Source organism: Faecalibacterium sp. DFI.5.82, assembly GCF_029076575.1.
In the GTDB taxonomy this organism is placed as follows: domain Bacteria; phylum Bacillota; class Clostridia; order Oscillospirales; family Ruminococcaceae; genus Faecalibacterium; species Faecalibacterium duncaniae.
In genome coordinates this window covers 1-57,141 of record NZ_JARFIS010000007.1, presented here as the reverse complement: position 1 = coordinate 57,141, position 57,141 = coordinate 1, and the positions used below count along the sequence as shown (strand labels likewise).

Below are 57,141 nucleotides of genomic sequence, written 5' to 3'. Positions count from 1 at the left end.
TAGGCTCTGAGAGATGCAGGAGAACGCCACGCCTGCCAAATACCAATCGATGGGGAACGGTTTAGATGCCGTTCCCCGTTCCTGTTTGTATGACAAAACCGCTCTTCCAGTTTGATGCCGGAAGGGCGGTTTTTCTATACGAATATTTAGTTTAAGCCGTCTGTTGGCCCACGGTGTGGGTGGCGAGATATTCCACCCAGGCGGGGTAGCCCTCCGGCTTGATGTGGATGCCATCGGGTTGGGCGTATTCGGCTTTCAGGTCACCATTGTCGTCGGCAAGGGCTTCCCACAGGTTCAGAAAAGCGCAGTTCTTTTCCAGCGCAATGGCAGCCAGCTCATTGTTGATCTCGCACAGCCGCTCTTTGTACAGGCCGGGATGGCTGCTGCGCACCTCGGGCCGGACAGGCGTAATGGACTGCACGTAGATCTGCGTGTTGGGCAGGGCCTGGGAGATCATATCCAGCATGAGCCGGTAGTAGGTGAGAAAGCTGGAATAATCCCCGTCCCGGTTGAGCACGTTGGTGCCCAGCAGGATATACAGCACCGGGGGCTGCCGGGCTGTCAGCACCTCCATGGGGACCTCGGTGCCGCCATCGGAGCGCTTGCAGGTGGTGCCATTGACCACAACGCTGGGGTTTGCGCCCCGGTAGGCGCAGAAGGAGGCCTCCGGCAGACCGCTGGAATAGATCTGCATCCCCTGCGTCAGGCTGTCGCCCAGAAAACAGACGTTGGCAAAATAACTGCGGTCCACGGCGGTGGTGCGGTCCAGCGCGGCCAGCCGGAAATCCATGGCGGTGGACCCGGCAGAGGTGGTCTGCACGGTCAGCCGCCGCGCGGGCGTGTAGCTGATGGTGTTCCACTCGCTGCTCTGCAGCTCCTGCTGGAAGATGGTCGGGCCCTGCACGGCGGCAGGGCTCTGCTCCCGGTGGAGGTGCTTCCACAGCAGGCCTACGGCGCTGAGCAGGATGAGCAGCACCAGCAGCCCGGCAACGGCAAAAGTCCTGCGCCAGCGCTTGCGCAGGATGCGGCGGCGGTATTCCTGATAATCGGCCATAAAAACACCCGGCTTTCTTTGTGTTCTTTACCCTCATTATACAGCACCCGGCGGGGCCGTGCAAGTGGGCCGTGCTACTTTACGGCGGCAGATGCTTTGTGGTATAATCATCATGGTTTAGTATGAAATCCTGTCGGCGGCGGGTGCCGCTGGCGTAACTGAGAAAGCAGGAATCAAAATTTATGCTGCAAAACCCTGAATTGCATTATCTGGACAACGCCGCAACCACCATCGTGGCCCCGGAAGTGGCGGATGTCATCAACAAGGCCATGCGGGAGCACTGGGCCAACCCGTCCAGCCTGTATGCCCCCGGTGCCCGGAGCGAGGAAGCACTGAACGCCGCCCGCGCCGCCGTGGCCCGCACCCTGGGCTGCAAGAGCCGGGAGCTCTATTTTACCTCCTGCGGCAGCGAGAGCAACAACATGGCCCTGCTGGGCGCGGCCCTGACCCGCAGGTTCGGCAAAGGTATCGTGGTGTCCGGCTTTGAGCACCCCAGCGTGCAGAAGCCGCTGGAGCGTCTGGCCGCCATGGGCTATGATGTGACCGTGGTGGACCCCGGCCCGGACGGCACGCTGGACATCGACCGGATGCTGGAGCATGTGGACAAAAACACCATCCTTGTGGCCTGCATGATGGTCAACAACGAGGTCGGCACTCGGAACGATGTGGAGCGTCTGGCCGCAGAGGCCAAGCGCCGCAACAGCCGCACCATCGTCCATGTGGATGCCGTGCAGGCCTGGATGCGGGTGCCCATCAAGCTGGCGAACATCGACACGCTGGCTGTCAGCGGCCACAAGATCCACGCACCCAAGGGCATTGGTGCGCTCTACCTGAGCGACAGCTTGTATCAGGCGTTCCAGGCTCCCTATCTGGGCGGCGAGCAAGAGCGGGAGAAGCGCCCCGGCACCGAGAACCTGCCCTATGCGCTGGGCCTTGCTGCCGCGGCCACCCGCCTGAACAAGACTATGAAGAGCCGGGATGCTGCTGTGCGCGCCCTGAACCAGCGCCTGCGGGAGGGGTTGAAAGCCTTTCCGGAGGTGGTCATCAACAGCCCGGACAATGCGGTGCCCGAGGTGCTGAACTTCAGCGAGAACTGCATCAAGAGCGAGACCATGCTGGCCCATCTGGCACAGCAGCAGGTCTATGTCTCCTCGGCCAGTGCCTGCGGCCGGGGCCAGCCCAGCCACACCCTTGCCGCCATGGGCAGGGACCCGCTGGCCATTGATACGGCCATCCGCGTGTCCTTCTGTGCGGATAACACCCCCGAGGATGTGGATGCGTTCCTCAACGCCTTCGAGGACGGAATGAAGCATTTGCAGAGAATCAAAAAGTAAAAAAGGAAAGCATCCTCACCCTCTCAGGCCGCTCCGCGTCCAGCTCCCCCAAAGGGGGAGCTCTTGACAAAACCGGAAACTTTGCGTGGAATGCCAAGGCCTCCCACTTTGGGGGAGGTGGCAGCGCGTCAGCGCTGACGGAGAGGGTGAGCCAGCTATAATTAAGGAGAACTCTATGCGTGAAATTATTATGGGCTATCAGGGCGAGATGTCCCTGAAGGGCCTGAACCGCAACCAGTTTGAGTCGGCCATGATGAAGATCCTGCGCTACCGGCTCAAGACCGTGGGCAAGTTCAAGGTGTACTGCACCCAGTCCACCTTTTATATGGAGCCCGAAGAAGAGGACGTGGACATGGATCTGGCCTTTGACCGGGTGCGCACTGTGTTCGGTCTGGCGGCGCTGAGCCGTGCTGTGGTCTGCGAAAAGGACTTTGATACCATCTGCCGGACTGCGGAGGAGTATCTGGGCGACAGCCTGCACGGCATCAAGACCTTCAAGGTGGAGGCCCGCCGTTCGGATAAGACCTACCCCATGACCAGCCCTGAGCTGATGCGGGAGCTGGGCGCTTACCTGCTGGGGCTGCACAACTACCTGCGGGTGGATGTGAAGAACCCCCAGTTTAAGGTCATTGTGGAGATTCGCGATTACGGTGCGTATATTCATGGTCCGAAAATACCCGGAGAGGGTGGCCTGCCCGTGGGTACCTCCGGTCGTGCCCTGAATATGCTCTCCGGCGGCATCGACAGCCCGGTGGCTGCTTACCGGATGGCAAAGCGCGGTCTGGCCCTGGATCACATCCATTTTGCGTCCCCTCCGTATACTTCTGAGCGCGCAAAACTAAAAGTTAAAGCTCTGGCCCAGAAGATCACCCCTTATACCGGCAGCTCCAACCTGTTTGTGGTGCCCTACACCAAGCCGCAGGAGTATATCCGGGACAATGCCCCCGATGTGCTGTTCACGGTGCTGATGCGCCGCAGCATGATGCGCATTGCCAATCGGATTGCCACCAGACAGGGCTGCGAGGCCCTCATCACCGGCGAGAGTCTGGCTCAGGTGGCAAGCCAGACCGTCAAGGCCCTGCAGTGCACCGATGCCGCCCAGGATCTGCCCATCCTGCGCCCGCTGATCGGCATGGACAAGACCGAGATCATCGAGACCTCCCGCCACATTGGCACCTACGAGACCAGCATCCTGCCCTATGAGGACTGCTGCACCATCTTCACCCCGCCGCACCCGAAGATCCGCCCCGAGCTGGCAGAGATCCTGGAGGCCGAAGCCGCCATGCCCGGTCTGGCAGAGCTGGAGGCCGAAGCTGCTGAGAACACCGAGCGGATCCGCATCCGCATTACGGACGAGATCGAGTTTGAGGGGTGAGCGGCATGACAGCGGAGATCATCAGTGTGGGCACCGAGCTGCTGCTCGGCAACATCCTCAACACCAACGCCCAGTACCTGAGCCGGGAGCTTGCTGAGCTGGGCATTACGGTCCAGCGGGAGAGCACCATCGGCGACAATCAGGGGCGGCTGGCGGACTTTGTCAACGAGGCAAAGAACCGCTGTGACCTGCTGGTATTCACCGGCGGTCTGGGCCCCACGGCAGACGACCTGACCAAGGAGACCGTTGCCGCCTGCTATGGCGATACGCTGGTCTTTGACGAGAGCGAGTGGGAGAAGATCACCGGTTATTTTGCCCGCTCCGGCCGGGTGACCACCCCCAACAACCGCAAGCAGGCCATGGTGCCTGTAAAGGGGCATAAGATCATCAACCACCACGGCACCGCCCCCGGTGCATGGTTTGAGCAGGAGGGCCGCTGTGCTGTCCTGATGCCGGGTGTGCCCAGCGAGATGAAGGCCATGTGGAACGAGAGCGTCCGCCCCCTGCTGATGAAGCGTCAGAACTGCACCCTGCACTCTGTCACCCTGCGGGTGCTGGGCGGCGAGAGCAGCCTGGAATATCAGGTGCGTGATCTGCTGGAAAACGCCAACCCGACTGCTGCCATCTACTGTAAGACCGGTGAGTGCGAGATCCGCATCACCGCCCGGGCTGCTTCCGATGCGGAAGGCGAAAAAATGTGCCGGGAATATGCCAAAAAGTTCTATGATCTGCTGGGCGATGCGGTGTATGATGAGGATGTGGCCGGGCTGGAGGAGACACTGGTGCGCACCTTAAAGGAAAAGGGGCTCACCCTCTCCACCGCCGAGAGCTGCACCGGCGGGCTGATCGCACAGCGCATCACCTCGGTGCCGGGCTCCAGTGAAGTGTTCGGCTACGGCTTTGTGACCTATTGGGAGGCTGCCAAGGCCAGGCTGGTGGGCGTGGAACCGGATGTCATTGCAAAGTACAATGTGGTGTCGGCCCCCGTGGCCGCCCAGATGGCGCTGGGGGCCGCACAGGCCGCCGGTGCTGAGATCGGCATCAGCGTGACCGGCGTGGCCGGGCCGACCGGTGGAGATGCCCTCCGCCCGGTGGGCACGGTGTATCTGGGCGCGGCCCGGGGGGAGACGGTGTATGTGAAAAAGCTGTCCGTCTCCCGGCCCGACCGTGCATTGGTGCGTGCCCGTGCCGCGCAGGCCGCCCTGGAGCTGGCCCTGCGGCTGGCACAGGGAAAAGTTCCCGCAGGCACAGAGCCCCTTGCCCGGGACGCACAGCACAGCGCCGAAGCGCTGGACAAGCTGAACGAGGTGTTCCTGGGCCACTAAAAGGCAGGGGGAATGCAGGGTGACACAGCAACAGGAGACCGGGTGTGTGCTGCGGCTGTTCGGTGCGCAGTCCACAGCGGTGGGCAAAACGGTGGAAAACTTTCCGCCCCAGTGGCGGGCTGCGGCCCAGTGGAAGAGCCGGGGCGCGGAAACGCTGGTGGCCCTGCAGGCACAGAGCCCTTCCGGGCTGAAAAAGGCCGCGCAGGCCCTGCGGCAGGCGTTTTCGGCAGACCTGTACGGGGCAGGAGAGACCACTCTGCCTGCCGCCGTGGTGGAGGCGCTGGAACGGCACGATAAGCTGCTCATCTGTGCGGATGCTGCCGCCGGTGCCCTACTGGAAGCCCGGCTCGAGAACCTGCCCGGGGCCGAGAAGGTCTTTGATTTTGGCGCGGTGAGCTATGCCAACCCCAAGACCGGCCCGCTGATCGAAAAGCGTGCCCGTGCCCGCCTGCCCAAAGACTGCACTGACCCGCTCCGGCAGGCGCTGGCCCGGGCTCAGGCTGCCCGCCGCGTGGTGGGGGCAGATCTCTCTGCCGCCTGTGCCGAGCGGGAAAATGACTGTGTGCTGGTGCTCAGCTGCAGGAAAGGCTGCTTTCTGCGCACCGTCCCGGCGGGAGAGAACCCCGCCCTCTGGCTGTTGGATATCATCCGGCGCACGGCGGCAAACAAGCCTCAGGCTGAGGGGACAGGCTTCCTGCCTGCCCGCAGGGCTGCAAAGAAGGACGTTTCGCCCGGCCCCCAGCCCAAGCGGCATCCCCTGCGCCGGGTGTGCATGACGCTGCTGGTGCTGGCTCTGCTGGCGGCTCTTGCTGCGGTGGGGGCGTGGAAATATACCAACGGCAATTTCTACGCCCTGCCGGAACAGCTGCGCGCTCTGCTGACGGAGCACGTTCCCCGCCCGGGGGCGACATTGGTATAGGACCGACCCTCTCCGTCATTGCTGCGCAATGCCGGAGAGGGTCTTTTTTTCTAAATTAACAGAAAGTTCACCCAAAAAACGGATAAAATCTATCCATCGGGTTTGACGGGTTTTCAGCTTTGGTGTATCATATAAACAGTATGTGGTTTTTCCGCTGTTGGGCGGCCTGCCGCCCCGATTTTTGATAGATGAGGTGTAACAATGTCCCTTGCTGAAAAACTCTTTGGCAGCTTCTCTGACCGGGAGCTGAAAAAGATCAATCCCATTACCAAAAAGGTGCTGGCACTGGAAACAAAGTATCAGCCGATGTCCGATGCCGAGCTGCAGGCGCAGACCCCGGCCCTGAAAGAGCGGCTGGCAAACGGCGAGACGCTGGATGATATCCTGCCCGATGCCTTTGCTGTCTGCCGCGAAGCTGCCTGGCGTGTGCTGGGCATGAAGCACTTCCCTGTGCAGATCATGGGCGGCATTGCCCTGCACCGCGGCTCCATCGCCGAGATGCAGACCGGTGAAGGCAAGACCCTGGTGGCCACCCTGCCCGCCTACCTGAACGCCCTGACCGGCGAGGGCGTGCACATCGTCACCGTCAACGATTACCTGGCCAAGCGCGACAGCGAGTGGATGGGCAAGCTCTACCGCTGGCTGGGCCTGAATGTCGGCCTGATCGTGCAGGGCATCGATGGCGATGCCCGCCGCCGTGCCTACAACGCCGATATCACTTACGGCACCAACAATGAGTACGGTTTCGACTACCTGCGCGACAACATGGTGACCTATAAGGACAACATGGTGCAGCGCGGCCACGCCTTTGCCATCGTCGATGAGGTGGACTCCATCCTGATCGATGAGGCCCGCACCCCTTTGATCATCTCCGGCAAGGGCGAGGATTCCTCCAGCCTGTACACCCAGGTGGACCGCTTCGTCCGCACCCTGCACAAGAGTGTGGTGGTCGAGCTGGAAGATAAGGTGGAGGCCGATGATCAGACCGACGGCGATTATGTTGTGGACGAAAAGCACAAGACCTGTACCCTGACCGCCAAGGGCATCCAGAAGGCCGAGGAATACTTCAAGGTCGAGAATCTGGCCGCCGCGGAGAATATGACCCTGGCCCACCACATCGATCAGGCCATCAAGGCTTACGGCGTGATGCAGAAGGATATCGACTATGTCGTGAAGAACGGCGAGGTCATCATTGTGGACGAGTTCACCGGCCGCCTGATGATCGGCCGCCGCTACAACGAGGGCCTGCATCAGGCCATTGAGGCCAAGGAGGGCGTGAAGATCGCCGCCGAGAGCAAGACGCTGGCGACCATCACCTTCCAGAACTATTTCCGCATGTACAAGAAGCTGTCTGGTATGACCGGTACCGCCAAGACGGAAGCCACCGAGTTCACCGAGATCTACGGCCTGAACATCGTCACTGTGCCCACCAACCGCCCCAACATCCGCAAGGATTACCCGGACGCGGTCTACAAGACCGTCAACGGCAAGTACAAGGCTGTCATCGAGCAGGTGCTGGAATGCCACAAGAATGGTCAGCCGGTTCTGGTGGGTACCGTCAGCGTGGAAAAGAGCGAGACGCTGGCCAAAATGCTGCAGAAGTACACCCGCGATTTCAATGTCCTGAACGCCAAGAACCACGAGCGCGAGGCTGAGATCGTGGCGCAGGCCGGCAAAAAGGGTGCCATCACCATTGCCACCAACATGGCAGGCCGTGGTACTGATATCATGCTGGGCGGCAACGCCGAGTTCATGGCCAAGGCCCAGATGCGCAGGGAACACTTCTGTGAGAACCTGCTCGACCCCGAAAAGCCGCAGGATGCCGACCCGAATGCGGTGGAGCTCCTGCTGACCGAGGCCGACGGCCACGGCGACACCAACGATGAAAAGATCCTGGCGGTGCGGAAACGGTTTGAGGAGCTGTATGCCCAGTACAAGCCGGCCATCAGCGCCGAGGCAGAGGAAGTGCGCAAGGCCGGTGGTCTGTTCATCATCGGTACGGAGCGGCACGAGAGCCGCCGCATTGATAACCAGCTGCGCGGCCGTGCAGGCCGTCAGGGCGACCCTGGCGCTTCCCGCTTCTACCTGAGCCTGGAAGATGACCTGATGCGCCTGTTCGGCGGTGACCGCGTTTCCAACCTGATGGATACCCTCAAGCTGGACGAGGATACCCCCATTGAGAACCGGATGATCACCAGCACGCTGGAGAGCGCCCAGAAAAAGCTGGAGGGCCGCAACTTTGAGATCCGTAAGAATGTGCTGAAGTACGACGACGTGATGAACCAGCAGCGCGAGATCATCTATGGCCAGCGCCGCAAGGTGCTGGACGGTGAGGATATCAGCACCGAGATGCACAACATGCTGCGGGAGAACATCGATTCCAGCTGCAAGCAGTTCCTGGCCGGAGATGTGAAGGACGAGTGGGACTTTGGTGCCCTGCGCCGCCACTATCAGGGCTGGCTGACCACCGATGCCGACTTCCACTACACTGTGGCCGATTACGACAGCATCTCCCAGAAGGGCATCGCCGATCTGCTCTACGACCGCGGAATGCAGATCCTGCAGGCCAAGGAGGTGCGGTACGGCGCACCGGTCATGCGTGAGCTGGAGCGCATCTGCCTGCTCAAGTGCGTGGACCGGATGTGGATGGATCACATCGACAACATGGACCAGCTGCGGCAGGGCATCGCCCTCCGTGGTTACGGCCAGAAGGACCCCGTGGTGGAGTACCGCATCGAGGGCTTTGATATGTTCGACCAGATGGTGGATTCCATCCGGGAGTCCAGCATCAAGATGCTGCTGACCATCGAGGTGCGGCAGGCCGGTGCTGCCCCCAAACGGGAGCAGGTGGCCAAGCCCACCGGTGAGGGCTTTGTACCCGGCAACGGTGCGCCCGGTGTCAAGGGTGCCCCCAAGGGCCAGCCTGTCCGGGTCATCAAGATCGGCCGCAATGACCCCTGCCCCTGCGGCAGCGGCCTCAAGTGGAAAAAGTGCACCTGCGCCCAGTATCACCCCGAAGGAAGCAACGGCGGGGAAAATTGAGTTGGTAACTAAAAATAGTTGCAAATAAAGAAGAACATGCTATACTGGAAGTAGGATGAGGATATGGGGCAGAAAGAAAAGCTGATCGAGCGGCTGAAAGCCAAGCCAAAGACTTTTACCTTTGATGATGCCGAAAGCCTGCTGCGATATTTTGGGTATGAGCGCTCCAACAAGGGCCGTACCAGCGGTTCCCGCATTGTGTTCGTATCGGAACAGTATCCACCGATCTTGATGCATAAACCCCATCCCCGAAAAGAACTGCTGGAATATCAGGTCAAGCAATTGATTCAAATTCTGGAACAGGAGGGACTTCTGTGAATAACACGATGGAGTACAAGGGCTATGTTGGCAGTGTGGAGTTCTCGGAGGAAGATGGCCTGTTTTATGGCAAGGTCATGGGGATCCGGGCTCTGATCTCTTATGAGGGCAGTACCGCTGCAGAGCTGGTAAATGATTTCCACGGTGCAGTGGATGATTATCTGGCATTGTGCGAGGAAAAACACACCGAACCGGAACGTGCCTATAAGGGGAGCTTCAATGTCCGCATTTCCCCGGAATTGCACAAGCAGGCGGTCATTTTTGCAATGGCCCACAATATGAGTCTGAACAGTCTGGTGGAAAATTCCATTGAACAGGCTGTCCATGCAGGCTGAAAATCAAACAGAATGGGAGCTGACTGATATGTTGACTGCAAAAGAACTGCTGGGCCGTGCCCAGGCGCTGGAACCCCAGCTGGTGGAGTGGCGGCGCACCCTGCACCGTCACCCGGAGGTGGGCTTTGATCTGACCCAGACCAAGGCACTGGTGAAAAAGGCCCTGACCGAGATGGGCTACGAGCCCAAGGACTGCGGCAAGGCCGGTGTCATTGCGCTGGCAGGTGGCAAAAAGCCCGGCAAGACCATCCTGCTGCGGGGCGATATGGATGCCCTGCCCATTCAGGAGGAATCCGGTGTGGATTACGCTTCCGAGGTGCCGGGCAAGATGCACGGCTGCGGCCACGATATGCACACGGCAATGATGCTGGGTGCTGCCCAACTGCTCAAGGAGCACGAGGATGAGATCGAGGGCACCGTCAAGCTGGAGTTCCAGCCCGCCGAGGAGATCTTCCAGGGCTCGCCTGATATGATCGCCAACGGCCTGCTGGAAAACCCCAGTGTGGATGCGGCAGTCATGTTCCATGTGCTGGGCGGAATGCCCATCCCCGCCGGTGTGGTGCTGGTGCCTGCCTGCGGCGGCATCACCATGGCAAGCTGTGAGCAGTATCACATCATCGTCCACGGCAAGGGCGGCCACGGCTCCATGCCGGAAAAGTGCATCGACCCCATCACGGCGGCGGCACACATCCACATTGCCCTGCAGGAGATCAACAGCCGGGAGCTGGATGCCCACAGCTTTGGCGTGTTCACCACCGGCCGCTTCCAGGCAGGCGCGGCCTCCAATGTCATCCCGGACAGCGCGGAGATGTGGGGCACCATCCGCACCACCGACCCCGAGGGCGCGGTGACGGAGCTGCTGCACAAGCGGATGACCGAGATCGTGCAGGGGGTGGCCACGGCCTACCGCTGCACCGCCGAGATCACCTTCAGTGATTACTGCCCCTGCATGGTGGTGGACAAGGAGCTTGCCGGCAACGCCCTGACCTATATGGGCGAGCTGCTGGGCAAGGGTGCAATGGATATGACCCCGATGACCGGCGGCAAGCCCGGCGGCGGCAGCGAGGATTTCGCGTTCGTCAGCCATGAGGTGCCCACCGTGAGCATGTTCCTGACGGCGGGCAACGCCAACGAGGGCTACACCTACGGCCAGCATCACCCCAAGGTGAAGTTTGATGACAGCGTCCTCTTTGAGGGCAGCGCGGCCTATGCCTATATGGCCCTGCGCTGGCTGCAGGAGCACAAGTGATCGGATAAAAACAAAGACCTCCTCTGGAAAACGGCCAGAGGAGGTCTTTCTATATTATGGGCAAAAAGGCCGAGCAACGGAAAAGCCTTTGCCTTATGAATCTGTCTTGTCTGCCTGCTCGATCAGGCTTCCAGGAACACTTTGCGCAGGGAGGTGTTGGTCTCCACGATCTTCACCAGCAGCACGCCCAGCACGGTGCAGCTGATGAGTTCACCGATGCCGACGGAGATGCCGTTGGTGATGCAGGCCAGCCACAGCGGAGCAGAGGAAGAGGGATCGGGGAACATGACGGCGATCTCAATGCCGATGATGACCGCATTGAAGAGCACGGGCGGCAGGGAAGGCACGATGGCCAGACCCTTGAAGCGGACGTTCCGCAGTTTGTAAGTCACAACACAGGCCAGCAGGGTGGCCAGGGTGCCAAAGATAACATCCACGATGGTGGAGCCCAGCAGGTTTGCAAGGAAGCAGCCCAGCACCACGCCCACGATGTACTCGGCACCGAACACGGGCAGCAGGCAGAGGGCCTCGGCAACACGCACCTGCACCGCACCGTAGGAGAACGGCTGCAGCGCCATGCAGAGCACCACATAGAGAGCTGCGACCACAGCGCAGCGGGCCAGTTTGCGGACAGTGAAATTCTGATTCATAACAATACTCCGGCGGATGAATTTTGACCGCACAGGGACCGCCAGCCCTATGGGTTTGGCCCAGCATGGTTCGAGACACGCCGGGGAGCCTAAAATCCTAAGTTGCTCTTTCAGGTTGCCGCGCAAAAACGCAGCAAAAGGGAGTATAGCATAAATTGCCGCAAAATGCAACGGCCTGCAAACAAAAAAGAACTGCCGCGGCGGGCAGTTCTCAGAAAAAACTCAGCGTGCGTGGCCAACGTAGACCAGAGCAATGGTATCGGGGCCGGTGTTGGCGGAAACAACGCCGCCCAGCGGGAAGGTGATGAGCGGGTCCTTGCCGAACGCCTTGCGGCAGGCCTTGATCAGATCATCCTTCTGGGGGATGTTGGTGTGGCCGATCATATAATCAAAGTCCTCCACACCTTCGCTGCGCTTTTTGGCCAGCTCCACCATGGCGGGCACGACCTTGTCATCACCGCGCACCTTGGCCTCCACCTTGGTCTTTCCATCGATCAGGGTGATGATGGGGCGGATGCCCATCAGCTCGCCCATGACAGCGGCGGCGGCAGAGATGCGGCCGCTCTTCTTCATCTGCTTCAGGCTGTAAGGTCCGAGAACGATCTCCATCTTGTCCATCTGGGTCTCGAACTCCTGAATGACGTGGCTGATCTCCGCGCCGTTCTGCAGCTTGCGTGCCATCTCACAGACATACCAGCCAAAGGGCATGGAGTAGGTGTGCGGGTCCAGCAGGTGGATCCGCAGGTGGTGCTCCGGGCGTTCCTCCCGCAGCATCCCCTGGGCCATCACGGCGTTGTTGTAGGTGGAGGAGCCGCTGCGGTTGATGGGTACATGGATCACATCGGTGTAGCCCTCGTCCACATACTGGCAGTACTTTTCGCAGAACTGGATGGGGGTGATGGCAGCCGTGGAGGGAATGCCCTTGGCGGCGCGCATCTTTTCGTAGAACTCCTCATTGGTGCAGCTCTCACGCTCGATATAGTCTACATCATCCAGCAGGATGTGAAAGCTCATAATATCAATGCCGTACTTCTCGGCCAGCTCCTGCGGGATATCGCAGGAGGAATCGGTCAGGATCGCGATCTTGCTCATAATGTCCCTCATTTCCATTCATATTCTCGCAGGCGGCCATGGTCCAGCAGCTCCGGAAAATCCCACTGGCGCAGGACCTCGTACACCCCCACAGCCACACTGTTGGAAAGGTTCAGGCTGCGGCAGGTATCCCGCATGGGCATCCGGATGCAATGCTCCTGGTTGGCCGCCAGCAGTGCCTCGGGCAGGCCGGCATCCTCCCGCCCGAACACAAGGTAGGCCCCGTCCGGGTACTGGATGTCGGTGTAGCGCTGGGGCGCTTTGGTGGTAAAGTAGTAGAACGGGCCTTTGTTCCGGGCAAAGAAATCCTCCAGCCCATCATAATAGTTGATGTCGAGGTAGTGCCAGTAATCCAGCCCGGCATGCTTGAGCTTTTTGTCATCGATGGCAAAGCCCATGGGCCCCACCAGATGCAGGCGGCAGGCCGTGCAGGCACAGGTGCGGGCCACGTTGCCGGTGTTCTGGGGGATGCGGGGCTCTACCAGAACGATGTTCAGGGTCGGTTTTTCGCTCATGGCGGCTTCCTCAGTCATTCCAGCTCACCGGGCAGAGCCGGGGCAGCAGGGGCTCGAACCAGACACCGTACCGGGTGTCCTGATCGGCGGGGGTCTGCTGAATGGCCAGCGAGACGAACTCGGCGGCGTTGTCGGCAGCGGCGCTCAGGGCGTTGCCCTGGATCAGCGAGCCAATGAGCACGGCACCGTACAGGTCGCCCGTGCCCGGGAAGCTGCGGCTGATGTGCAGTTTTTTGATGACGAAGCGCTCGCGGCCGGAGCCAGCGCAGCCGATGTACTTGCCCAGTGCGAGGCCGGTGACCACCGCGCTGGGGGCCAGCGTCAGCAGCTCGTCGGCCAGCGCCTGAGCGGAAGCGTCATCGAACGCGTCGGTCTGGGGCTCCCGCTCCAGCAGCAGGGCGGCCTCGGTGGCGTTGGGCAGGATCAGGTCTGCCCGGCGGCAGAGCCCGCGCATCCGGTCGATGAGAGCCGGGGTCACTGTGGAGTAGGCCTTGCCGTTGTCCCCCATCACAGGGTCCACCACCTTGCGGGCAGCAGGCCAGAGATCGAACGCCTTTTCGGCCAGCGCCACCTGCTCCTCGCCGCCTAAGTAGCCGGTGTAGATACAGTCAAACTCCACACCCAGCTCCCGGTAGTGCTCCAGAGCGGCCAGCCCGTAGGCGGCACCGTCCAGCCGTGCCGGTGTGCCCAGACCGCCCGTGTGGGTGGAGAGCACCACGGTGGGCAGGGCCACAGGCTGGCAGCCCATAACGGACAGCACCGGCAGGATGACCGCCAGGCTGCACCGGCCCATGCCGGAGAGGTCGTGAATGCAGAGAATTTTTTTCGGTTCAGTCGGTTTCAACAAAAAGGATCCTCCTTTGCGCCATCCACGGGCCGCACAGGGCCCAGTTTCTCAGCGTATGATACAGTATACCACATTTTGCGGGACAAAAAAAGCGCATACCGGATTCTTTACAGGAAATACTAGCCACAGCGGCAAAAAATCACACAGTGGAAAGGAGAGAGCCACATGAAAAACACAAATCGTCAGCCTTCCTCCGGCAGTGTTCTGCTGGGCATGGCGGCAGGCGCGGCCCTGGGGGCCGTGGGCACCATGGCAATGGCACAGAACCAGCGGCAGGTCAAGCGCACCGCACGCAAGCTGGCCAAGGGCGCGGAACGCGCCATGAGCCAGCTGGACACCATGGTCACGGATCTCGTGGAGCGCAGGATGGACCTGTGAGGAAAAACAAAAAGGCAGGGCCCGCGGGCTCTGCCTTTTTGCTTGCCATTTACTTCTGGTTCCAGATACACATCCGGGCGCTGGTGTTGATCTCGCCCAGGACCTGCAGGTCCATCTGAATGTTGCAGGTCACAAGGACCGATTTGTTCACGTCGCTGCCGGTGAGCACCGAGGCGGGCAGGTTCTTGATGGTGAGCACCGCCGTGGCCTTGTTGAAATCACCGGTCAGTGTGCCGTCGTAGGTCACATCGCCGATGGTCAGGCCGGACAGATAGCCGGTGACACCCAGCTTGGATACCTGCATGACCGGCAGGGTCAGGGTGTAAGTGCCGTTGGCCTGCCGGGTGAGGGTGGCGGTGCGGTCGGGATCGATGCCGCTGTTGGCCATGGATTCCTTATCGGAGCGTTCCTTCCAGAATTTCACACCGACATTCTGGCTGCTGGCGGCACCGGCACTGACAGCCAGCACCAACAGCAGCACCAGCGAGATCAGCGCTGCGCCGGAGCGTTTGAATGTATTTTTCATAAAGATCAACCTTTCCTGGCCGCGCGTGTGCGGCCTGCTCTGGTGTCCTGTTGGGGCAGAACACAGGGTTTGTCAACGCTAAAATATCACGCCAGCGATAACATGTCAATCTGCTTCGTGAGCTTTTCACAAAAAAGTTTCACTTATGAAATTAAAAAGTAGAAAAAATATCCGCTCCCCTGTGCGGGAAGCGGATATTGTAAAACCTCTCAGGCTCTTTGCGCCAGATTCCGTAATAGGGGAGGCAAGCCGCAGGTGACGGAGAGATTACAGTTCAAAATTGGGGTCGTCCTTCAGAACGTGGATCTCGCTCATATAGGGGCTCTGCTCAGGGTCAGTGAAGGGAGCTTCCTTCATATACTTGTTCAGCTGGATGGCGGTGCGTGCGGGGTCGGCAATGGTGCCTGCGCCGCCGATGCAGCCGCCGGGGCAGCCCATGCCCTCCAGCAGGTAACCGTTGTACTTGCCGGCCTTGGCCAGCATCAGCAGCTTCTTGCAGTCGGCCAGACCCTGTGCAGAGGCGATCTTGACCTCCATATCGGGGTGCCATTCCTTGATCTTGTTGGCAACGGCATTGGCAACGCCGCCGGACTGTGCAAAGCCGCGGCCTGCAGCAGAGGCGGAGCAGAGTGCTGCCTCGTTCTCATCCACTTCCAGCAGATCGATGTCCAGATCCTTGCCCTCGATGATACCGGCCAGCTCCTCAAAGGTCAGCACAAAGTCCACGTCAGAGCGGACCGTGCGGCGGGAAGCTTCCAGCTTCTTGGCGGCGCAGGGGCCGATGAAGCACATGCGGGCGGTGGGGTCTTTCTGCTTCATCATGCGGGCGGTGAACACCATGGGGGTCATGGTCATGGAGATGTTCTTGGCCAGAGCGGGGAAGGCGGTCTTTGCCATCATGCTCCATGCGGGGCAGCAGGAGGTAGCCATGAAGTCCAGCTTCTCGGGCACTTCCTCCAGGAAGTCGTGGGCCTCGTCCACGGTGCACAGGTCAGCACCGATGGCGACCTCCACGACATCGTAGAAGCCGATGGCCTTCAGGGCAGCCTTCAGCTTGCCGGTGGAAGCCAGAGAGGGGAACTGGTTGATAAAGGCGGGAGCGACCAGTGCATAGATGCGGTCGCCGCGGTTGAAGCCCTGGATCAGCTGATAGATCTGGCCCTTGTCGGCAATAGCGCCGAAGGGGCAGTTCACCAGACACTGACCGCAGGAAACGCACTTGCTGTAATCGATCTCGGCACGGCCCAGCTCGTCAGAGTGGATAGCACCCATGCCGCAGGCAGCGGCGCAGGGACGCTCGGTCTTGACGATGGCGTTGTAGGGGCAGACAGTGGCACAGCGGCCGCACTTGATGCACTTTTCCTGATCGATGGTGGAACGGCCGCTCTCCCAGGTGATGGCCTTCTTGGGGCAGACTTCCATACAGGGGTGGGCCAGACAGCCCTGGCACAGGTCAGAGACCTTGACCAGCTTCTCGGGGCAGCGGTTGCAGGCAAACTTGATCACGTTCACCAGCGGGGGATCATAGTACTTATCGGCAATGGAAGCATCCTCCAGGCCGGAGACCACACTGTTGTGCTCATCCATGCGGCGGGTGGGCAGGCCCATGGCCAGACGGACACGCTCCTCGACGATGGCGCGCTCCAGGAAGATGTCCTTGCGCAGCTTGCCTTCCTCACCGGGGATGATGGTGTAGGGGATCTTGCGCATCAGGTGGTTGGCCTGCTCGCCCTTGACGTTGGCGTAAGCCATGCGGGCAACCTCGGTAAACACCTGACGGCGGATCTGAATGACTGTGGTATTGATTCCTCGAAAACTCATTCCAATCTCTCCTTGTTCAGAAACAGAAAACATCCCGTCCCACACTGGACTGCGGCAGACGGAATTTGCTTTGCTCCGGGCCGGCTGGTACCGCGCCGCTGCAACCGGCGCTCCGTCCCAGATATCCAGTTTTATTTTAACATAAACGGGCCTGCGTGAAAAGAGAAAACTTCAAATATGTTAAAGAATTAGCAAATAGTACAGGACGCACAAGATTTAACGAACTTTTTTAGCAGAGTGCTGCACGGACGCGCTCGCCATCGTACTCGCCCAGCCTGACGTGAACGATCTCGCCGCTCTTGTGGCCGGGGGCAGAGACCACCACCGGGATGTACAGCCGGGTGTAGCCTGTGAACAGCGTTTCGGAGAGGGGTGTTTCCAACAGGACCTCGTCCTCGGTGCCGACATGAGCGGCCAGTACCTCCCGGCGAACCTCCTCGGCCAGCGCGTTCATCTCGCGGCTGCGGGCCTGCTTCTCCCGCTCGTGCACCTGAGCCGGAAAATCATAAGCGGGTGTGCCGCTGCGGCGGGAGTAGGGGAACACATGGACCTTCAGGAAGCCGATCTTCTTGAGGAAGGCACAGCTTTCCTCAAAGTCGGCCTGGGTCTCACCGGGGAAGCCGCAGATGCAGTCGGTGGTAAAGCTGACAGGGCGCTCCCCATAAGCGGTGCGGATCTGGTCCACCACCTGGGCGTACTGCTCCGCGGTGTAGACCCGGCGCATCCGGCGCAGGGTGGAGGTACAGCCGCTCTGCAGGCTGAGGTGGAACTGGGGGCAGAGCTTTTCCACCGCTGCCAGCCGGGTGATGAACTCCGGGGTCAGCATGTCGGGGTCCAGGCTGCCCAGGCGGATCCGCTCGATGCCCTCCACCTGAGCGCATTTTTCCACCAGCTCCACCAGATTGGTCCCGGTGTCCAGACCGTAGCTGGGCAGGGAAATGGCGCTGAGCACGACCTCGCGGTAGCCGGAGGCGGCCAGCTGGCGCAGTTCCTTCAGGATGCTGTCCTCGGCGCGGCTGCGCACCGGGCCGCGGGCGCGGGGGATGACGCAGTAGGCACACTGGCGGTTGCAGCCATCCTCCACCTTGATAAACGCACGGGTGTGGGTCTCGAACCGCTCCACGGGCAGCTCCTCAAACAGCTCGCCCCGCTGGTGGGGTGTAACGGCAACGATGCGCTCGTGGCCGTCCAGCAGCTTGAGCACATTGTCCAGGATGGCCTTGCGGTCTCCGTTGCCGCAGACGAGATCAGCCTCCATGAACTGGGCAGCCTCCTCGGGGAAAGCCTGAGGATAGCAGCCGGTGAGCACGGTCACGGCACCGGGATTTTCGCGCTTGGCGCGGCGCAGCCACTTGCGGCTCTTCTGGTCACCGAAGTTGGTCACGGTGCAGCTGTTCACCACAAAAACATCCGCTTCTTCGCCCTCCGGCACGATGGTAAAGCCAGCGCCCCGGAACATCTGCTCCAGCGCGCCGGTCTCGTTCAGGTTGACCTTGCAGCCAAGGGTATAAAAACAAACTCGCATAAAGATCCTCTCAGATGAACGGCCTCACCCTCTCCGTCAGCGCTGACGCGCTGCCACCTCTCCCGAAGGGCGAGGCTTTGGCAATCCATGCAAAGTTACTGGTTTTGTCAAAAGCTCTCCCTTTGGGAGAGCTGGACGCGAAGCGGCCTGAGAGGGTGAGCCAGCTAAAGTGTTTATAAACTCTCCTATTATAGCAGATTTTCATCCCGTAGAAAAGGGCATTGACCCCTCTTTTTTTGCATAGAATGCAACCAGAGACTTTACGCGGGGAGGTACGAGGAATGGAACGGAGAAATTTGGCCCTGCTCTGCGCGGGGGTGCTCTGCTTCTGGCTGTTTGCGCTGGCTGTGGGTACGGCACAGGGGGCCGGGCTGCGGGTGGCCATTGGGGGAACGGGACCGGCAGTGCAGGCGGATGCCCCGGCGGTGCTGGCGGCGGCTCCGGCCAACAGCGGGCTGCAGCTGGAATGCCGGGCGGCAATCCTCATGGAGCCGGAGACGGGCCGTGTGCTCTACGAGAAAGCACCGGATGAGCGGATGCCCATTGCTTCCATCACCAAGCTGATGACCCTGCTGCTGACCTTTGAGGCCATCCGCGGTGGAAAACTGACCCTCGATACCCCCGTGCCGGTGAGCGAACACGCCTACCACATGGGCGGCAGCCAGATCTGGCTGGAGCCCGGGGAGCAGTTCACGCTGGACGAGATGCTGCGGGCCATCTGCGTTTCCTCGGCCAACGATGCCGCTGTGGCGGTGGCCGAGCTGGTGGGCGGCAGCGAGCCGGTGTTTGTGGAACAGATGAACGCCCGGGCGGCGGAGCTGGGAATGACCAACACCACCTTCCGGAACGCCTGCGGGCTGGACACCGAGGGCCATCTCTCCACGGCGCGGGATGTTGCCGTTCTGAGCCGGTACCTTCTCAATACCTGCCCGGAGCTGCTGCATTATACCGGCATCTGGACGGACAGCCTGCGGAACGGCCAGACCCAGCTGGTGAACACCAACAAGCTCCTGCGCCGGTACAGCGGCATCACCGGGCTCAAGACCGGCACCACCAGCGGGGCGGGGGTCTGCATCAGCGCCAGCGCCACCCGGGACGGCCTGACCCTGATCGCCGTGGTGCTGGGGTCACCCTCCAGCGCCGACCGGTTCCACTCCGCCACCACCCTGCTGGACTACGGTTTTGCCAACTATGCCGCCGCCCCGCTGCCCACCCTGCCGGAGCGCCCGCTGGCGTTGGCCGTAAAGGGCAGCACCGAGGACAGCGTGCCGCTGGATTACGCCGCCCTGCCCGAGACGATCCTGATAGAGAAGGGGACGACCTCTGCCCTGCGGGCTGAGCTGACCCTGCCCGAGGCGCTGGAGGCCCCCGTGGAAAAGGGGCAGACGGTGGGAAAGGTGAGCATTTTTCAGGATGATACCTTATTGAATGAATACGAAGTAAAAGCGGCCGCGGATGCCCCGCTGCTGACCTTTGGCGGCGCGCTGGAGCTGCTGTGGCAGTGCCTGCTGGGAGCATAGCGGGCAAAAGAAACACATCACCGAATAAAAGCGGTTAGCAGGAACAAAGCGGCGTTGGCGGGCCTGAACAAAAGATGTCAGGACAGCCAAAAGAACACTACTAAAATTGTATGAAATCCGGGGATTTTGGCCTTGACTTTGCACGATTGGAACGGTACACTTATACTAACAAAACCCTCAGGGAGCACGTCCCGTAAAAACGTTTGGAGGTTCTGATAGAATGAGCGTCGTTCTGAATACAAAGCACCTCTCCAGTTTTATCAACGAAGAGGAATATAAGGCCATTTATCCTCAGGTGGAAGCGGCTCACAACCAGCTGGAAGCCAAGAATGGCCCCGGCAATGATTTCCTGGGCTGGATGTACCTGCCCCGCGATTACGACAAGGAAGAGTTTGCCCGCATCAAGGAAGCTGCCAAGAAGATCCGTGAGGACTCCGAGGTGCTGGTGGTTGCCGGCATCGGCGGCAGCTATCTGGGTGCCCGCGCTGTGATCGAGGCCGTCAAGGGCCTGTACCACAACGAGCTGGAGGATGGCCCCAAGATCTACTTCTGCGGCAACAGCATCAGCCCCAGCTACCTGAATGATATCATTGCTCTGTGCAAGGGCAAGAAGTTCTCCATCAATGTCATCTCCAAGTCCGGTACCACCACCGAGACCAGCCTGGCGTTCCGCGTTCTGCGCAAGCTGCTGGAGGATGAGATGGGTGTTGAGGAAGCCAACAAGCGCATCTATGCAACCACTGACCGTGCCAAGGGTACCCTGAAGCAGCTGGCTGACGCGCAGGGCTGGCCCACCTTCGTGGTTCCTGACGATGTGGGCGGCCGCTACTCCGTTCTCTCCGCTGTGGGCCTGCTGCCCATCGCTGCCGCCGGGATCAGCATCGACGAGCTGATGAAGGGCGCAGCCGATGCCATGGAGCGCTTCTCCGTGCTGAGCCCGGACAACGACGCTTACAAGTATGCCGCCATCCGCAACATCCTGTACCGCAAGGGCAAGGCTGTTGAGATCCTGGAGTGCTACGAGCCCAACTTCACCCTGATGAACGAGTGGTATAAGCAGCTGTTCGGCGAGAGCGAGGGCAAGGACAACAAGGGCCTGTTCCCCGCAAGCTGCATCTTCTCCACCGACCTGCATTCCATGGGTCAGTTCATCCAGGAAGGCTCCCGCATCATGTTCGAGACCATCGTGGATGTCAAAAAGCCTGCGCAGGATCTGTTCATCGAAGAGCTGAAGGGCAACTTCGACGGCCTGAACTTCCTGGCGGACCAGAATATGAGCGTAGTCAACCGCAAGGCCATGGAGGGCACCATCCTTGCCCACACCGACGGCGGCGTGCCTGAGGTACTGATCGAGGTGGATGACCTGACTGCTTATAATGTAGGCTACCTCATCTACTTCTTCTGGCGTGCCTGTGCATGCAGCGGCTACCTGCTGAGCGTGAACCCCTTCAACCAGCCGGGTGTCGAGAGCTACAAGAAGAACATGTTCGCTCTGCTGGGCAAGCCGGGTTACGAGAACCTGACCGCCGAGCTGGAAGCAAAGTTGAAGTAAGCAGGAAACAAAAAATGATCTCCCGCCGCAAGGCGTGGAAAATACAGGAGGACAGAACTATGATTAAACTGATTGTTGGTACCAAGGGCTCCGGCAAGACCAAGGCAATGATCGACCAGATCAATGACGCGGTCAAGACCTCCAAAGGCAACGTCGTCGTCGTGGAAAAAGGCATGAAGTTGACTTACGACATTGCCCCCGCTGCACGTCTGATCGATCTGGATGAGTATAAGATCGCCGGCGGCGAGATGCTGTACGGCTTTGTTGCCGGCCTGATGGCAAGCAACTACGATATCACCGACCTGTACATCGACGGCATCCTGAAGGTGCTGGATCACGATATCAACCGTCTGGGCGCTGTGCTGGACGAGATGGCCGCCATTGCAGGCGATTCCGTCAAGGTCACTGTTACTGTCAGTGCTGATGAGGCTGCTCTGCCCCACGACGTGAAAAAGTACCTGTAATTTTCTGAACTGAGCGCATTCCAACGGGCAGGAAACCGGAAAATCAAAATTTTTTCGGTTTTCTGCCTGTTTTGGTGTTGACAAAGGTTGGCTTTGGCGCTATACTAACAAAGCAGCCTTTTATGAGGTGTACTATGCAATTTGACCTGAGAAAGTTTATCGCAACCGGCACACAGCCTTACCATGCAGAGTTTCCCTGTGATTTGTCTGCACGGGACTTTGCCGGTGCAAGGATCGAACAGCCCGTGTCGGCCAGCTTTACCGCTGAACCGGATGGCGACGAGGTCCGGATGACACTGCGGGCAAAAGCATTGGTGCACGGAGAGTGCGCCCGCTGTCTGGACCCGGTTGAGCGGGAAGAGACAGTTGAAGCGGAGTGGACAGCAAAGGAGCGGGATCTGGATGACCCGGATTTCGAGCTTCCGCTGGACGAAAAAGGACATCTGGATGTGGATGAATGGCTTGCCCAGGAGTTTATGTTCCAGATCCCCACGGTGCTGCTTTGCAGCGCCGACTGCCCGGGGTTATGCCCCCGGTGCGGCAAGAAGAGGGCAGAATGTACCTGCCCGCCGGAGGAAGACAAAGCCGCTCCTGTTGACGCAAGGCTCGCGATCCTCAAATCACTGCTGAACTGAGAAACCCATCAAGGAGGTGCAAAAATATGGCAGTACCTAAGAGACATCTTTCCAAGGCCCGCCGCGACAAGCGTCGCAGCAATGTTTGGAAGCTGGAGGCCCCCGCACTGGTCAAGTGCAGCAACTGCGGCTCTCTGAAGCTCCCCCACCAGGCATGTGGCAACTGCGGTTACTACAAGGGCGAGGAAGTCATCAAGAAGGCCTAATTTGCGCAAAATTGGTGGCACATTGGTGTTATGTTGAGAAGGGGATGGCGCAATGCCTTCCCCTTCTTTCTTTGTCTGGAGGTGAAATGCAATGGCGATCAAGATCGACCGCATCGACGCGGGCAGTGAAGCCGAGGCGCTGGGCCTGCAGCCCGGCGATGAGCTGCTGAGCGTGGACGAAAATGAGCTGAACGATACGCTGGACTATGATTTTTATACCGACAGCAGCAGCTTTCACCTGAAGGCAAAGGTTGCCGACGGCATCCGGGAGTGGGATGTCCGGCGCGCGGAGCGCGGCCCCTTTGGCTGCGATTTCTCCACCTATCTGGGCGACCAGAAGCATTCCTGCTCCAACCACTGCATGTTCTGCTTCATCGACCAGCTGCCCCCCGGTATGCGCGAGAGCCTGTATTTCAAGGATGATGACGAGCGGCTGAGCTTTCTGTTCGGCAACTACATCACCATGACCAATATGCAGGATCACGAGATCGACCGCATCATCAAGATGCACATCTCGCCCATCAACATTTCGGTGCACACCACCAACCCCCAGCTCCGTGTCCGGATGCTGGCCAACAAGCGGGGCGGCGAGGTGCTCAAGTACCTGCCCCGTCTGGTGGAGGGCGGCATCGCCGTCAACTGTCAGCTGGTGCTCTGCCGGGGCATCAACGATGGCGAAGAGCTTCGCCGCACCTTGGGCGACCTGCTGGAGCTGACCCCTATGGTGCAGAGCATTGCCGCTGTGCCCTGCGGTGTGACGGATTACCGACAGAATCTGTTCAAGCAGACCCCCTATGATGCCGAGACCAGCGCCGCTGTCATCGACATTATGGAGGAGTTTGGCGATGAGTGCAAGCGCCGCCACGGCAAGCGCATCATCTACCCCAGCGATGAGTGGTATCTCAAGGCGGGGCGGCCCATCCCCCCGGCGGAGTTCTATGAGGACTTTGACCAGCTGGAAAACGGCGTGGGCATGATGCGACTGTTCGAGGATGAATTCCGGGCAGAGCTGGACAGGCCCCACCGCATCTACGGCACCAAGCAGATCGATGTGGTCACCGGTACCATGGCAGGCCCCCTCATCACTGAGCTGATGGACGAGCTCCACCGCCAGTACCCCATGATCGATGTAAAAGTTCACGTTGTCAAGAATAATTTCTTTGGCGGCAACGTGGGCGTGGCGGGGCTTGTCACCGCCACCGATATCATTGCCCAGTGTGAGGGAAAGCTGGAAAGCGGCACCCTGGGCATCCCCGCTGTCATGCTGCGGGAAGAAAAAGATACGTTCCTCGATGATATGACCATTGCCCAGCTGGGCGAACGGCTGGGGGTCAAGGTCGAGGTGCTGCCGGTGGGCGGCGGCGATGAGGCAAAAGCCCTGCTCCGCACCGGCCTGCATATTTCGAGAAGAAGAAGAGCATAACGAAAGGAGGAACCCCCTATGAGCAAACCCATCGTAGCAGTGGTCGGCCGCCCCAATGTGGGCAAGTCCACCCTGTTCAATAAGCTCTGCGGCCAGCGTCTGGCCATCGTGGAGGATACCCCGGGCATCACCCGCGACCGCATTTTTGCAAACTGCGAGTGGAGCGGCCACGAGTTCATGCTGGTGGACACCGGCGGCATCGAGCCCAAGGCGACCGAGGGCATTCTGGCCCACATGCGTGAGCAGGCAGAGATCGCCATTGACACCGCTGACTGCATCATCATGGTGGTGGATGTCCGCGACGGCCTGACCGCCGCCGACGAGGAAGTGGCCCACATGCTGCGCCGCAGCCACAAGCCCATCATCCTGGCTGTCAACAAGTGCGATAAGACCGGCGAGGCCCCCATGGAGCTCTACGAGTTCTATAACCTGGGCTTTGACGAGGTGCTGCCCATCTCGTCCGTGCACGGTCACGGTACCGGCGACCTGCTGGACGCTGTCTGCGCCCACCTCGATTTCAGCGAGACCGTGGTGGAGGAGGACCGCATCCCCGTTGCCATCATCGGCCGCCCCAACGTGGGCAAATCCAGCCTGACCAACCGCATTCTGGGCGAGAACCGGATGATCGTTGCCAACGAGGCCGGTACCACCCGCGATGCCATTGACACCCCCGTGGATAACGCCTACGGCAAGTTCATCTTTACCGATACCGCCGGTCTGCGCAAGCGCAGCAACATCTCTGACGGCCTCGAGCGCTATATGGTCGTGCGTGCACTGGCCGCTGTGGAGCGCAGCCGCGTGGCCCTGATCCTGGTGGATGCCACCGTTGGCTTTACCGAGCAGGACAGCAAGGTGGCCGGTTATGCCCACGAGCAGGGCAAGGCCTGCATCATCGTTGTCAACAAGTGGGATGCTGTGGAGGGCAAGGAGACCAACACCATGGAGCATCAGCGCCGGGATTACGCCGATTGCTTCAGCTTCATGGGGTATGCGCCCATCATCTTCATTTCGGCCCAGACCGGCTATAACGTGAACAAGCTGATGCAGCTGATCCGTGACGTGGATGCCCAGAACGGTGCCCGCGTGCCCACCGGTGTCCTGAACGAGATGCTGGCCCGCGCTACCGCCCGGATGCAGCCGCCCAGTGACAAGGGCCGCCGCCTGAAGATCTTCTACCTGACCCAGGCTTCCACCCGTCCCCCGACGTTCGTGGCCTTCGTCAACTCCAAGCAGCTGTTCCATTTCAGCTATCAGCGGTATCTGATCAACCAGATCCGGGAGAACTTTGGTCTGGAACACACGCCCATCCGCCTGGTGATCCGTGAGCGCGGCACCGGCAGCGTCGGCGCAAAAGATGTGTAACAGGGGAGGCGGCTGTTGATGATGACCTTCTTCATCGTTCTGGCTGCCGCTGCGCAGGCTTACCTGCTGGGCAGCGTGGACACCGGCATCCTGGTCAGCAAGTACCTGTACCACGATGATGTCCGCAATCACGGCAGCGGTGCGGCCGGTATGACCAACATGCTGCGCACCTTTGGCAAAAAGGCAGCGGCGCTCACCGCCGCAGGCGACGTGCTGAAAGGCGTTGCAGCTGTCTGCATCGGCCGCTGGCTCTTCGGGTTCCTGCCCGCAGATGCCGCCGTTTCGCCCTATCTGGGCGTGTATCTGACCGCCATTCTGGCCGTGGTGGGCCACACCAAGCCCATCTATTTCGGCTTCAAGGGCGGCAAGGGCGTGCTGGTGGCGGGAGGTGCCATCCTGGCGATCCAGCCCATCCTCCTGCCGGTGCTGACCGTCGTTTTTCTGCTCTGCCTTGTGCCCACCGGCATGGTGTCGCTGGGCAGCATTGCAATGGCGGCATCCTATCCGGTGCTGACCCTCATCTACGGCCTGCTCAAGGGCTTCGCCGCTGACGACCTCATCGTCTGCGTGGTGGGAGCTGCCATCATGGGCGGCATGGTCATCTGGATGCACCGGGCCAATATCCAGCGCATCCGTGAGGGCAAAGAGTACCGCTTTGGCTCCAAGCACAAGCAGTAACCGGAACAAGAACAACAGCGCATCCTTCGGGCAGAGCCTGCCTGCGGGATGCGCTGTTTTGCGTGGAGGGGGCTGTGCCCGGTCGATGTGCCTGCACGGTCCAGTTTACTGAAAAAACTTTGCAAAAAAGGTTGACAAAGGGCGGTGCAGCTGGTATAATAACACACGTCGCAGGACACAAACTGAATATGTGGGGGATTAGCTCAGCTGGGAGCCCGGTTGGTATCAAAACGCACCCCCAGTCAGATAGTCCTGCGACAATCAAATTCCCAACAAAAAACTCCATCCAAGAGGTTCGCTTCTTGGATTTTATGGGGGATTAGCTCAGCTGGGAGAGCGCTTGCATGGCATGCAAGAGGTCAGCGGTTCGATCCCGCTATTCTCCACCAAAAAAGCACTGTACTTCGTTTGAAGTACGGTGCTTTTCTTTTTGCTTTCTTGGAGGTCGCACTGAAAATCATCCAAATGCCTGATTTTGCAGGCACATGGACGGCAACCCCCAATTCTTGCTGTTTCGTTGTTTCTGAAAATGCTTGTTCGATGCCCGACTGTTTTGCAGGCGGACGTATCACTCCCCCTCAATGTAAGGAGTGAGATCGAAGTTAAACGAGATGTTGATCTGATAGCCACGATAAACGTCTACCCTGCGGATCAGCTGGTTGACAACCATCTTCTTCGCTTCAAAGTTGGCACTGTCGTACAGGTCAGCATAGGAAATCAGCTCATCATAGAGCCTCGACACTTTATCCATCAGCTCTGCTGTTCTCTCCAGTTCCTCACTGGCAGATTCACAAAGGTCTTCCAGTTCCTTGAGTTTCTCTTCTTGCTCTGTAATCATTTCGGCAAGGGTTTCTCTCGGCAACACACTTTCGCCTTTGATGCAGGCTAAAATTTCGGCTTTCAGAGAAAGCAGGTCTTTCTCGGCCTTGTCTCGCTGCGTTTGCAGGTCTTGCAGATGGTTTTTGCGCTCCGTAGTTTCTTTTTCGTAGCGTTTTGTAACGATCTGCTCTTTCGGGATACCCCTCATTTTGGAAAAAATCTGGCGCACCGCCTTATCAATGATCTCATCCAGAATGTGGACGGTATATCCCGTCTGCCCGGTGCAGTTGGTCTGCTTGCGGAGCTTTCCGTAACAGGTATAGCGAATACGCAGCGTATCGTCTAACGAACCATCTGCCATTTTTCGCCATTTACGGCTGCTGGTCAGTTCCAGCTTTGCACCGCAGTGTCCGCAGTAAGCGTTGCCGGCAAGCAGCGACTTCCCATGGATGTTCAAAGGAAGGCGATTTTCGGCTTCCGCAGTTGAGCGTACAGAACGTTCATTCCGAATGCGCTGTGCGTTTTCAAACTGTTCCTGCGGGACAATCTGCAAATCCGGCATCAATTCTGACCGTGCATCCCCACAACGGAGAACGCCGGTGTAGGTCAGGTTTTGTACCATCCCCCGAATACTTGACGGGTGCCAGCATTTACCAGACCTTGCACGATAGCCAGAATTGTTCAGATAGGTGGCGATGTGCTGCGGACCATAGCCCTCATACACATACTTGTCAAAGACGATCCGCACTACGGCAGCTTCCTGTTCGTTGATGTGCAGTTCGTAGAGTTCGTGTTTGCGCTTGTTGATACGCCCACTCCGTACAAGGTCATAGCCATAAGGCGCATTTCCGCCCTTGAAGTGACCTTCTTCCACAAGCTGGCGCAGACTGGTGCGGGTTCGGACGGAAGTTTTTTCGCTCTCGCCATCTGCCTGCCAGAAGCGGATGTAGTTCAGCAGTTTGTCGGTGTGGTTGTCGAAACGCTGCTCACCCTCTTGGGTACTCCATACCCGGATGCCGTTCCGTACAAACCATTCCACAACAAAGGGAGTTTCATCTGCGATACGACCGATACGGTCGAACATGAACACCAGCAGAATGTCGAACTTGCCCTTCCGTGCATAGTCCTTGATGATTTGCAGCTTGTCGCGGGCGGCAGCCCGGACTTTGTGGCCCGATACGCCTTCTTCCTGTTCCTCATGGACGATGACCCAGCCCTTCGATTCAGCGAACTTATGGCAAGCCTTTCGCTGCATGGGCAGGTCAGCTTCATGGTTGGAATTGAAATCCACCTGCTTATCGGTGGAAACGCGGTACAAGCAACAGACACGGTTGTTGTTTTCTGTCATTACAAATTCCTCACTTTCATAACAAAAGTGGGGACAGACTTTATTCCGTTGTCAAAGAACGTCCGGCAATGGTTCGGCTTGTAGCACCGCCCGTTACCGCACTCAGTATAGCGTTTGGTTCTGCATTCGTCCATGATGTCAACCTACCTTCTTCGTATAGCTGGTGGCAAGCAGGATGTTCCGAATGCGCTCAAACGCTTCCGGGTTGGGTTCCTTGGAAAAGCTAAAAACGACAGGATAACCGTTGATTACATGATATTGCCGGTCGGCATCACGGTCAGCCGCAGGAAGGTTCTCTGCGACCTGAGAAAACTTGTCAATCATCGTAGTGCCCTTTCCTTTGATTTATCAGAATTTCATCGGCAGGGCATCCTTGCGGCACTTGCCGTTGTAGGCCATATAGATGGGAAAAACGTATTTCTTCCATCCGGGCAGTTTGGCAGGATTGTCCATGCCGCTGCGATAAATCTCCATGGGGTGAACGCTGCGCAGAGCACGGATCAGCCGTTCCTCGCTGAACTCACCGTGATACAGTTCCACAAAGTGCATCATGCCCCGCAGGACAGATGCCCGGAACGAATCAGGCTTGCCCTCCCATGCAGCCACGATCAGCCGCAGGGCCTCGCAGTAGATTTTCTCGCCCATCTGGTTGTACAGCTTGAGTGCGGTGCCCACGCAGCTGATGCGGTAGTCGCTCAACTGCAAGCTGTCGTAGTTGAAGTCCAGACCCACCCGATTGGTGGCTGCGAGAAATGCAACGGAGGGCGCATCCTCTCCCACGACCTTGGCACGGAGCTTGATGCCCGCCGTCAGAGGTGCGGCGTGACCGTTCTGCTCTGCGAAGAACAGAGCTTCCTGCTGCATCGTCAGGCCGGTGTAGATCTTGCACAGAATCGGCAGATCCTTACCGCCGTTGCGCAGGATACGCGCTTCAATGGTATGCTGGCCGTCCGTTACATAATACCGGCCATTGCGAAAGCTGACCTTCGGCTCGTTCGCCGTATATTCGTTAAAGTCTTTGGCAATCAGCTCAACGCGCTTGCGCTGGATGCCCCGCTGGTACAGCTCACGAGGGTAGATCAGCTTACTGCTGTGAATGACCACCATCTGGTACGGCGGTGTGATATGAAAGGAAGCGGAGAAGTTATCCGCAGTGTTTTTCAGGCGCATCTCATTTCCTCCTTGATTCGCCAGATGTATTTTTCAGCTTCTTCCAGAATCTCAGCGACCTGCTGCTTACGCTTCGGGATGGTGAGCAAGGTGGGATTAAAGGTAAAGCTGTATTCGAGCCGCTGAATCATGGCATGAACAGCGGATTGCAGTTCGGTATACACCATCATCTCCTCTACGCTCCCAGCGTCCTCAAAGGACGATTTGATGGGTGTGTAGGGATAGATGGGTGGCTTTCCATCCACCACTTCAGGAGGCGCATAAGCCGCCTGAGAGCGGATGATCGGTTTGAGTTTTTGAATGCTGCCCATCGGATTCAGGGCAAGACTGATCTTCACTGCATCATCGACCCGGCGCATATTCTCCGGGGAAAGGTGTCCGACAAACTTCAGGACACGGCTTTTATCAATGGTGAAAATCTGTTCTGCCTGAACAATGGACGGCTTCAGGCCATCTTCTTCTACCTGACAATGCGTTGCCTGTGTTACTTTCTTATCTGTCTTACTTGTCAAAGCCGCGACAATCAAAGTCGGAGAGTAGATGTTGCCGACATCATTTTGAAGAATGACTGCTGGGCGGGCACCGTTTTGTTCGGAGCCAACGCCTGCCTCCAGTTTTACAAAATAGATGTCTCCGCGTTGGAACTTCCAATTCGATTCCAAGTGCGAGCCTCCATTCTGATATGCAAAAGCCCGCTGCTTTTTTGCAGCGGGCTTTGCTCAATTCATGGTGGTAATTGATTTTAGGGATTCTATCGCATCCCTGCGGGTGAATGAAAACCGGATTCAGCGCGGCATGACAACGTAGTCGTAGCCACGCCGGGTCTGGCAGACCGTGCAGGTTTCCATGCATCTGTCCTTATTCGGCACAATGGCGATCTTGAACGCCTTGGTTTCAACGTAGTGCCGGAGGCAGACACCGCAGAGGGTACGGATGGACTTGACCATCGCAGGAGTCAGCTTCATCTCATGGTAGATCTGACGCTCTTTGATGGTAGGATTCAGTTCATCCATAGGCTTACCTCCTATGTGTAATTAAAAATAAGCGGGTAGTTATGTAAAGAACAGGAGCAACCGAAGACTGAAAACAGCATCCGGCTGCTCCTGATAAAATATGTTTAGGTCTCTCATATTCGCCCTCGGCTCCCTGAGAGTGGGGAATCATCTGGCGGCGGGCTTGTACCGCTCCATTGGCATCTCAACCACCCCGTCTACTTTCTGACCGGGCCGCGAATTACGGAAGTATCATTGTTCTGAGTACCAGACGACTGAACTATTCAGCTTTCAAGGTCCGTGAGTGTGGACATATCACCAGCGGCGAGAGCCGTCTGGTGAATTGTCCCCTCACTTACGAGCCATCGAGAAGCCTCAATCTACACCCAAAAATCCAAACTTCTTCAAAAATTTAGTGATTTTCAAGATTCGCTTGCTAATATTTTGCTGTGCAATGCCATAAACTTTAGATAATTCTACGGTACTATATTCGTCGCGGAAATACAGCGTGATAAGCCGAAGTTCTTCATCGGAGAGTTTTTCTAACCCTTCTTGCAAACGCTTGTCTTTGATTTCGCCTACCCATGCAAACCGAGTCCGGGTCTCGTGGTAAGTATCGGTTACAGCAATTGCCTTTTCATACTGCTTAAAGTCAGAAGATTTCCTTCCCGTGCTGTCATCACCATCGTCAACGATTGCCAGTGTGTTTGCAACGTAGGAACGCTCACTATTGAGAACGCCCAAATCAAAATCATACATGGCTTGGATTGCATCTTCACTCATTCCCGCCTGTTGGTACTGCACACGCAGCCGTTCCCACTTTTTGTTCAGTTTTCGACGTTCGTTGCCGTTATTAAATTCCATTGTTGACCTCCAAATTTTCGATAAGGCGTAAAAAATTGAAAATTTGGAGATTCTAGGGATACTTTGCGGCCAGCTCCAGCCACGAAAAGAGGGCAAAAAGAAACATGAAGTGTCCTTTCCGCTGGATGCGGAGGATGAGGATACTTCACTGCTGGACAGGATGCCAACTTTTCTTTGGCGCAAAAAATAAGACGCATTAAAGAAAAGGGTACAGACACTGTTTTCCATCCGTAGATGGAAAGCAATATGAGTATCCTCAGCCTTTAATGCATCTCAGGCTTTCGATATATTTTTCTTCGTTACAGATCAAAAGCGGTTTATCCGGCTAAAAAAGGACAAAAAAATAAAGCCCTCGCAGCCAGACAACAAGGCTTTGACTTGCCTTGTTATCATAGCACACGAGGGTCTTATAGAAGTCACATGACGGTCTTATGAAAGTCACATGGAACGATTTTAGAAAAAATAAGGTCACACAGAAGTTGTATGAAGGTCACACGAAAGTCGCATGACGCAACTACGTTATTTTATCGTTCGAGTGAGTTGAGTAGTTTCTGGTATTCATCTTCGGGCAGCTTTTGCTTCGCAGCCGCAAGCTCGCCCGCTGCCATCTCGTCCATGTGCTGCTTCTGGTACGAGCGAATAAGCCAATAGTAGGCTTTTGTGTTTTCCGGCGCGATGGTCAGGGCCAGTGCAGCATCCCGATGAAGCAGATCGTATGCGTGGAAGTCCATCAACTGCTTCAGCAGTTCATTAACTGTACTCATAAATGCGAGGTGGTATCGGTTTGCGTAGTGAACCAGCCAGTGTTCGCCATTGGCAGCAGAAAGAAGTTTGCCCTGATACAATGATGCCGCTTTTTCGAGCAATCTCACCTTATTTATAGCAGAAGTGGCTTTTGCGGCCGCAATGCACAACTCATCGAACCGCTGAAAGTCGGTCGTGATATGGAGGTCGGGGTTGAATTGGTAGCCAGACGGCGTGGAGAGAATCAGCTGTTCATCCGAGATAATACTGAATGCCTGCCGCAGCCGGTAAACGAGCTGTTTGACCTTTTTTCCGGGTTCGTCCTTATCCTCCAGTTCTTCTGGCCAGATTTCCTGTACGATTTCCAACGATGAAAGGGCTTTCTTATTGGAAAGCAGCATAAAGGTCAGCAGACGGCTGATTTTAGGAGATTTCAGGTCGGACTCCGGCAGGACACCGTGGGAAGTGTGGATTTTCAATTCTCCGAACAAGCTGATGAAGACATCATGGCTGCTCTTGATATTTTCTGGCGAGATTGCCATGCTCAGACTGTCAGCCATTCGCTTATCGTTGTATGCCGCCAGTAACACATAGGCCAGAAGTTTAAGCATACTGGTCTGATGGATGTACCGCTGAGGATTGCGAACAGCAATCAGGGCGATTTGCCGAGGCTCCAAAGGAATTGCAAGGACAGACTTGATTCCCAGACGCTCATAGAGTTGGTACTCATCTGGATAGAGGTCTTTAACTTCTTCGGCATCGGGCACAACCATGGGAGTTCCTCTGCGCACTGCCTTTACCCAGCGGTCGAGAAATTCAGACGATTCAAACTCATTTGTAAGGATAGTAGTTTTATCTTCTTGGCATTCATTGTGCCACCAGAGTGGCTTCCACAGCCCCAAATCCAGATCAACCTGAATCAGACCGCACCAGTCGGCATCATAGAATTTACAGGCCGCTTCCATGACGCAAAGTGCCACCTCTTTTGGCGGCAGGTGGCGATAATACAGCTGCGTTTCCAGATTGTTCATTGTGTTTTCAAAATCAAGAGCGCACTGGATATTCTCGGAATCAGGACTTTCGCACACCTGATCAAGTTGCCGCATAACAATACCTCCTAAACAAAAAGCAGCATCCGGGCCTTCTCCATTCGATACGGTGAATCCCTGATGCTGTCTATATAAAAGCCATCTCTCCACCGCATAAGCTGAAGAACGCCCCATCATTTTGCTTTCAAAAGCAAAAACCGCCTGTGAGTTGAAATCTTCACAGACGGTTCTAACATGGTAGAGGGATAAAATTATCCCATTCAAAAAGCAATCGGCTGTCATGACCTCGTATATGAGATTTTAGACCCATTTGGCTTTGTGTTCCTATCTTTCGGTAGGTTTACCAAGTATTAAGTTCTTTGATAATTTACTTTTTTACGATTGTTTTTATAAAAGCCGTAAGTGCATTGATCTGCTCGGCATCGAACTGTTTTAGCTGGTCAACAAGTGCATTCATTCCATTGGAGGTTTCCTCGCCGAAATTAAAAAATTCTTGTGGAGTAATGTTGAAATATTCGCAGATGTAAAAGAAATTTGCCATCGTCGGAAAGGCAGTACCACTTTCGATTGCACGAATATAGCCGGGATTCTGCCCGATTGAGAGGCTCATGTCTCTTGCAGACACACCCTTCTGTGTGCGCAGCTCAGTAAGCCTCTTAGAAAACTGTTCTTCGTACATGGCCACCACCATCCTTCTCAACTCTATTGTAGTCGAGAGCATAGCCGAAACAGAACGATTAAATCTATTATTTTTAATTGATATAATCAACTACCTGTGATAGACTAAAAGAAAATGGAAAAAATAAAAACCATGAATTTTTACATTCATGGTTTGTGTTTCCTGTCGCAGAGTAGCTTACTCTGCGATACCGACAACAAAATTACCTTGAATCGTTTGATATTTCGAAACGACGGCTTATTTGACGGAGATGAAATCGGCCAACTGTTCCATTGTTTCTCTCTTCAACTCCAACGAAGGATGAACATACCGGTTCATTGTGATGGTAACAGATGAATGCCCCAAAATCTCACTCAGAGTTTTGATGTCGATTCTCGCTTCCACACAACGGGTAGCGAATGTGTGCCGAAGAACATGAAAATTTCGATTTTCTAGACCACATGCCATGAGAATCTTATGAAACCGGCGCTGAACGCAGCGTGGTTCAATCAGCCTAGATGACGAGCCACTCAGAAAGTAACCGGTCTTGCCTAACGGGTACATATTCAGATATTCAAACAACATATGCGAAACCGGAATCGTCCGATTTGCAGAGCTGCTTTTGGGGGATGAAATGAGTATATGTGTTTTTTGAGATTCAGGTATTCGAGTCTGAATGCGCTGCATCGTTTGGCAAATACAAAGATTTCTCTCAGAAAGAGAAATCTTGTCCCATGTCAACGCACACAGCTCTCCGATTCGGATACCAGTGAACAGACATAAGAGGATGCCGAGATTCAGACAATCGGGGTGGCCTATTAGATATTTCTGAAGCGTCAACTGTTCGGACAAGCTCAAAACGGGCAAGGGTTTCGGTGTTTGTTTTATCCGTATGTCAAAAATCGCAGAGTCTACTGGTATGTTCTGAGCCTTTGCGTAATGCAAGATACGGCGAAGAACAGAAAGAATGTCAGAAACCGTTTTAGTCGAAAGAGCTGTTCCATCCCTTTTACCATGTGTTTCAATCTCTTTACAAAAATCCAGCACATGTTCCTTCGTAATGCTCTCGATTTTTGCTGTCTGGAAATACGGCATCAGATAACACCTTATTAGAGTGCGATAACGGATATAGGTTGACTCTTTAAAGCTTGTTGAAAAGGTATCAAGCCACTCTATAGAGAAGAACTCAAAGACTGAACCTTTACTCATCTCTTTAGAATTAGGGGCGTTGCCTTGAAGTCGAATCACATCCTGCAAACGGTTACGTGCTTCGTGATACGATGATGCATACAAATAGCCATATAAAGGTTTACCTTGAGCGGTTCGCGACTTTATGTAGCGTGCTTCCCACCGGCCATCCTTTCTTTTGTAGATGTTCAATCCTTTCCTTGACATCGAAATCTTCCTTTCTCTTTTGTCGACGGCTTATTGGACGGAGTATACAATTAAATTTTATTATTTTTGGCAAAATCGTCGATTGTCTCTAACATTTTTCTGCATCTTCTCAGGTTTTGAGCCTCTTTCTCTTGACCGTATGAATGATTGGCGGTAAAATTTAGTTGAAAAATCCTGTCGCAGAGTAAGCTACTCTGCGACAGCAAGATGGTACACTTATGCTCAATGCAAAAAGTGAGGTTGACAACATGATTGTTCGGGTAGGTTTTTTAGATAAGGACGAAAACTATATTGCACGGCTTGCAAATTATTATAGTGCACACGCTAATGAGACCGTGCAGTTTGAAATCTATCTTTTCACGAAGGAAGAGGCTTTGCGGAAGCAATTGTCGAGAGGTGGGCGGATGGATCTTCTGGTTGCGGAGGAAGATCTCCTGCCAGAGCCGGAAGAGTACAGCCGTAATATGGAGCTTGCTTTCTGGAGCACGGAGAAACACGAGCAGAAACGAAACGGATATCCGGTGGTCTTCCGTTACCAGAAGGCCAGCGAGATCTTCCGGGAATTTCAGAGCATGGCGGCAAAACGCGGCCATGGAGCATCGAGCTTTGAGATGCAGGCGAATGGACAGGTCGTTCTGTTTATCAATGGAGCAGGTGGTGCAGGCAGCGGCACAGCGGCAGCGGGCTGTGCGGCGGCAATGGCGGCACAGGGGAAAAATACGGTCTGCTTCACACTGAAACAGAATGCGTGCAACGATTCCTTTGATATATGCGGAAGCTCTATGACGGATGTGATGTATGAGATTAGCATGTGGCGTCAGCTGGGCGGCAAAGACCAAGGACAGTTGCAGATGAAATTGCAGAGTATGCTGAAGCAGGACAACGAAACTGAGGTGTATTCTTTCGCACCGTTCGACCTTCCTGTCAGTGCGATGAATTTTGATGCGGAAAGTGTAGAGAACCTGATACAAGCAATCAAGGGTATCTGCGAACGATGTGTCATCAGTGCGGACGGCACGCTCTCCCCGATGCTGCTCAAACTGATTCGTCTTGCGGATTGGACAGTCATCGTCAGTGACAGCACAGCAGAAGGAAACGAAAAGAGTAGTAAACTGCTGGATTCGCTGGAAGCCATCGACAGCATGGACGAAAAATTGATCGTCGGTAAGATGGGCGTAATCTTTAATAGGTTCGGCTCTACGGGCCAAAAACTGGCACTGCCAAAGTATGCAAGTGAACTGGGGACGATTCCACGCTATCAGAATGCGGATAAAAAGCGCATCATCCGGGAATTGCGGATGAGCAGTGTCTACTCCCGGATGATTTGACGACGGTAAGGAGGAACAGATGACAACAGAGGAACTGAAAGACCTTCGCACCAGAGTCTTGGAAGCCATCAACCGGGAGTTACAGCCCACGCGGATGACCGATGAAGAGTTGCTGAAAGCAATCACCTCTTTGGTGGATCGAGAAAGCAGAGGAGATTATCTGCTTCCAATTCAGAAGATGGATACGGTCAACAGCATTTATAAAATGTATCGCGGCCTTGGCGGTCTGCTGGATTCCATCCTTGCGGATGAAGATATCACGGAGGTCATGATAAACGGCCCAGACAATATTTTTGTGGAGCGCAAGGGTCGTTTGACCCGGGTGGATAAGCATTTCAAGGATGAACAGGAACTTCGCCGTGTGATAGATCTGATCGTTGGTAAGGCACATCGTGAGGTCTCGGAAGCAAATCCTATCGTGGATACCCGTCTGGAAGATGGCAGTCGTGTGAATGTAGTGCTTTCGCCGATTGCACTGAGCGGTTCTACTGTTACCATCCGAAAGTTTTCCAAGCAGCCTATGACCATGGAAAAGCTGCTGGAATACGGCTCCATCACCCCGGAGGTTGCACAGTTCCTTCAAAAATTGGTAAAAGCACGATATAACATTTTTATTGCAGGCGGTACAGGCAGCGGAAAAACGACATTCCTGAATGCCCTTTCCAGCTACATCCCTCATGATGAGCGTATCATTACCATTGAGGATTCTGCAGAGCTACAAATTACGCAGATCCCCAATATCGTGCGCCTTGAGACACGCAATGCAACGGCATCTTCGGGAGAAAGCAAAAAAATCGACATCCAGAGCCTGATCCGTTCCAGCCTGCGTATGCGTCCGGACCGCATCATTGTGGGCGAGGTTCGCGGCGCAGAGGCACTGGATATGCTTCAGGCCATGAATACGGGCCACGATGGAAGCCTTTCGACCGGACATGCGAACTCAGCGGAGGATATGCTGAGCCGTCTGGAAACGATGGTGCTGCAGGGCGAGGCGGCCCTTCCGCTGAAAGCTATCCGGCAGCAGATATCCAGTGCGGTGGATATCATGATCCATCTGTCCCGCCTGCGCGACCACAGCCGCAAAACGATGATGGTCAGTGAGATCCTCCCGCATCTGGACGAGAACGGTGATATCAGACTGAATCCGCTGTTTGAGTTCCGGGAGGACGAAAACTCTACGCTGCAGCATGTTTCGGGAGCGTTGGTGCGGACAGAAAATCCCATGATACAGACGGACAAATGGACACGTGCTGGCTTCCTGCTGGAAGACATCCCGACAGCAAAGTAAAAGTGATTGGGAACAGAGAGGAATGATCGGATGAAAAAAGAACAGAATGCGGAAAAGACAAAAGTCAGAAAGCTCGCCAGAACGAAAGAAAAAGTCTCCCAGTGGACGACGAATCCACTGAACGAAAAGGTTCTGGATTACCACAACTATGAGATGACAAAGAGCGAATCGGTGCTGTATTTCGTGGCGGCATTTCTGGTTGGCGGTGTGGTGAGTCAGTTTTTCTATGGCGGTCTGTTTCAGGAGGACGGTGTGCCGACACTGCTGACGTATATCAGCAATTCGGCGGCCTTTGTAATAGTGGGATTGCTCGTTGGCAAGGTATTCCTTCCTGTGCGCAGCCGCCAGCTGGCAGAAAAACGCCGGGATACGCTGCGGCGGCAGTTCCGCGATATGTTGGAATCGTTGACCGCTTCTTTGGCGGCTAACAGCACTGTGCGCGATGCGTTCAGCTCGGCGTATACGGATATGTGTATGCAGTATTCTGATGATGCGTTGATCTCCAAAGAGCTGGATCAGTTCCGCCGTGCAGAGCAGATCAATGTGACACTGGATGTCATGATGGATGATTTTGCTAAACGCAGCGGCGTGGAGGAGATACAGGATTTTAATAATGTATTTCAGGTCTGCTACGGCCCCGGCGGTAACATGAGCCGCGTCATCAACCAGACCCACGATATCATCTGCGAGCGGATGGAAGTGGAGGATGAAATCCAGGCGAAGATCCATGCAAATGAAATGGAGCTGAATATCATTATGCTGGCTCCGGTGCTCATTGTTGCGCTGATGCGTAGTGCCAACGAGACATTTGCACAGAATCTGGCTTCTCCGGTAGGCGTTGCAGCTGTGACAGGTGCATTGGTACTGTTTGCCATCGCCTACATCTGGGGACAGAAAATCATTGCGGTGAGGTAAAGAGGAATGCTGATTGTAAAAATGATTTGTCTGGCGATAGGCACGGTCTTGGCAGTTCTTTTTATCCTGCTGACGATGCGCGGCAAAAAAGAGGACTGGCGCATTGAGGGTGTGCCGGAAAAAGAATTCAGCGATAAAGAACTGTGGGCAGCTGGGTTTGCAATGCAGCAGATGCCGATGTTTTCGATGGATTCGGCAGTGGGCAAAAAGATGATATCGGCCTCGGCTATCCTGCATCCTGAAAACGGTGGGCGCTTTGTGGAATACTGGGCGCGGCTGTACTGGGCACGAACCTTATCAATGTCCCTGCTGGTGCTGGCTTTGGCATTCTGCGCCGCTGTATTCATGGATGGCTATATGCTGTTTGCTGTGCTGGTGGCAGGTGTTGCCATGGTGGCAGTTATTTATTCCAACGGCGCAAATGAGATGAGCAATCAGCTCCAGAAGCGCAGCACGGAATGCATGATGGAGTTTTCCAATGTGGTATCCAAGCTAACTCTGCTGATGAACTGCGGTATGATTCTGAAAGAGGCGTGGTATATCGTTGCAAAAAGCAAGCAGGGCATCATTTATGAGTTGATGCAGGAAGCCTGCCGTGAAATGGACAACGGTATGGCCAGCGCAGAAGCAATCTACAACTTTGGTGTCCGCACTGGTTCGCCGGAAGTGCGCAAGTTTGCAAGCATCATTATCCAGAACATCGAAAAGGGTGGGTCAGACGTGACCGCTGTGATGCGCCAGCAGGCCGATGAGCTGATGTCCCAGCGGCGGCAGATGTTGCTGCGCAAGGGCGATGATGCCGCTGCACAGCTGCTGGCCCCCACGACTATCGTTCTGATTGGTGTAATTCTCATCATCATGGTGGCAGCCATGTCCGGCATGGATATGGCGATTTAAAAGTGGATATAGGCAGACCGTCTGCTTATATAAATAAATTCTCAGGAGGAATATTTTATGAATAAGTTTATAAACAAGATCTACATCAAGGCATTGGTCGGCGCTAACATGGCAAAGAACGAGCTGCAGAAAATGCGTGAAGAGGACGAGGGCCTCGACATCATCATCACCATTATCCTGGTGGCTGTTGGTCTGGTCTTGGTTGGCATTTTGGTGAACTATGCAAAGAAAATCGTCAGCACTGCAGACTCTCAGGTAAATCAGATTGGCAACACGGTTGGAGGTTTGAATTCGACTGTTAAATAAAGTAAATAGTTGAATATAAATCTAAGCGAATCTTGCCTTTTGCGGGGTAAGATTCGTTTCCCATGGGCCGTGCTCTTATTATGGGTGCGACCTATGGGAAACGAAACAAATAAACAATATATATGAGGAATCACAATGGAATGGATCGTTGCGGGATGCGGAGCAGTATTGACCCTTGCGGCAGTCTGCATCGCAAGAAAGAAAACAGGACTAGAACCATCTGACCGAAAAAAGTGGCTGGCGGCGCTTCTGCTAGCTGGTGTGGGCGGTTTTGCGAGCGGCTTTTTGTTGATATTGCGTGTGGGCACATACCTGCCCAATCTGCTGCGGTTGTTGCTGCTGGGGGCGTTCCTTGCGGCGGCGGCTTATACGGATGCCCTGAGCCGCCGGATACCGAATCAGGTCGTGCTTGGTACGGCGGCGGTGTTTGCAGGATGCACGCTCCTGGATTTCCTGTTCAGCGGGATGGATGCGGTTGCTATGATGGTAAACGGACTTGTTTCGGCAGGTGTGTTTTTCTTGGTGTTCTTTCTGGTCAGAATGGCTTCGCACGGCGGTGTCGGATACGGCGATATAAAGATGATCACCGCAGCAGCCCTTATCTTTGGCGTTTACGGGACTTTCAGCTTTCTGCTGACATCACACGTTGCGGCGGCACTGGTGGCAATCGTGCTGTTGATTTGCAAAAAAGCATCCCGTAAGGATGGATTGCCGTTCGGGCCGTTCTTTTATCTGGGGTATCTGGCAACGCTTCTGATGGGAACATTTTGAGCAATAGGAGGAATTAAAGGATGAAAAAAACGCGGCTGGTTGCATTGGTGGCGCTTGTGGCAGTCTGTATTGCAGGCTGGACGGTTTTGGGCATGAATGCAGTGAGCGAGGTCAAAACACAGAAAGATACTGTGGCGGCAGCGGAATATTACCGCGGCAAAAAGCTGTTCCAGCTTTCGCTTCAGAATTACATGAGTGCAATCGGTAACAAGCCCACAGAAGCACTGTATGATGCCTACATCGCCACCTGTAAGGAATATTATGAGGACTGTGCCACGGCGAATGTCCGCAGCATCGAAGAAGATGCCTATGCGGCGGCTGTGGCAGAGTATCCGGCTCGGGCAGACTACTGGGAGGCTTATGTGCAGCTCTATTATGAGGACGGCGATTACGACTCGGTGGTAAGGACGCTGAAACAGGCAGATGCGGCAAAGATACCGTTCAATGATGCAATGATGCAGTACTGGAATGAGGCTTACTACGCCTGCAATGTGTCCAATTCGAGCTATCTTTCGGTGCAACTGGCTGGAATGGATGGTGTGTACCTTGGATGGGATGGAGAAAAAAATGTCCTTTTCAGCAGCGCAGACGGCGAACTGCTGGACCGGGATTATGTCTTTGTCGGCCCGGTGGGACAGAGCACTGTGGTACTGTGTTCGGATGAAAAAGGCGAAAGCTTTGCCTTTCAGCTTAGCCAGAATCTGATGGTTGGCCGCTTTATGGCAGAAATCGAAGAAGGCAACGGATACGGCGATGGACTGTTTCCGGTGAAGCTGAAGGGCCGCTCTGACTGGAGTTATATCGATATCAACGGCACGGAATACCTGAATGGTTATCAGATGGCAGGTATGTTCCAGAACGGAAAGGCACCTGTCCGGACACAGAACGGTGAGTGGATCTTTGTGGATCAGAGCGGTGCACAGCAGGGTAGCAGCTATGAAGAAATCCAGCTGTCGGAGAATGGTTCGTGGCTGGTCGGCGGTGTGTTCCTCGCAAAAGAAAACGGCGTATGGAATTTCTACTCGGAAAGCGGCGAGAAGCAGGGAGCACTGGATGCGGATGCGGTCGATCTGAACCGAGGCAGCGGTCTTGCCTTTTGCAAGAACGGCAAATGGGGTTTTGCGACAAATGACGGAAACGTAGCCATCGAGCCGGAATATGATAAGGCAAAGAGCTTTTCCGGCGGCGTTGCAGCGGTGTGTACCGATGGCAAATGGGGCTTCATCAATGGAAATGGTACGCTGGTGATCGATCATCTTCTGGCAGATGCGTCGTATTTTGATGCAAACGGAGTCTGCCCGGCCAGAGTGCTGGACAGCGATGTTCAGCAGATGCTGAGCTGGCGCGTAGAACGCAGCTGAGCCGCAGGAGGTATACCATGAAAAAGTGGTGGAAAGAAAGCGCCCTCCGGCAGCAGGAGAACGGCATGGAAGCAATCGAGGGCCTGCTGGTGATCACCCTGATGCTGTTTGTGCTGTTCTATATCTGGGCGTTTGGTTTTTTGATGTACCAGAACTGGGCTGTGCAATATGTCGCAACTGATACAGCATCCCGTATTGCGCAGACGTATGGGTACTCGAGTTCGGACCCGATTACTGGTTATATCAGTCATGCGACGAGAGTCAGCCTCAGTCCATACAGATATAAAGATGACGAAGAAGAGAAAATTCAGGATGTCAATGCGAATCGGGCTGAAAAATATGCGCGGTATAGTCTGAAAAAAGCAGGATTTGCAAAAGAAAAAGGACTGGATATAGAAGTAACGACTGTGAAGGACGCACTTGCAGCAAACCACGTGGAGGTCAAAGTAACTGCACAGTATGAAATCCCGTTTGGATTTGCAATGAAGTATTTTGGGCAGAGTCCTTATCGGGAATTTACGGCTACGGGCCGGGCGGTCTGTCTGGATATACAGCATTATATCTATACGAATAAGAGCCTGGATGCAATGGAAGATGCGATTGGTGCGGGAGTCAGTTCGAGCGTAATAAAAACGGCGGAAAAAGTCATTTCCATTATACGTTCTGGATTCAAGGCGCTGAAAAAATAACAAGGGCGAAACATAAGATAAGTAACTACGTGTGAGGGGAAAAATATGTTTGAACTGAAAAAGCACGTGAAAGAGCGGCTGATAAAAAGAACAGAGGGTATTATTTCGCTTCTGCTGATAGTATTGCTTGTTCCGTTTTATTCAGTAGCTGCTATTCTGGAAGAAGTGGGGCGGTATCAGAGCGCTTTGCGAGGGCTGGATTCGGCGATCAGTTCCAGTGAGATGTCGGTGCTTGCACAGTACGATCAGTTTTTGATGGACCGCTTTGCATTGTTGGCAATCGATCAGAATAAAAACATTGATCAGCAGTTTTTGTCTTACTTGAAAAAGCAGGATACACAGGATACGCGTTCGTTTTCTCTTTCAAATGCGCAGACCAAGGCCACGGGCGTATACCCATTGGCAGATATCGAGGTATTGTACCAGCAGATCAATGAATTTTCAACGTATACCGTTCCTACAAAGCTTATTCTGGAAGGTGTGAATTTTGACAATATTGTTTCTCAGCTTGAAGGCTACAGCACAACGGTGAGCAATGTTATCAAACAGCTGAATTCTGTAGGTTCGAGCCTGCAGGGCGGGTTGGATTCGTACAATGCCCAGAAGGAGGCCAGCGAGCAGCTTGATGCAGTGACCAAGACAACGGGCGAATATGCTGAGTCGTATAACAGGTTCAAAAATGCGATGGACAGCTTGATCGAGCATAAAAAAACAGAGCGGCCTGAAAATGAGAAAGAAGCGGCGCAGTGGGACGAACAGCTGAAAAACCTGCTTCAGGAAGCCAATACAGCCAAGGATGATTATCAAAATCAAATCGACAAGGAACGGGATGGAATATCCAGCCTGGCTAAAAAATTCGATACGGCAGCAAGTAAGGAACGCAGTGCGTATGATACTCTTGTGGATGGAGTGACAACTGCCGTATCGACCAAGCAGGCAAGCGAAAAGGATGTTCTGAATAAAAACATTCAGGATAATAAAGGTGTGATAAAGGAAATCGACCGCCAGCTCGCTGCATTGGGTGACGATCCACAAGGAGAAAATCGGGAAGAAAAAAGACAGTTGAAAGCTTTGAGGGACCAGGTACAGGAGCGAATAAATGAGGACACGGACAGCATAAATAAGATTGCAAATGAAACGACCAGCATGAAGGAAATTACAGATGAGCTGAAAACGGGTGATAACGCAAAGGATGTTCTGGAGGACTATAATTCAGAGGCATGCGTGGATTCGTTGAAGGGCCTGAACGAAGAAATGGAATTTCTGAAGGGGATGGACCTGGAAACCATGAATGCGGACAGTCTGGAAAATCTGGCCGGAAAGCTTCATCAGGTGGACTTGAGCAAGTTTTCAGACACGAGCAGCTACAAGGAACTCTGGAATAATGTGCGCCAGTCTGTGGGACAGGAGAGCATACAGGGCGTTCCGATGGATTTTATCGATGGCATTTTTGCTCTATTAAGTATTGACACACTCTACGACGAAGATCTGAACAGCAAAATAGATTTGAACTATTATGGAAAGCTTCCGAGTCAGAGGATTCGCTCTGCGCAAGAATACTCACTGGATTCGCCATTTGAAAAAGAAGACCAGAAAACAGCACAGGATAATCTGAATAAAATCGGACTGCCGATTTCGGAGGCGGACTCTGTAGAGCTGGATGGCGGCATCAACGTTGGCGGGCAGGCTGATGATGATGGAGAAGCAACGGGAAATCTGTTCAAAAAAATGATTCAAATGGTCAACCGGCTGAAAAAGAAAATGGAGGGATACAAAGCTGTTGTAGACAGCATGAGCAACCTTGCAAAAGGAAACAGCTGGGATAAGGTCCTTCTGATGGGATATCTGACTTATAGCGTTTCAAATCGTACAAACTACGATTCGGGAGTGTCGTTGTCTGGTGCATCGTTTAGCGGAAGCGGAGGCTTGGCTCCCAAATATGAGGCGCAAAATGTCCGGGGTGAATTTCTGGTAAAAGAAGAAAACAAATACTCATTCTGCGGGGCAGAGATGGAATATCTGATGACCGGAAAGATGAGTGAATATGAAAATCAGGCAAGTGTTTTTGGTAAATTGGTCGCTCTTCAGAGTGTGATGAGCATCTGGGCAGTTGCAAATGATCCGTTTGTTGACGGCATGAAGATAGGCTGGTCAACGGCTGCCGCTGCAGTGCCTTATGCCGGACCCGCACTGAGTTTTGCGATGAAAATACTGACACCGGTCCTGTTCGCAATGGCAAATGGTACAGTGGATACACTTCTCCTGGTGAATGGAAACAAAGTCCAACTTTTTAAGACCGCAAAAGGAGTACATGTTAATCCCACTGGATTTGCCAGTGCTCTGGAGACGCTGATGAATTCCAAAATGTTTGACTCGAAAGATCAGGCAACATTTAAAAGTGTTAATGAAAAGATGCAGGCACGCAGGGATACATACAGCACATTCAAGGACGCAAAAGTTGATGAGAACGGCTTGATCATTCCGTCTGATACGGGCACATCGTCAGGTGCTGACACATCGACCAGCATGGCGAATAAAAATACGGACGTATCTAAAAAATCGGAAAAGAAGAAGCCATTTGATGCAAGCAACTACGGAAAAAGCCTGAATGAATTCAACTATACAGAGTTCATGTTTATTATGCTGATGGTATTTTATACCGGAAGTACAGATCAGCTTTTGAACCGCTTTGTGGACATTATCCAGATGGAGGAAACAAATCGAGCACTTACGACGAATAATACCCAGTATTCCCTGAAGGAGCAGCTGACGGGTACTAGAAAAAAGTTCGACGTGGATAAAGCGTATACTGCGGTTCGTGCGGAAGTGAATGGAAAATTTGTAAATGTATTGCCGGTTCCGACTTTATCAAAGGAGTCTGTATGGACTGCACATCGGATAATCTATCGAGGGTATTAAAATGAAAAAGATATTTTCTGGATTTAAGGATGAGCAGGATGGTGCGATTGCAATCGAAGCATGTATCTCACTTACATTATTTCTCATTGTAATGATTGCGCTGTACAGTGTGATACAGGTGTTTACGGTTCAAAGCATGATCAGCCATGCTATGCAGGAAGCCTGTCAGAGCATGGCGCTGGAAAATTATAATCAGTCAATGTTCAAAACTGGAACGCTGCAGCAAATTCCCAGCAAAGTGTTTGATTGGATTTCAGGTGGACATCGAGAAAACTTCAGTACATCGGCAGATTTTTCATGGAAAGAACTGCTGCTTCCATCGTCCTCGACTTCAGGAGAAGCACAGACAGCTTTGTATGACAGTAATGCAAAACAGAGGTTCGCAGCTTATCTGGGGGGAGGAGTAGAAAAAGCGGATGAGCTTCTGAAAAATTATGGCGTGGTGGGAGGTCTGGATGGAATTTCCTTTGCTGGCACAGAAAAATCTGGCACCGACATGACCATACAGGTTTCCTACAAGGTTCGTTTGCTCTTTTACATCGAGATGTTCCACTTCGGAGAATTTGAAAGTACACAAACAGTTTGCTGCAGACTCTGGAAATAAAACAGCGGAAAGGATGTCGCACTATGGAGGAATATACTGTTATCACACAGGGCAATGCAATCTATCTTGAGGGAAAGCTTGGAGATGAAGAGCAGCTGGATGAGGTAGACCGTGGGATGCTGGTCTCGAACCAGATCGCCGGTTTTCTGCCGCTCAGTGTGCAATGGGTCAATGGAAACTGCCGTCTGCTGTACAACATTACGGGTCTGACACCTCTGGAGCAGGCTGCAAGGATCCTGGAAAACGAGACCCGGCTGACCAACTTTTTCCTGTCGCTGTGCAAGGTGGAAAAAGAATGCGATGAATATCTGCTGAATCCGCGCAAGATCGATCTGGAACCGGGAGTTGTCTATCTGGGTGCGGACGGAAAGGCATTTGTGCTGTACCGTCCGGTCGAGGCAGCAGGACAGAAGTATGACCCGATGGAGCTGACGCATTTCGTGTTTCGCCTCATTGGTCAGCAGATGCCTCGGGACAGCAGGATACTCAATGTTCTTTCCCGTCAGCTGCTGTATGGCGGAAGCTTTTCCTTTGCGGAACTTGAGCCGAAACTGAAAGAAAAACCGGTCATGGAAAAGATCCCGGAGCCGGTGCAGGAGGAGACCCCGCGATACGAGGAAAGACATCCGATCCAGGCGAAGCCGTATGTCCCGCCGAAGCCCGTGATGGAACCGCCGAAACCGGAGATCCCCAAGCAGGAACCGGTAGTCCCGGAACCGGCACAGGACAATCCTTTTGCACAGAGCGGCAATCCTTTCGCAGAAGTCCAGCCCAAAAATGAAAAGCCGCAGAAGGAAAATAAAAAAGCAGAGAAGAAACCGGAGAAAAAGAGCGGCGGCCTGTTTGGCCTTTTTGGAGGAAAGAAGGACAAGAAGAAAGCAGGCAGTGAAGAACAGGAAAACCCCTTCCAGCAGAAAGAAGAACCCCCGCAGGCAGCACAAAAGGCCGAGATGCCTCGCGCGCAGCGCCCGGCCCCGGTCTCTGCGCCCATGCAGGCTCCGGCTGCCCCGAAAGTAGAAGCAGGCCGGACGGTGCTGCTGTCTGGCAGCGAGAACGGCGGGACCACCAAAACGATGGTCATGGGGAGCGGCACGACAGGCGCCGGAGAGCTGTACCTTGTCCAGAAGGATACGAATCAGTACATCCATGTGACCCATACGAATTTCCATATCGGACGTGCGGAAAATATCGTGGATTATACAGTGCAGACAAGAAACCACTATCTGGGAAATGACCATGCCTATATTTTGCTGGATGGCGGAAATTATTATATCGTTGATAATAATACGCAGAATCACACATATCTGAATGAGCGGCGGCTGGAGCCTTCCAAGCCGACACTGTTCCATGCAGGCGACACAATCCGGATGGCAGATGTGGTGTTCAACGTGATAATGGGTTCCTGACATGGCATTGCAGTTGGTACATATAACGGATAAAGGGGAAGTCCGCTCATCGAATCAGGACAGCTTCTGTGCGAGGATATCGAGCTTTGGACAGGAGACGGTCGCGCTTCTGGTGGTATGCGATGGAGTGGGTGGTCTGCAATCCGGAGAACTTGCCAGCACAGGTGCGGTGCGCTGCTTTGAAGACTGGTTTGAACAGCAGCTCCCTCAGATCATGGGATCGGAACTGACGGAGACGACGGTGTTTCTCTCGTGGCATCAGATGCTGGAAAATCTGCATAACACACTTTGTGAATATGCTGAAAGATCAGCGATGCAGTTCGGAACAACGGTGTCTGCCCTGCTCATCTCTTCGGACAGGCTCTACTGGGTGCAGGTCGGCGACAGCAGAATTTATCTGGATGACGGAACCGGAACGGAGCAGCTGACGAAAGACCAGACGCTTGCGATGAGAGAGGTGGAGGCCGGGAGGCTTTCGCCAGAGGCAATGCAGATAGACCAGCGGAAGAATATTCTGCTACAGTGCCTTGGATATGGAAAAATGGAACCTGTGTTCCAGAGCAGACCACGCCCACAGAGGGGCGCTGTAGTGTTGTGCAGTGATGGATTCTGTCACTATTTGGAGGAGAAACAGATACGTCGTCTTCTTACAGAAACAGAAACGAGAGAACAGTTGTGGCAGCAGATGCAGAAAACTGTGGAGTACTGCCGTGCTCATGGTGAAACGGACAATATCACGGCGCTGGTGCTGAAGTGGGACGGTCAGGAACAGAAACGCTCCGATTCTGCAGAATGGATTGAGGTGTGGGCGAGGCTTTCGGGAGAAGCGGCACCGGAGGAATATGACCGGGAACTAGGAGGAATCTTGTGAGCGAAACAATTACGCTTGGGTTTACGAACCCAGATTATGAAAATATTCATGTGCTGAATCGGCTGGGTGGCACAGGAGATGTGTTTGCCGCTCATAAAAAGGGCATGGATATTGATGTGGTAATCAAGCGTACACAAGTGCAGTATCATGACCGAATCAAGCAGGAAAATGAGTCTATAATTCTAAAAAGTCTAAAGCATCAGTATTTGCCAAGAATCTATGATGTGCTTTATGGGCAGGACGGTTGTATCTATACTGTAATGGATTACATCAAGGGTGAAAATCTGGAGCAGTATGTACTGAAAAATGGTCCGGTGACCCCAAAAGAGTGCTATCGCTGGGCGTGTCAACTCTGCGAGGCAGTCCAGTATCTACATCAGGAAAATAGCGAAAAACCGGCTATCATTCATTGTGATATTAAGCCGGGAAATGTAATGATTACCCGCAGCGGAGATATCTGCCTGATCGATTTCAATACATCACTGATTTTTCGGCGGGATAAGAAGGCGGTCGCAGTGACAGATGGCTATGCTGCGCCAGAACAGTACAGCCCTGTGCAAAGCACCCCCAACGCAGCGATGCCGCCGCAGAGAGAAGGCATCAAAGATGCGACTGTACCAATGGATGCAACGATGCCGATGGAGACCGCGCTTCAAAATGAGGCAACAGTACTGATGGACGAGCAGTGGAATCCGTTGCAGCCCACAGAAAAAATGCCCGGCGGACAGGAAAGTAGCTTGCGAGGGGCGGATGCAGAGGGCGAATACGGTGCCATTTCGATGGCGACTGATATTTATGCCATCGGCGCAACGTTATATTTTGCTGTGACAGGGCGTGCTCCGGAAAAATCACTGGATAAAGTAACGCCGCTGGAACAGTATAAGCCTAAGATAAGCCGCTCGATGCAGATCATTATCACCCGGGCGATGCAGAAACAGCAGGAAAAGCGGTTTCAACAGGCTGCGGAGATGCTGCGTGCGCTGAAGAACATTGACAAAATGGACCGGAACTACAAGGACTATCAGGTGCGTAAGCGGGTCATTGCGCTGGCACTTGCAGTCTGTTTTTCAGCAAGCGCATACAGCTGTTATTATGGCGTGACGCAAATGAGAAGTGAGCGGGAAAATCTCTATCTGCTGGACCTCGCACAGGCGGAACAGGCTGAGAAAACAGCGGACTATGGGACAGCGCAGACCCTTCTGCAGGGTGCTATCCAACGGCAGCCGGGACGGGCAGATGCCTATCTACAGATGGCTGTGTTGATGTACCGCACCGGAGATTATCAGGGCGCTGTCAATCAGCTGGAAAGCGCAGTTTCTTCCGGAAATCTGAAGGAAAATGACATGGATGCTGTCACACGGGAAAAGCTCCACTTCATCAAGGGAAACTGCTATATCGAATTGCAGGATTATGATAAGGCCGTACGAGAGTTACAGCTCGCTGTTCAGCAACAAGGCGCAGAGCCAGAAAGCTATCGTAGTCTTGCAATCGCACTGGCTAATGCAGGAAAGCTGGAGGATGCCAAAAAGACTCTGGAAATCCTGCGGGAAAACGGCGCATCTTCGGGAGACTGCGATTTAGTCGCAGCGGAGATTATGTCACTGCAAAAGCAGTATTCTGAAGCACTTGACCTTTACCAGAAGGTGTTTGATGAGGTCGATGACGTACAACTTCTGAGCCATGCATATCTGTCAGCGGCCAATGCGGCATTGAATATCGATGATTTCGTATATGCGGAGGAAATTCTGGAGCAAAGCTGTAAAGCATTGCCAGAAGGTCAGTCTGTGCTCGAAAGGGAGATGTTGGCAGATATTTCCCTACAGCAGGCTGTTACGGACAAGGAGCACTCAGAAAAGTATTATAAACAGGCAGAACAAAGGCTGAATGAGCTAGTGGAAAGTGGATACGCAACCATCTCGACAAAGCTAAATCTTGCAACAACGCTACAGGCACTGGATAAATACAGCGAGGCAAACAAGATTTTGCAGGAACTTTCAGAGCAGTATCCGGAAGACTACCGTTTCGATATGCAGAGAGCATACCTTCTTATTGACTGGCAGAATGCAAAGAGCGCTGAAAAGAGAAACTATTACGAGGCCGGAGCTTGCTATGATTCTGCTGTAGAAAAATACCGTCAAGCACAGGCCAATGGAACAGAAGATATGCAGATGGCTATATTGAATAATCTTATAGATCAGCTTCGTACAGGTGGATGGCTTAAGTAAAGGAAAGGGATAAAATGTCTACAGGACAGATTTTTTTCGTGGTCGGCATTGTAGGAATGCTTGCAACAGCTGTTGCGAGTGTTATCTCTGCCCGCATCCTGAGCAAACAGGAGAAAAAAATGAAGAAAGAAATTTGGAACGAGTATAAATAAAATATAAGGAAAAAAACAATGACGAAAAAGGAAAAAAAGCTGATAGCAGTAATTGGGTTAGTAGTAATATTACTGACTGCCTGTGCTTCAAAAGCGGCGAACGCAACAGAAAAAATCGAGCTTGGCCAGAAATATCTGACGGAGGCAAACTATACTGAAGCTATTGCCGCATTTACCGAAGTGATAAAGATTGACCCATCTAACATCGAAGCCTACATGGGTCGTGCAGAAGCGTATAAGGGTTTGAAACAGTACGATGATGCAAAGGCAGACTATACAGAAGTCATAGGGAAAACCGATGAAATGCCGTATACACAGGCACAGGCATATATGGGCCGTGCAGAAGTGTACGAACTGACTGATGAGACGACCTCTGCCGAGAGCGATTACAGCGTGGCAATCGACCTGCTGGATGAAGATGATATTGGAATGAAGGAAAATATTGCGGATACCTTTATTCGGGAGCTGAAAATCAAGGTACTGCAGTTGCACGCAGAAATTTGCATAAGACTTGGATTGTATGATAAAGCACTGGATGACTACGCAATGTTAGCAGAGCTTGGTGTGGATATGACGGCGGAAAATCAGAAAGACTCTTCTGCACAGGACGAAAGTTCAGTTGGTGGAACATATGTATGGAACTATGCTGATGAAAACGGGGATGTTACAAAAATGCAACTAACTGTGCAAGCTGGAAGCCGTCAAATGAACGCCATCGTCAACTATCCTTCTAATCTTGATGCGGAGGCTATAGCGGGCATAATTGCTGGCTATACATTAAAAAAAGAGTATCCAGAAATAGAAGAAGCGTATTTGGAATTTCAGAAAGCAGCAGAGGCTAATAGTAGATTGGCGGAGAGAATTGATGTAAATCATGTGACAGAGGCACAAATGCAAGAAGCAGAGGCATTGGCAGCACAATGGGAAGCACTCGAGTCGAAATACGGTAGCTATTTTCAGATATATGAGAACGAGATTCAGAAATGGGCGGGAGTTGATTGGAGACCCCAAATTATTGAAACCGTTTTTCTGAGTAATCCCGTTAGTCGTGTTGAAAAAACATCTGATACGCTTTATATTTATGTTCCAACTGGAACAAGATATACAAAAGCCATAATGGACTTTATATCTTATAGTGGAAAGTCAGAGTCGATCGATGCGACAGATATGGTAATGAAAGGGAAAAAAAATAATTTGTCTCAGCCAATTTATGAGTGGGACATGAGCAGCAATATGATTGGTTCGTTCAAAATTGAGTATCGAGAGGATAAATAAGAAAGGACTTCGGTTATGAAAAAGTGTAAAGAGATATTGATTGGTGTACTCCTCTTATCAATGGTCTTTTTTACGGCCTGTACCTCGAAAGCTGCAAAGGCAATGGAGAAGGTAGAACTTGGTCAGAAGTATTTGACCGAGCTGAACTATACGGAAGCTGTAGCATCCTTTACAGAAGCTATTGGTCTTGATCCGGAGAATATCTCAGCATATATGGGCCGTGCAGAAGCTTATGTGGGTTTGAAACAGTATGATGATGCAAAGACAGACTATACCACAGCTATCGAAAAGGCAGTGGAACAGCCCTACACACGTGCAGAAGCCTATGTGGGTCGTGCAGAAGTCAACGAGGTGACCAACGCAAATGAAGCTGCATTGTCAGATTATGAGTCAGCTCAAAATATTTTGGACTCTATTGACTGGAGTAAATTTAAAGAAATCACAGAGCAGATGCTTAAGGCATTACAAGAAAAAATAGAGAAAGCCTGCGAAGAACTGAGAGCCTTGCTGGGCCTTAATGAAAATGATGAGCCGCTGGACACAACTGCAATATTCCAGAATGCAATAGATGGGGTGGCGGCGGACGCTGAATATGCAGAAAACGAGCGTTATGTCATCGTGAACGATTATGATGGGGATGGAAAACAGGAAGCCTTTGGATTTTTGGGAATCCGGAATGACGAATACCAGACATGGGAGTCGGTGAAGCTTTACTACCTAAAATCGGATGGTTCGGTCGAAAAAATTGCTCTGAATGGAGATGTAACGGGCGGACCGGCAAAGGTATCTGGGACCGAACAGATGGATTTTTCAGAGAGCTTTATTACGCTGGGCAATAAAACTTTTTTGGACTTTGAAATCGGATATTCGGCGAGCGAACCAACGACTGTATTGTTTGGTGTAAATGATGGAAATTATACATCGACTTCAGTGTACGGCTATTTTCCGGAAAAGGTCGATGAAAACCACATTGCGACCTCGGATTTGGATTATCGGGTTGTCTACAAAGAAGAAAACGGTATTTTTACTGAGACAATGAGAATGCCGGGAGAGGATTACGAATATCGGTTTGCTTCAAAGGAAGAATACCTGAATAGTATGCTGACGGAAGAACAGCTGAAGGATATGGCAAGAGGTCTGGGAGTACCAGAAGACCTTGATGTGAGGTACATTCAAGGTGAAAGAAGCTACTGGGAGGCTGGAGAATGCTGGGAAATCTATGTGTTGGTCTGTACTGGTAACAAATGCATAGCCTCCTGTAGCATTAATCCGGACAATGGGGAATGGACGCGAAATACTGCTATGTATGATCCAGATCATGCATGGGAGGTAAACTGCTGAGAAGATTGCGATTTCAAATGTTATGCTTAAGTATGAATTGGTTGTCTCTCATATATGCTATATGCTTTGAGCACATACATCTGTACTGTTCATTGAAGCGGCAAGCAGTGCGCCGTGGTACCACGGCACGATTTTTGAATCCGATTTCTAAAAATCAAATTCAAAATGCTTGTTGGGCTGTGCCCAAACCCCTTGCGTTCTGCATCCGATGGATGCAGGCTGCGCATTCCTGCGGAACGCTTCTGTTGCGTGTCAATGCACACTCTCTCTGAAAATTCCGAATGCTTTTTGGTGTAAGCGTCAATGGCGCAGTTCTGGCATTCGTGGTAGAATGAGCGCGTTGTGTGCCTGACACACGAAAAAGAGAGGACGGATGCAGAGATGGAACAGCTTTACCTGATGCCCGGTGAGGAACGCTACACGAAATTTCAGGACGAAAACGGCGTGCCGAAAGTTCGGTATACTTACTGTTCGCTGCACGGCAGGCTGTTCAACTGCACCTGCAAATCCATGGACGAAGCCCAGCGGCTGTGCGAGGATTGGCTCGTGACACAGGATCGCTGCTACATAAACTAAAAAGACCGCCGAGAACCTGACCTGTGATGGTCGGTTCTCGGCGGTTTTGGTTTATCGGGTTTGCTCTTTTTCTTTGCTGTCCTTTTCCTCCGCAAAGAACAGTTCCACATTCTTCTGCGCTTTTACGATGTCCTGCATCTCATCCCGCGCCTTGCGGTACTCCGGGTAGAGTGCTTTTTTCTTGGTGAGCAAAGCCGAATACTCTGCATTCAGGTCTTTCACTTTGGGCAGCTTTTTCAGGCCGGATTCATTGAAAGCGGCTTTCGCCGCCTTATGCAATGTAATCTCCTCCCGGTGCGCTTCCAAAAATTTGGAACTGTACCCGGATTTGCGGTAAGCATCGTATACAGGCCGGGTCTTGGCATAGTTGACGATGTGCGCCCGGAGGACGGCGATTTCAGCCATACGCTTCTCGGCGACCTTGATGGAATCGCCCAGTTTGTGATAGCGAGAAAGTGCAGTATCAGCACGCTCTTTCAGGTCATCCGCACTGCCGATTTTCTGCTCCTGCAAAAAAATCAGCGTTTTGGACATCTCTTTCAAGTTGTACTTCTTCGCCCAGCGTTCGTAGCCGCCACCTTTGCCCTCGGCAAGTTTTGCTTGAATGTCAACCAGCAACTGGAACGGCTGCTCTTTGGGAGGCTGCTTCTGATGTGGGCGGTGTTCGGCTTTTCCGGCAATGACTGCTTTGATTTCATCCTCGCTGTACCCGGCACCCAGTGTCTTGAACCGGATAAAGCGTTTCTGCCGTGCGCCTTTAACGGAAGTGTATTTGCCGCGTTTGATTTCATAGCCCTGCTGTTCCAGCTTTTGCAGAAAATCTTCGTAGTCGGTGGGCTTCTGCTGCAAAATCTCGTCGATTACACTGCACAGCCGGTCGCGGTTGCTTTCCTTTGGTGGGTAAGTGATGCGCTTCTGCCGTTCCCGGTAAGGCTTCTTTTCAATGACTGACAGCTGATGCTCCAGACAAATCAGGTCGCTCAACCGCTGCACTGCCAGACCGGAAAAGAAAAAATCCCGGAATTTTCTTGTGCCGTCCAGAGTGGTCGAGTTATAGATAATGTGATTGTGAATGTGTTCCCGATCGGTATGCGTTGCAACGATAAAAGCGTGTTTGCCTTTCAGAAACCGGAAGGCCAACTCATAACCGATGCGGTTTGCTTCTTCAGCCGTAATTTCACCAGGTCGGAAAGATTGCCGTATCTGATAGGCGATAATGTTACTTTTTTGGCTGCGCCCGGTGGCCTGCTCGTACAGCTTTTTTGTGAGCATGAACTCCTCGTCCACAGTAAGCGGGCTGCATTGATAGCTGCTGACAAGTTCGCCTTTTTCAGTCTTGTCAGGATTCTGTGCATAGTTGGTGCGGTCTTTCAGGCAGGCGGCAATAGATTTTCCTTTGTGCTGATGCAGTGCGATCAGACGAGTAGCTGCCAGAGCAGATCACCTCCTAAATGAAAAAGCCGCCCGAAGGCGGCAAGAAGATTCAAAATCAAATCAGGTCCCGGAGCCAACCGCTGAATTTCTCAACGCCCTCCACTATTGCAGTTGCGCCGACAAAAAGGACAAAGCAGAGAAATTCGGCAACCAGCAGAATCAGAAATTGATCCCAAGTCTGGCGGTAGACGGTGTAGATGCCGCAGCCAAAGATATACAGCATCAACGGCGCGACAACATAGCTGGACAGAGTAAGCAGCCACTTTGCCATCAGAGCCAGAAAAGCCACGAACAGAGAGATCGGGGCAAGCATCATCTTGAATAAAAGCCTCATATCAAACACCAGCCTTTCTTTTTCGCCCCTATTATAAAGGTATCGCCCCTTGCCTTGCAAGGATGTCAACCGTTATGTAAACCCGCAGCCTCCTACTGCGGGAAATTTTTTAGAGTTCGGTGAGTTTGGCGAGAAGTTGCTTGCCAATAGCTATCAGCTCATCCAACCGACTACGCAAGTCCTCTAAATCGGCGGCATAGAGCTGCCCGCTTTCATTGGCCCGTTTCGCCACCTGATTCAGGTTGTTGCTGCAATTCTGAAGAAGGTACGCCATCCGACGCAGCTGTGGTAAATCAAGATTCAGGCAGTAACCATCCAGAGCCATTTTTCGCAGATAAGAGCCAATGCTCAAAATACCGCAACTTTCCATCTTCTGACGAATGCGTTCCAGTTCGACTTTGCTGACACGAAAATGGATCTGCTGGTCACGGTGCTCCGTCACCGGGCATCACCATCCTTATCCAAGTAAGATTTGAATGGTCGGACAGGCTCCACTTTATCAGCCTTTTCTTCCAACGCAGCCAGCACAGAGGGGCGGGCATCCGGCTTTTCTTCCGCTTCGGGTTCTGTCCGGCTGGACTGATGCTCCATGTTCAACAGCGCATCCAATTCTGCAAGGCGGGCAGACTTGGTTTGCAGTTCTTCCTCCTGCGCAAACGGCTTGGCGATTTCAACCTCTGCGGCCTGCTTCTGCTGTTCCAGAGAATCCAGTGCGGCCTCAGCATCGGCAATGCGGTCGGCAAAATTGCCGATGGCATTGTCCAGACGGACGATGTTGCCGCGAGGGTCATCGCCCAGCGGTACCGGATAACTCAGCTCGCCGCGGAGAACGATTTGATACTCATTCTTGAAACTGTCAAAGCGAATGTTAAGCTCAAAGCCGCGATAGGTGCCCAGCAGCATCATATCCGCATTCGGCATCTCCTTGCAGGCAAGCATCAGCCGCTCACCAGCTGCTTTTTTCTCATCGAACACCATGCCCTTGATCGTCATGCCGCAGAAGTTCTCCTTATCCTGCGGGTGTGCGTCTGCGATTTGGGCATCGTTTTTCAGAGCCGCAATACGGTTCTTCGCTTTCTGAATTTCCTCCGGGTAATGCTTGAGTAGCTTATCTTCCAGACGATATTTCTGGTTCTGATAATCCGAGCGCAGCACCTTGAGCTTTGCTACCTGCACATCCAGATCCATCTTTTCCCGGATGCGCGGGTCGCCTGCGCATAGGGCCTTGACCTCGGCATACGAAAGAGCCTGCTCATCCACATCAT

The 57,141-nt window shown here is 53.8% G+C and carries 54 protein-coding genes, 1 tRNA gene, 1 pseudogene and 2 riboswitches; of the genes and pseudogenes, 35 read left to right on the top strand and 21 right to left on the bottom strand.

Annotated features, from left to right (window positions below; all coding sequences use genetic code 11):
• Positions 1-151: 151 nt before the first annotated feature.
• Positions 152-1,054, bottom strand: coding sequence for a GDSL-type esterase/lipase family protein (locus P0G09_RS09735; protein WP_005932911.1), 903 nt, complete (start codon positions 1,052-1,054; stop codon positions 152-154).
• A gap of 182 nt (positions 1,055-1,236) precedes the next feature.
• Between P0G09_RS09735 and P0G09_RS09730 the strand changes: the two genes are divergently transcribed.
• The 8 genes from P0G09_RS09730 (at position 1,237) to P0G09_RS09695 (ending at position 10,951) form a co-directional block, all read left to right on the top strand.
• Positions 1,237-2,388, top strand: coding sequence for a cysteine desulfurase family protein (locus P0G09_RS09730; protein WP_275252541.1), 1,152 nt, complete (start codon positions 1,237-1,239; stop codon positions 2,386-2,388).
• A gap of 175 nt (positions 2,389-2,563) precedes the next feature.
• Positions 2,564-3,763 carry a tRNA uracil 4-sulfurtransferase ThiI gene (thiI, locus tag P0G09_RS09725; RefSeq protein ID WP_005932913.1) on the top strand — a complete coding sequence of 400 codons (1,200 nt, stop codon included), beginning with the start codon at positions 2,564-2,566 and terminating at the stop codon, positions 3,761-3,763.
• A gap of 5 nt (positions 3,764-3,768) precedes the next feature.
• A complete protein-coding gene (locus P0G09_RS09720) occupies positions 3,769-5,088 on the top strand; it encodes a competence/damage-inducible protein A (RefSeq protein ID WP_156068727.1) in 1,320 nt (439 codons plus the stop codon).
• A gap of 19 nt (positions 5,089-5,107) precedes the next feature.
• On the top strand, positions 5,108-6,007 hold the full coding sequence (locus P0G09_RS09715) for a CinA family protein (protein WP_275252540.1): 900 nt from the start codon (positions 5,108-5,110) through the stop codon (positions 6,005-6,007).
• Between the two features lie 201 nt (positions 6,008-6,208).
• Positions 6,209-9,049 (top strand): preprotein translocase subunit SecA, encoded by a 2,841-nt coding sequence (secA, locus tag P0G09_RS09710; RefSeq protein ID WP_275252539.1) that lies wholly within the window; start codon positions 6,209-6,211, stop codon positions 9,047-9,049.
• A 63-nt stretch (positions 9,050-9,112) separates the two neighbouring features.
• Positions 9,113-9,367 (top strand): type II toxin-antitoxin system HicA family toxin, encoded by a 255-nt coding sequence (locus P0G09_RS09705; RefSeq protein WP_097770846.1) that lies wholly within the window; start codon positions 9,113-9,115, stop codon positions 9,365-9,367.
• Positions 9,364-9,702, top strand: coding sequence for a type II toxin-antitoxin system HicB family antitoxin (locus tag P0G09_RS09700; protein ID WP_117505747.1), 339 nt, complete (start codon positions 9,364-9,366; stop codon positions 9,700-9,702). The genes P0G09_RS09705 and P0G09_RS09700 overlap by 4 nt, the downstream gene beginning before the upstream one ends.
• A 28-nt stretch (positions 9,703-9,730) precedes the next feature.
• Entirely contained in the window at positions 9,731-10,951 is a 1,221-nt protein-coding gene (locus P0G09_RS09695) for a M20 family metallopeptidase (protein WP_098922961.1), read from the top strand.
• Positions 10,952-11,073: 122 nt separating this feature from the next.
• On the opposite strand, the gene P0G09_RS09690 is transcribed toward P0G09_RS09695, so the two are convergent.
• From P0G09_RS09690 to P0G09_RS09675, 4 genes are all read right to left on the bottom strand, one after another.
• On the bottom strand, positions 11,074-11,601 hold the full coding sequence (locus P0G09_RS09690; RefSeq protein WP_035394114.1) for a QueT transporter family protein: 528 nt from the start codon (positions 11,599-11,601) through the stop codon (positions 11,074-11,076).
• Between the two features lie 7 nt (positions 11,602-11,608).
• Positions 11,609-11,709, bottom strand: a riboswitch (PreQ1-III riboswitch).
• Positions 11,710-11,823: 114 nt separating this feature from the next.
• Positions 11,824-12,711, bottom strand: coding sequence for a DegV family protein (locus P0G09_RS09685; protein WP_097772649.1), 888 nt, complete (start codon positions 12,709-12,711; stop codon positions 11,824-11,826).
• Positions 12,702-13,208 (bottom strand): tRNA (cytidine(34)-2'-O)-methyltransferase, encoded by a 507-nt coding sequence (locus P0G09_RS09680; RefSeq protein WP_035394116.1) that lies wholly within the window; start codon positions 13,206-13,208, stop codon positions 12,702-12,704. Before P0G09_RS09680 ends, P0G09_RS09685 begins: the two co-directional genes overlap by 10 nt.
• A 10-nt stretch (positions 13,209-13,218) precedes the next feature.
• Entirely contained in the window at positions 13,219-14,055 is an 837-nt protein-coding gene (locus tag P0G09_RS09675; RefSeq protein WP_275252538.1) for a bifunctional hydroxymethylpyrimidine kinase/phosphomethylpyrimidine kinase, read from the bottom strand.
• Between the two features lie 165 nt (positions 14,056-14,220).
• Between P0G09_RS09675 and P0G09_RS09670 the strand changes: the two genes are divergently transcribed.
• A complete protein-coding gene (locus P0G09_RS09670; RefSeq protein WP_005932932.1) occupies positions 14,221-14,433 on the top strand; it encodes a hypothetical protein in 213 nt (70 codons plus the stop codon).
• A 49-nt stretch (positions 14,434-14,482) separates the two neighbouring features.
• Here P0G09_RS09670 and P0G09_RS09665 read toward each other — a convergent pair whose 3' ends face one another.
• The 3 genes from P0G09_RS09665 to mtaB form a co-directional block, all read right to left on the bottom strand.
• Positions 14,483-14,959 (bottom strand): hypothetical protein, encoded by a 477-nt coding sequence (locus P0G09_RS09665; RefSeq protein WP_005932934.1) that lies wholly within the window; start codon positions 14,957-14,959, stop codon positions 14,483-14,485.
• 267 nt (positions 14,960-15,226) lie between these two features.
• A complete protein-coding gene (locus P0G09_RS09660) occupies positions 15,227-16,780 on the bottom strand; it encodes a 4Fe-4S dicluster domain-containing protein (protein ID WP_197036470.1) in 1,554 nt (517 codons plus the stop codon).
• Positions 16,781-17,009: 229 nt separating this feature from the next.
• Positions 17,010-18,305, bottom strand: a complete 1,296-nt coding sequence (gene mtaB / locus P0G09_RS09655; RefSeq protein ID WP_275252537.1) for a tRNA (N(6)-L-threonylcarbamoyladenosine(37)-C(2))-methylthiotransferase MtaB — start codon at positions 18,303-18,305, stop codon at positions 17,010-17,012.
• A gap of 281 nt (positions 18,306-18,586) precedes the next feature.
• Between mtaB and P0G09_RS09650 the strand changes: the two genes are divergently transcribed.
• The 9 genes from P0G09_RS09650 to P0G09_RS09610 all read left to right on the top strand — a co-directional run bounded on the left by P0G09_RS09650 (position 18,587) and on the right by P0G09_RS09610 (position 26,534).
• Entirely contained in the window at positions 18,587-19,825 is a 1,239-nt protein-coding gene (locus tag P0G09_RS09650) for a D-alanyl-D-alanine carboxypeptidase family protein (RefSeq protein ID WP_275252536.1), read from the top strand.
• Between the two features lie 220 nt (positions 19,826-20,045).
• Complete coding sequence (locus tag P0G09_RS09645) at positions 20,046-21,377, top strand: glucose-6-phosphate isomerase (RefSeq protein WP_154276542.1); 1,332 nt, start codon at positions 20,046-20,048, stop codon at positions 21,375-21,377.
• A 59-nt stretch (positions 21,378-21,436) separates the two neighbouring features.
• The gene (locus tag P0G09_RS09640) at positions 21,437-21,841 is read left to right on the top strand and encodes a hypothetical protein (RefSeq protein ID WP_035394124.1); all 405 of its coding nucleotides are present in this window, start codon (positions 21,437-21,439) and stop codon (positions 21,839-21,841) included.
• Positions 21,842-21,975: 134 nt separating this feature from the next.
• Entirely contained in the window at positions 21,976-22,476 is a 501-nt protein-coding gene (locus P0G09_RS09635) for a YceD family protein (RefSeq protein ID WP_275252535.1), read from the top strand.
• Between the two features lie 26 nt (positions 22,477-22,502).
• Complete coding sequence (gene rpmF, locus P0G09_RS09630) at positions 22,503-22,682, top strand: 50S ribosomal protein L32 (RefSeq protein WP_005920250.1); 180 nt, start codon at positions 22,503-22,505, stop codon at positions 22,680-22,682.
• A 91-nt stretch (positions 22,683-22,773) separates the two neighbouring features.
• Positions 22,774-24,105: a DUF512 domain-containing protein gene (locus P0G09_RS09625; protein ID WP_117476276.1), complete on the top strand. Its 1,332-nt coding sequence runs from the start codon at positions 22,774-22,776 to the stop codon at positions 24,103-24,105.
• An 18-nt stretch (positions 24,106-24,123) separates the two neighbouring features.
• Positions 24,124-25,467, top strand: coding sequence for a ribosome biogenesis GTPase Der (gene der, locus P0G09_RS09620; RefSeq protein ID WP_005932951.1), 1,344 nt, complete (start codon positions 24,124-24,126; stop codon positions 25,465-25,467).
• Positions 25,468-25,485: 18 nt separating this feature from the next.
• Positions 25,486-26,145 (top strand): glycerol-3-phosphate 1-O-acyltransferase PlsY, encoded by a 660-nt coding sequence (gene plsY / locus P0G09_RS09615; protein ID WP_097772644.1) that lies wholly within the window; start codon positions 25,486-25,488, stop codon positions 26,143-26,145.
• Positions 26,146-26,458: 313 nt separating this feature from the next.
• Positions 26,459-26,534, top strand: a tRNA-Ala gene (locus tag P0G09_RS09610).
• 179 nt (positions 26,535-26,713) lie between these two features.
• Here the strand turns inward: P0G09_RS09610 and P0G09_RS09605 are convergent.
• The 9 genes from P0G09_RS09605 to P0G09_RS09565 all read right to left on the bottom strand — a co-directional run bounded on the left by P0G09_RS09605 (position 26,714) and on the right by P0G09_RS09565 (position 35,169).
• A complete protein-coding gene (locus P0G09_RS09605; RefSeq protein ID WP_117532940.1) occupies positions 26,714-28,312 on the bottom strand; it encodes a recombinase family protein in 1,599 nt (532 codons plus the stop codon).
• Between the two features lie 138 nt (positions 28,313-28,450).
• The gene (locus P0G09_RS09600; protein ID WP_015565653.1) at positions 28,451-28,636 is read right to left on the bottom strand and encodes a hypothetical protein; all 186 of its coding nucleotides are present in this window, start codon (positions 28,634-28,636) and stop codon (positions 28,451-28,453) included.
• Between the two features lie 24 nt (positions 28,637-28,660).
• Complete coding sequence (locus P0G09_RS09595; RefSeq protein WP_117929825.1) at positions 28,661-29,482, bottom strand: DUF6551 family protein; 822 nt, start codon at positions 29,480-29,482, stop codon at positions 28,661-28,663.
• A complete protein-coding gene (locus tag P0G09_RS09590; protein ID WP_097772416.1) occupies positions 29,473-30,144 on the bottom strand; it encodes a type II toxin-antitoxin system PemK/MazF family toxin in 672 nt (223 codons plus the stop codon). Before P0G09_RS09590 ends, P0G09_RS09595 begins: the two co-directional genes overlap by 10 nt.
• Positions 30,145-30,267: 123 nt before the next feature.
• Positions 30,268-30,495 (bottom strand): hypothetical protein, encoded by a 228-nt coding sequence (locus P0G09_RS09585; protein WP_117532939.1) that lies wholly within the window; start codon positions 30,493-30,495, stop codon positions 30,268-30,270.
• A gap of 354 nt (positions 30,496-30,849) precedes the next feature.
• Positions 30,850-31,338 carry a sigma-70 family RNA polymerase sigma factor gene (locus P0G09_RS09580; protein WP_117532938.1) on the bottom strand — a complete coding sequence of 163 codons (489 nt, stop codon included), beginning with the start codon at positions 31,336-31,338 and terminating at the stop codon, positions 30,850-30,852.
• Between the two features lie 524 nt (positions 31,339-31,862).
• Positions 31,863-33,413, bottom strand: a complete 1,551-nt coding sequence (locus tag P0G09_RS09575; RefSeq protein ID WP_275252533.1) for a BTAD domain-containing putative transcriptional regulator — start codon at positions 33,411-33,413, stop codon at positions 31,863-31,865.
• A riboswitch (cyclic di-GMP riboswitch) is annotated at positions 33,395-33,486 on the bottom strand. Its footprint overlaps the gene before it by 19 nt.
• 12 nt (positions 33,487-33,498) lie before the next feature.
• Complete coding sequence (locus tag P0G09_RS09570; RefSeq protein ID WP_117529631.1) at positions 33,499-33,810, bottom strand: helix-turn-helix transcriptional regulator; 312 nt, start codon at positions 33,808-33,810, stop codon at positions 33,499-33,501.
• 237 nt (positions 33,811-34,047) lie between these two features.
• Complete coding sequence (locus P0G09_RS09565; protein ID WP_275252532.1) at positions 34,048-35,169, bottom strand: site-specific integrase; 1,122 nt, start codon at positions 35,167-35,169, stop codon at positions 34,048-34,050.
• Positions 35,170-35,402: 233 nt separating this feature from the next.
• Here P0G09_RS09565 and P0G09_RS09560 point away from each other — a divergent pair, with 233 nt between their 5' ends.
• From P0G09_RS09560 to P0G09_RS09480, 17 genes are all read left to right on the top strand, one after another.
• Positions 35,403-36,512 carry a hypothetical protein gene (locus P0G09_RS09560; RefSeq protein ID WP_154260392.1) on the top strand — a complete coding sequence of 370 codons (1,110 nt, stop codon included), beginning with the start codon at positions 35,403-35,405 and terminating at the stop codon, positions 36,510-36,512.
• A 19-nt stretch (positions 36,513-36,531) separates the two neighbouring features.
• The gene (locus P0G09_RS09555) at positions 36,532-37,800 is read left to right on the top strand and encodes a CpaF family protein (RefSeq protein ID WP_256266961.1); all 1,269 of its coding nucleotides are present in this window, start codon (positions 36,532-36,534) and stop codon (positions 37,798-37,800) included.
• Positions 37,801-37,830: 30 nt separating this feature from the next.
• Positions 37,831-38,715 carry a hypothetical protein gene (locus tag P0G09_RS09550; RefSeq protein ID WP_256266962.1) on the top strand — a complete coding sequence of 295 codons (885 nt, stop codon included), beginning with the start codon at positions 37,831-37,833 and terminating at the stop codon, positions 38,713-38,715.
• Between the two features lie 6 nt (positions 38,716-38,721).
• Positions 38,722-39,612, top strand: a complete 891-nt coding sequence (locus P0G09_RS09545; protein WP_154260398.1) for a type II secretion system F family protein — start codon at positions 38,722-38,724, stop codon at positions 39,610-39,612.
• A 57-nt stretch (positions 39,613-39,669) separates the two neighbouring features.
• Positions 39,670-39,918 (top strand): hypothetical protein, encoded by a 249-nt coding sequence (locus P0G09_RS09540; RefSeq protein WP_154260400.1) that lies wholly within the window; start codon positions 39,670-39,672, stop codon positions 39,916-39,918.
• 135 nt (positions 39,919-40,053) lie between these two features.
• Positions 40,054-40,689 (top strand): A24 family peptidase, encoded by a 636-nt coding sequence (locus P0G09_RS09535; protein WP_154260402.1) that lies wholly within the window; start codon positions 40,054-40,056, stop codon positions 40,687-40,689.
• A gap of 20 nt (positions 40,690-40,709) precedes the next feature.
• Positions 40,710-42,050, top strand: a complete 1,341-nt coding sequence (locus P0G09_RS09530; RefSeq protein ID WP_154260404.1) for a WG repeat-containing protein — start codon at positions 40,710-40,712, stop codon at positions 42,048-42,050.
• Between the two features lie 17 nt (positions 42,051-42,067).
• Positions 42,068-42,739 carry a hypothetical protein gene (locus P0G09_RS09525; RefSeq protein ID WP_275252530.1) on the top strand — a complete coding sequence of 224 codons (672 nt, stop codon included), beginning with the start codon at positions 42,068-42,070 and terminating at the stop codon, positions 42,737-42,739.
• A gap of 45 nt (positions 42,740-42,784) precedes the next feature.
• A complete protein-coding gene (locus tag P0G09_RS09520) occupies positions 42,785-45,658 on the top strand; it encodes a DUF5702 domain-containing protein (protein ID WP_177717479.1) in 2,874 nt (957 codons plus the stop codon).
• Between the two features lies 1 nt (position 45,659).
• The gene (locus P0G09_RS09515; protein ID WP_177717477.1) at positions 45,660-46,262 is read left to right on the top strand and encodes a hypothetical protein; all 603 of its coding nucleotides are present in this window, start codon (positions 45,660-45,662) and stop codon (positions 46,260-46,262) included.
• 23 nt (positions 46,263-46,285) lie between these two features.
• Positions 46,286-47,668, top strand: coding sequence for a DUF6382 domain-containing protein (locus P0G09_RS09510; protein WP_275252529.1), 1,383 nt, complete (start codon positions 46,286-46,288; stop codon positions 47,666-47,668).
• 1 nt (position 47,669) lies between these two features.
• Complete coding sequence (locus P0G09_RS09505; protein ID WP_275252528.1) at positions 47,670-48,539, top strand: PP2C family serine/threonine-protein phosphatase; 870 nt, start codon at positions 47,670-47,672, stop codon at positions 48,537-48,539.
• Positions 48,536-50,764: a serine/threonine-protein kinase gene (locus tag P0G09_RS09500; protein ID WP_177720129.1), complete on the top strand. Its 2,229-nt coding sequence runs from the start codon at positions 48,536-48,538 to the stop codon at positions 50,762-50,764. The genes P0G09_RS09505 and P0G09_RS09500 overlap by 4 nt, the downstream gene beginning before the upstream one ends.
• A 14-nt stretch (positions 50,765-50,778) precedes the next feature.
• Positions 50,779-50,916, top strand: a complete 138-nt coding sequence (locus P0G09_RS09495) for a hypothetical protein (protein WP_177720126.1) — start codon at positions 50,779-50,781, stop codon at positions 50,914-50,916.
• A gap of 18 nt (positions 50,917-50,934) precedes the next feature.
• A complete protein-coding gene (locus tag P0G09_RS09490; protein WP_177720128.1) occupies positions 50,935-52,191 on the top strand; it encodes a tetratricopeptide repeat protein in 1,257 nt (418 codons plus the stop codon).
• 15 nt (positions 52,192-52,206) lie between these two features.
• Positions 52,207-53,532 carry a tetratricopeptide repeat protein gene (locus P0G09_RS09485; protein WP_177720127.1) on the top strand — a complete coding sequence of 442 codons (1,326 nt, stop codon included), beginning with the start codon at positions 52,207-52,209 and terminating at the stop codon, positions 53,530-53,532.
• Positions 53,533-53,913: 381 nt separating this feature from the next.
• On the top strand, positions 53,914-54,108 hold the full coding sequence (locus P0G09_RS09480) for a DUF3873 family protein (RefSeq protein WP_097772426.1): 195 nt from the start codon (positions 53,914-53,916) through the stop codon (positions 54,106-54,108).
• A gap of 51 nt (positions 54,109-54,159) precedes the next feature.
• Here the strand turns inward: P0G09_RS09480 and P0G09_RS09475 are convergent, their stop codons facing one another.
• From P0G09_RS09475 to P0G09_RS09460, 4 genes and pseudogenes are all read right to left on the bottom strand, one after another.
• A complete protein-coding gene (locus tag P0G09_RS09475) occupies positions 54,160-55,542 on the bottom strand; it encodes a relaxase/mobilization nuclease domain-containing protein (RefSeq protein ID WP_275252600.1) in 1,383 nt (460 codons plus the stop codon).
• 55 nt (positions 55,543-55,597) lie between these two features.
• Positions 55,598-55,876 carry a hypothetical protein gene (locus P0G09_RS09470; RefSeq protein WP_275252527.1) on the bottom strand — a complete coding sequence of 93 codons (279 nt, stop codon included), beginning with the start codon at positions 55,874-55,876 and terminating at the stop codon, positions 55,598-55,600.
• A gap of 109 nt (positions 55,877-55,985) precedes the next feature.
• Positions 55,986-56,318: a plasmid mobilization relaxosome protein MobC gene (mobC, locus tag P0G09_RS09465; protein ID WP_275252526.1), complete on the bottom strand. Its 333-nt coding sequence runs from the start codon at positions 56,316-56,318 to the stop codon at positions 55,986-55,988.
• Positions 56,315-57,141: pseudogene (locus P0G09_RS09460) on the bottom strand (N-domain protein, SNF2 family); the annotation flags it as partial. The pseudogene P0G09_RS09460 and the gene mobC, both read right to left, overlap by 4 nt.

What these genes read in the sequence shown, in the direction of transcription:
- P0G09_RS09735 (WP_005932911.1), bottom strand. Translation starts at nt 1,054, where the DNA reads ATGGCCGATTATCAGGAATACCGCCGCCGCATCCTGCGCAAGCGCTGG.
- P0G09_RS09730 (WP_275252541.1), top strand. Translation starts at nt 1,237, where the DNA reads ATGCTGCAAAACCCTGAATTGCATTATCTGGACAACGCCGCAACCACC.
- thiI (WP_005932913.1), top strand. Translation starts at nt 2,564, where the DNA reads ATGCGTGAAATTATTATGGGCTATCAGGGCGAGATGTCCCTGAAGGGC.
- P0G09_RS09720 (WP_156068727.1), top strand. Translation starts at nt 3,769, where the DNA reads ATGACAGCGGAGATCATCAGTGTGGGCACCGAGCTGCTGCTCGGCAAC.
- secA (WP_275252539.1), top strand. Translation starts at nt 6,209, where the DNA reads ATGTCCCTTGCTGAAAAACTCTTTGGCAGCTTCTCTGACCGGGAGCTG.
- P0G09_RS09705 (WP_097770846.1), top strand. Translation starts at nt 9,113, where the DNA reads ATGGGGCAGAAAGAAAAGCTGATCGAGCGGCTGAAAGCCAAGCCAAAG.
- P0G09_RS09695 (WP_098922961.1), top strand. Translation starts at nt 9,731, where the DNA reads ATGTTGACTGCAAAAGAACTGCTGGGCCGTGCCCAGGCGCTGGAACCC.
- P0G09_RS09690 (WP_035394114.1), bottom strand. Translation starts at nt 11,601, where the DNA reads ATGAATCAGAATTTCACTGTCCGCAAACTGGCCCGCTGCGCTGTGGTC.
- P0G09_RS09685 (WP_097772649.1), bottom strand. Translation starts at nt 12,711, where the DNA reads ATGGAAATGAGGGACATTATGAGCAAGATCGCGATCCTGACCGATTCC.
- P0G09_RS09680 (WP_035394116.1), bottom strand. Translation starts at nt 13,208, where the DNA reads ATGAGCGAAAAACCGACCCTGAACATCGTTCTGGTAGAGCCCCGCATC.
- P0G09_RS09670 (WP_005932932.1), top strand. Translation starts at nt 14,221, where the DNA reads ATGAAAAACACAAATCGTCAGCCTTCCTCCGGCAGTGTTCTGCTGGGC.
- P0G09_RS09665 (WP_005932934.1), bottom strand. Translation starts at nt 14,959, where the DNA reads ATGAAAAATACATTCAAACGCTCCGGCGCAGCGCTGATCTCGCTGGTG.
- P0G09_RS09660 (WP_197036470.1), bottom strand. Translation starts at nt 16,780, where the DNA reads ATGAGTTTTCGAGGAATCAATACCACAGTCATTCAGATCCGCCGTCAG.
- mtaB (WP_275252537.1), bottom strand. Translation starts at nt 18,305, where the DNA reads ATGCGAGTTTGTTTTTATACCCTTGGCTGCAAGGTCAACCTGAACGAG.
- P0G09_RS09650 (WP_275252536.1), top strand. Translation starts at nt 18,587, where the DNA reads ATGGAACGGAGAAATTTGGCCCTGCTCTGCGCGGGGGTGCTCTGCTTC.
- P0G09_RS09645 (WP_154276542.1), top strand. Translation starts at nt 20,046, where the DNA reads ATGAGCGTCGTTCTGAATACAAAGCACCTCTCCAGTTTTATCAACGAA.
- P0G09_RS09640 (WP_035394124.1), top strand. Translation starts at nt 21,437, where the DNA reads ATGATTAAACTGATTGTTGGTACCAAGGGCTCCGGCAAGACCAAGGCA.
- P0G09_RS09635 (WP_275252535.1), top strand. Translation starts at nt 21,976, where the DNA reads ATGCAATTTGACCTGAGAAAGTTTATCGCAACCGGCACACAGCCTTAC.
- rpmF (WP_005920250.1), top strand. Translation starts at nt 22,503, where the DNA reads ATGGCAGTACCTAAGAGACATCTTTCCAAGGCCCGCCGCGACAAGCGT.
- P0G09_RS09625 (WP_117476276.1), top strand. Translation starts at nt 22,774, where the DNA reads ATGGCGATCAAGATCGACCGCATCGACGCGGGCAGTGAAGCCGAGGCG.
- der (WP_005932951.1), top strand. Translation starts at nt 24,124, where the DNA reads ATGAGCAAACCCATCGTAGCAGTGGTCGGCCGCCCCAATGTGGGCAAG.
- plsY (WP_097772644.1), top strand. Translation starts at nt 25,486, where the DNA reads ATGATGACCTTCTTCATCGTTCTGGCTGCCGCTGCGCAGGCTTACCTG.
- P0G09_RS09605 (WP_117532940.1), bottom strand. Translation starts at nt 28,312, where the DNA reads ATGACAGAAAACAACAACCGTGTCTGTTGCTTGTACCGCGTTTCCACC.
- P0G09_RS09600 (WP_015565653.1), bottom strand. Translation starts at nt 28,636, where the DNA reads ATGATTGACAAGTTTTCTCAGGTCGCAGAGAACCTTCCTGCGGCTGAC.
- P0G09_RS09595 (WP_117929825.1), bottom strand. Translation starts at nt 29,482, where the DNA reads ATGCGCCTGAAAAACACTGCGGATAACTTCTCCGCTTCCTTTCATATC.
- P0G09_RS09585 (WP_117532939.1), bottom strand. Translation starts at nt 30,495, where the DNA reads ATGGATGAACTGAATCCTACCATCAAAGAGCGTCAGATCTACCATGAG.
- P0G09_RS09580 (WP_117532938.1), bottom strand. Translation starts at nt 31,338, where the DNA reads ATGGAATTTAATAACGGCAACGAACGTCGAAAACTGAACAAAAAGTGG.
- P0G09_RS09575 (WP_275252533.1), bottom strand. Translation starts at nt 33,413, where the DNA reads ATGACAGCCGATTGCTTTTTGAATGGGATAATTTTATCCCTCTACCAT.
- P0G09_RS09570 (WP_117529631.1), bottom strand. Translation starts at nt 33,810, where the DNA reads ATGTACGAAGAACAGTTTTCTAAGAGGCTTACTGAGCTGCGCACACAG.
- P0G09_RS09560 (WP_154260392.1), top strand. Translation starts at nt 35,403, where the DNA reads ATGCTCAATGCAAAAAGTGAGGTTGACAACATGATTGTTCGGGTAGGT.
- P0G09_RS09555 (WP_256266961.1), top strand. Translation starts at nt 36,532, where the DNA reads ATGACAACAGAGGAACTGAAAGACCTTCGCACCAGAGTCTTGGAAGCC.
- P0G09_RS09550 (WP_256266962.1), top strand. Translation starts at nt 37,831, where the DNA reads ATGAAAAAAGAACAGAATGCGGAAAAGACAAAAGTCAGAAAGCTCGCC.
- P0G09_RS09545 (WP_154260398.1), top strand. Translation starts at nt 38,722, where the DNA reads ATGCTGATTGTAAAAATGATTTGTCTGGCGATAGGCACGGTCTTGGCA.
- P0G09_RS09540 (WP_154260400.1), top strand. Translation starts at nt 39,670, where the DNA reads ATGAATAAGTTTATAAACAAGATCTACATCAAGGCATTGGTCGGCGCT.
- P0G09_RS09535 (WP_154260402.1), top strand. Translation starts at nt 40,054, where the DNA reads ATGGAATGGATCGTTGCGGGATGCGGAGCAGTATTGACCCTTGCGGCA.
- P0G09_RS09530 (WP_154260404.1), top strand. Translation starts at nt 40,710, where the DNA reads ATGAAAAAAACGCGGCTGGTTGCATTGGTGGCGCTTGTGGCAGTCTGT.
- P0G09_RS09525 (WP_275252530.1), top strand. Translation starts at nt 42,068, where the DNA reads ATGAAAAAGTGGTGGAAAGAAAGCGCCCTCCGGCAGCAGGAGAACGGC.
- P0G09_RS09520 (WP_177717479.1), top strand. Translation starts at nt 42,785, where the DNA reads ATGTTTGAACTGAAAAAGCACGTGAAAGAGCGGCTGATAAAAAGAACA.
- P0G09_RS09515 (WP_177717477.1), top strand. Translation starts at nt 45,660, where the DNA reads ATGAAAAAGATATTTTCTGGATTTAAGGATGAGCAGGATGGTGCGATT.
- P0G09_RS09510 (WP_275252529.1), top strand. Translation starts at nt 46,286, where the DNA reads ATGGAGGAATATACTGTTATCACACAGGGCAATGCAATCTATCTTGAG.
- P0G09_RS09505 (WP_275252528.1), top strand. Translation starts at nt 47,670, where the DNA reads ATGGCATTGCAGTTGGTACATATAACGGATAAAGGGGAAGTCCGCTCA.
- P0G09_RS09495 (WP_177720126.1), top strand. Translation starts at nt 50,779, where the DNA reads ATGTCTACAGGACAGATTTTTTTCGTGGTCGGCATTGTAGGAATGCTT.
- P0G09_RS09490 (WP_177720128.1), top strand. Translation starts at nt 50,935, where the DNA reads ATGACGAAAAAGGAAAAAAAGCTGATAGCAGTAATTGGGTTAGTAGTA.
- P0G09_RS09485 (WP_177720127.1), top strand. Translation starts at nt 52,207, where the DNA reads ATGAAAAAGTGTAAAGAGATATTGATTGGTGTACTCCTCTTATCAATG.
- P0G09_RS09480 (WP_097772426.1), top strand. Translation starts at nt 53,914, where the DNA reads ATGGAACAGCTTTACCTGATGCCCGGTGAGGAACGCTACACGAAATTT.
- P0G09_RS09470 (WP_275252527.1), bottom strand. Translation starts at nt 55,876, where the DNA reads ATGAGGCTTTTATTCAAGATGATGCTTGCCCCGATCTCTCTGTTCGTG.